The sequence below is a fragment of the Ruegeria sp. YTSC192 genome (assembly GCF_059609705.1).
Window position 1 is genome coordinate 1 of the sequence record NZ_JBXWMG010000004.1, and the last position, 57671, is coordinate 57671.

Annotated in this window: 43 protein-coding genes and 7 pseudogenes (1 of these 50 running past the window's edge); 27 read left to right on the forward strand and 23 right to left on the reverse strand. The window is 52.7% G+C overall.

The window, feature by feature from the left end; translation table 11 throughout:
• A partial coding sequence (locus AC2FD8_RS07165; RefSeq protein WP_496855368.1) for an Ig-like domain-containing protein occupies nucleotides 1-3339 on the forward strand: 3339 nt, incomplete at its 5' end.
• A 584-nt stretch (nucleotides 3340-3923) separates the two neighbouring features.
• Here the strand turns inward: AC2FD8_RS07165 and AC2FD8_RS07170 are convergent.
• On the reverse strand, nucleotides 3924-5336 hold the full coding sequence (locus AC2FD8_RS07170) for a hypothetical protein (RefSeq protein WP_496855366.1): 1413 nt from the start codon (nucleotides 5334-5336) through the stop codon (nucleotides 3924-3926).
• 19 nt (nucleotides 5337-5355) lie between these two features.
• Nucleotides 5356-5955: a polysaccharide biosynthesis/export family protein gene (locus AC2FD8_RS07175; protein ID WP_496855364.1), complete on the reverse strand. Its 600-nt coding sequence runs from the start codon at nucleotides 5953-5955 to the stop codon at nucleotides 5356-5358.
• A 165-nt stretch (nucleotides 5956-6120) separates the two neighbouring features.
• Between AC2FD8_RS07175 and AC2FD8_RS07180 the strand changes: the two are divergent.
• Nucleotides 6121-6500, forward strand: a pseudogene (locus AC2FD8_RS07180) (transposase); the annotation flags it as partial.
• Nucleotides 6501-7078: pseudogene (locus tag AC2FD8_RS07185) on the forward strand (IS5 family transposase); the annotation flags it as partial.
• 637 nt (nucleotides 7079-7715) lie between these two features.
• On the opposite strand, the gene AC2FD8_RS07190 reads toward AC2FD8_RS07185, so the two are convergent.
• The 6 genes from AC2FD8_RS07190 to AC2FD8_RS07215 all read right to left on the reverse strand — a co-directional run bounded on the left by AC2FD8_RS07190 (nucleotide 7716) and on the right by AC2FD8_RS07215 (nucleotide 13801).
• Entirely contained in the window at nucleotides 7716-8717 is a 1002-nt protein-coding gene (locus tag AC2FD8_RS07190; RefSeq protein ID WP_496855362.1) for an ABC transporter ATP-binding protein, read from the reverse strand.
• Nucleotides 8714-9739 (reverse strand): Gfo/Idh/MocA family protein, encoded by a 1026-nt coding sequence (locus AC2FD8_RS07195; protein WP_496855361.1) that lies wholly within the window; start codon nucleotides 9737-9739, stop codon nucleotides 8714-8716. The genes AC2FD8_RS07190 and AC2FD8_RS07195 overlap by 4 nt, the downstream gene beginning before the upstream one ends.
• Entirely contained in the window at nucleotides 9736-10575 is an 840-nt protein-coding gene (locus tag AC2FD8_RS07200) for a carbohydrate ABC transporter permease (protein ID WP_496855359.1), read from the reverse strand. Before AC2FD8_RS07200 ends, AC2FD8_RS07195 begins: the two co-directional genes overlap by 4 nt.
• Nucleotides 10576-10585: 10 nt before the next feature.
• Nucleotides 10586-11503, reverse strand: a complete 918-nt coding sequence (locus tag AC2FD8_RS07205; RefSeq protein WP_496855358.1) for a carbohydrate ABC transporter permease — start codon at nucleotides 11501-11503, stop codon at nucleotides 10586-10588.
• A 125-nt stretch (nucleotides 11504-11628) separates the two neighbouring features.
• Nucleotides 11629-12885: an ABC transporter substrate-binding protein gene (locus AC2FD8_RS07210; RefSeq protein ID WP_496855356.1), complete on the reverse strand. Its 1257-nt coding sequence runs from the start codon at nucleotides 12883-12885 to the stop codon at nucleotides 11629-11631.
• Nucleotides 12886-12895: 10 nt separating this feature from the next.
• Nucleotides 12896-13801: an N-acetylmuramic acid 6-phosphate etherase gene (locus AC2FD8_RS07215; protein WP_496855354.1), complete on the reverse strand. Its 906-nt coding sequence runs from the start codon at nucleotides 13799-13801 to the stop codon at nucleotides 12896-12898.
• 155 nt (nucleotides 13802-13956) lie between these two features.
• On the opposite strand from AC2FD8_RS07215, the gene AC2FD8_RS07220 reads away from it, so the two are divergent.
• The 4 genes from AC2FD8_RS07220 to nagA are packed head-to-tail and all read left to right on the forward strand — an operon-like array spanning nucleotide 13957 to nucleotide 17806.
• On the forward strand, nucleotides 13957-14853 hold the full coding sequence (locus AC2FD8_RS07220) for a glucosamine kinase nucleotide-binding domain-containing protein (protein WP_496855352.1): 897 nt from the start codon (nucleotides 13957-13959) through the stop codon (nucleotides 14851-14853).
• On the forward strand, nucleotides 14850-15608 hold the full coding sequence (locus tag AC2FD8_RS07225) for a GntR family transcriptional regulator (protein WP_496855350.1): 759 nt from the start codon (nucleotides 14850-14852) through the stop codon (nucleotides 15606-15608). The genes AC2FD8_RS07220 and AC2FD8_RS07225 overlap by 4 nt, the downstream gene beginning before the upstream one ends.
• A gap of 9 nt (nucleotides 15609-15617) precedes the next feature.
• Nucleotides 15618-16649 carry an SIS domain-containing protein gene (locus tag AC2FD8_RS07230; RefSeq protein WP_496855348.1) on the forward strand — a complete coding sequence of 344 codons (1032 nt, stop codon included), beginning with the start codon at nucleotides 15618-15620 and terminating at the stop codon, nucleotides 16647-16649.
• Complete coding sequence (gene nagA / locus AC2FD8_RS07235) at nucleotides 16646-17806, forward strand: N-acetylglucosamine-6-phosphate deacetylase (RefSeq protein ID WP_496855346.1); 1161 nt, start codon at nucleotides 16646-16648, stop codon at nucleotides 17804-17806. The genes AC2FD8_RS07230 and nagA overlap by 4 nt, the downstream gene beginning before the upstream one ends.
• Before the next feature lie 461 nt (nucleotides 17807-18267).
• Here nagA and AC2FD8_RS07240 read toward each other — a convergent pair whose 3' ends face one another.
• Nucleotides 18268-19335: a ParB/RepB/Spo0J family partition protein gene (locus AC2FD8_RS07240; RefSeq protein WP_496855344.1), complete on the reverse strand. Its 1068-nt coding sequence runs from the start codon at nucleotides 19333-19335 to the stop codon at nucleotides 18268-18270.
• Complete coding sequence (locus AC2FD8_RS07245) at nucleotides 19328-20713, reverse strand: AAA family ATPase (RefSeq protein WP_496855342.1); 1386 nt, start codon at nucleotides 20711-20713, stop codon at nucleotides 19328-19330. The genes AC2FD8_RS07240 and AC2FD8_RS07245 overlap by 8 nt, the downstream gene beginning before the upstream one ends.
• 580 nt (nucleotides 20714-21293) lie before the next feature.
• Here AC2FD8_RS07245 and AC2FD8_RS07250 point away from each other — a divergent pair.
• Entirely contained in the window at nucleotides 21294-22556 is a 1263-nt protein-coding gene (locus tag AC2FD8_RS07250; RefSeq protein ID WP_496855340.1) for a replication initiation protein, read from the forward strand.
• Between the two features lie 73 nt (nucleotides 22557-22629).
• Nucleotides 22630-22824: a transposase gene (locus tag AC2FD8_RS07255; protein WP_496855338.1), complete on the forward strand. Its 195-nt coding sequence runs from the start codon at nucleotides 22630-22632 to the stop codon at nucleotides 22822-22824.
• Nucleotides 22825-23026: 202 nt separating this feature from the next.
• On the opposite strand, the pseudogene AC2FD8_RS07260 reads toward AC2FD8_RS07255, so the two are convergent.
• From AC2FD8_RS07260 to AC2FD8_RS07285, 6 genes and pseudogenes are all read right to left on the reverse strand, one after another.
• A pseudogene (locus AC2FD8_RS07260) lies at nucleotides 23027-23155 on the reverse strand (IS5/IS1182 family transposase); the annotation flags it as partial.
• A 27-nt stretch (nucleotides 23156-23182) separates the two neighbouring features.
• Nucleotides 23183-23935: an outer membrane protein gene (locus AC2FD8_RS07265; RefSeq protein WP_496855336.1), complete on the reverse strand. Its 753-nt coding sequence runs from the start codon at nucleotides 23933-23935 to the stop codon at nucleotides 23183-23185.
• Between the two features lie 69 nt (nucleotides 23936-24004).
• A complete protein-coding gene (locus tag AC2FD8_RS07270; RefSeq protein WP_496855334.1) occupies nucleotides 24005-25249 on the reverse strand; it encodes a DUF3179 domain-containing (seleno)protein in 1245 nt (414 codons plus the stop codon).
• A 55-nt stretch (nucleotides 25250-25304) separates the two neighbouring features.
• Complete coding sequence (locus AC2FD8_RS07275; protein ID WP_496855333.1) at nucleotides 25305-26972, reverse strand: sulfatase-like hydrolase/transferase; 1668 nt, start codon at nucleotides 26970-26972, stop codon at nucleotides 25305-25307.
• Between the two features lie 103 nt (nucleotides 26973-27075).
• Nucleotides 27076-28713 (reverse strand): sulfatase-like hydrolase/transferase, encoded by a 1638-nt coding sequence (locus tag AC2FD8_RS07280; protein ID WP_496855330.1) that lies wholly within the window; start codon nucleotides 28711-28713, stop codon nucleotides 27076-27078.
• Between the two features lies 1 nt (nucleotide 28714).
• Nucleotides 28715-28993 (reverse strand): hypothetical protein, encoded by a 279-nt coding sequence (locus AC2FD8_RS07285; RefSeq protein WP_496855328.1) that lies wholly within the window; start codon nucleotides 28991-28993, stop codon nucleotides 28715-28717.
• A gap of 122 nt (nucleotides 28994-29115) precedes the next feature.
• On the opposite strand from AC2FD8_RS07285, the gene AC2FD8_RS07290 reads away from it, so the two are divergent.
• The gene (locus AC2FD8_RS07290) at nucleotides 29116-30465 is read left to right on the forward strand and encodes a tetratricopeptide repeat protein (RefSeq protein WP_496874294.1); all 1350 of its coding nucleotides are present in this window, start codon (nucleotides 29116-29118) and stop codon (nucleotides 30463-30465) included.
• A 61-nt stretch (nucleotides 30466-30526) separates the two neighbouring features.
• Here the strand turns inward: AC2FD8_RS07290 and AC2FD8_RS07295 are convergent, their stop codons facing one another.
• Both AC2FD8_RS07295 and AC2FD8_RS07300 read right to left on the reverse strand, forming a co-directional pair.
• Nucleotides 30527-31237, reverse strand: coding sequence for a response regulator (locus AC2FD8_RS07295; RefSeq protein WP_496855325.1), 711 nt, complete (start codon nucleotides 31235-31237; stop codon nucleotides 30527-30529).
• Nucleotides 31230-33461 carry a hybrid sensor histidine kinase/response regulator gene (locus AC2FD8_RS07300; protein ID WP_496855323.1) on the reverse strand — a complete coding sequence of 744 codons (2232 nt, stop codon included), beginning with the start codon at nucleotides 33459-33461 and terminating at the stop codon, nucleotides 31230-31232. The genes AC2FD8_RS07295 and AC2FD8_RS07300 overlap by 8 nt, the downstream gene beginning before the upstream one ends.
• A 259-nt stretch (nucleotides 33462-33720) precedes the next feature.
• Between AC2FD8_RS07300 and AC2FD8_RS07305 the strand changes: the two genes are divergently transcribed.
• From AC2FD8_RS07305 to AC2FD8_RS07325, 5 genes and pseudogenes are all read left to right on the forward strand, one after another.
• Complete coding sequence (locus AC2FD8_RS07305) at nucleotides 33721-34560, forward strand: alpha/beta fold hydrolase (RefSeq protein WP_496855321.1); 840 nt, start codon at nucleotides 33721-33723, stop codon at nucleotides 34558-34560.
• A 75-nt stretch (nucleotides 34561-34635) separates the two neighbouring features.
• Nucleotides 34636-35466, forward strand: coding sequence for a class I SAM-dependent methyltransferase (locus AC2FD8_RS07310; RefSeq protein WP_496855320.1), 831 nt, complete (start codon nucleotides 34636-34638; stop codon nucleotides 35464-35466).
• A gap of 102 nt (nucleotides 35467-35568) precedes the next feature.
• Complete coding sequence (locus AC2FD8_RS07315; protein WP_496855319.1) at nucleotides 35569-35928, forward strand: group I truncated hemoglobin; 360 nt, start codon at nucleotides 35569-35571, stop codon at nucleotides 35926-35928.
• A gap of 3 nt (nucleotides 35929-35931) precedes the next feature.
• Nucleotides 35932-36954 (forward strand): adenylate/guanylate cyclase domain-containing protein, encoded by a 1023-nt coding sequence (locus AC2FD8_RS07320; protein WP_496855317.1) that lies wholly within the window; start codon nucleotides 35932-35934, stop codon nucleotides 36952-36954.
• Nucleotides 36955-37196: 242 nt separating this feature from the next.
• A pseudogene (locus AC2FD8_RS07325) lies at nucleotides 37197-38033 on the forward strand (transposase); the annotation flags it as partial.
• A 9-nt stretch (nucleotides 38034-38042) separates the two neighbouring features.
• Here AC2FD8_RS07325 and AC2FD8_RS07330 read toward each other — a convergent pair.
• Nucleotides 38043-38915, reverse strand: a complete 873-nt coding sequence (locus tag AC2FD8_RS07330; RefSeq protein WP_496855315.1) for a bile acid:sodium symporter family protein — start codon at nucleotides 38913-38915, stop codon at nucleotides 38043-38045.
• Between the two features lie 195 nt (nucleotides 38916-39110).
• Here AC2FD8_RS07330 and AC2FD8_RS07335 point away from each other — a divergent pair, with 195 nt between their 5' ends.
• From AC2FD8_RS07335 to AC2FD8_RS07375, 9 genes and pseudogenes are all read left to right on the forward strand, one after another.
• On the forward strand, nucleotides 39111-40121 hold the full coding sequence (locus tag AC2FD8_RS07335; RefSeq protein WP_496855313.1) for a helix-turn-helix transcriptional regulator: 1011 nt from the start codon (nucleotides 39111-39113) through the stop codon (nucleotides 40119-40121).
• Between the two features lie 161 nt (nucleotides 40122-40282).
• On the forward strand, nucleotides 40283-41149 hold the full coding sequence (locus AC2FD8_RS07340; RefSeq protein WP_480796306.1) for a cysteine hydrolase family protein: 867 nt from the start codon (nucleotides 40283-40285) through the stop codon (nucleotides 41147-41149).
• 48 nt (nucleotides 41150-41197) lie between these two features.
• A complete protein-coding gene (locus AC2FD8_RS07345) occupies nucleotides 41198-41683 on the forward strand; it encodes a YHS domain-containing (seleno)protein (RefSeq protein ID WP_496855311.1) in 486 nt (161 codons plus the stop codon).
• 136 nt (nucleotides 41684-41819) lie between these two features.
• On the forward strand, nucleotides 41820-42389 hold the full coding sequence (locus tag AC2FD8_RS07350) for a carboxymuconolactone decarboxylase family protein (protein WP_496855309.1): 570 nt from the start codon (nucleotides 41820-41822) through the stop codon (nucleotides 42387-42389).
• Nucleotides 42390-42551: 162 nt separating this feature from the next.
• Entirely contained in the window at nucleotides 42552-42914 is a 363-nt protein-coding gene (locus tag AC2FD8_RS07355; RefSeq protein WP_496855308.1) for a hypothetical protein, read from the forward strand.
• A gap of 93 nt (nucleotides 42915-43007) precedes the next feature.
• The gene (locus AC2FD8_RS07360) at nucleotides 43008-46970 is read left to right on the forward strand and encodes a non-ribosomal peptide synthetase (RefSeq protein WP_496855306.1); all 3963 of its coding nucleotides are present in this window, start codon (nucleotides 43008-43010) and stop codon (nucleotides 46968-46970) included.
• Nucleotides 46971-47080: 110 nt separating this feature from the next.
• Nucleotides 47081-48124, forward strand: a complete 1044-nt coding sequence (locus tag AC2FD8_RS07365; RefSeq protein WP_496855304.1) for an acyltransferase family protein — start codon at nucleotides 47081-47083, stop codon at nucleotides 48122-48124.
• Nucleotides 48125-48263: 139 nt separating this feature from the next.
• Nucleotides 48264-49691: an O-antigen ligase family protein gene (locus AC2FD8_RS07370; protein ID WP_496855302.1), complete on the forward strand. Its 1428-nt coding sequence runs from the start codon at nucleotides 48264-48266 to the stop codon at nucleotides 49689-49691.
• Nucleotides 49692-49788: 97 nt separating this feature from the next.
• A pseudogene (locus AC2FD8_RS07375) lies at nucleotides 49789-50001 on the forward strand (transposase); the annotation flags it as partial.
• A 115-nt stretch (nucleotides 50002-50116) separates the two neighbouring features.
• Here the strand turns inward: AC2FD8_RS07375 and AC2FD8_RS07380 are convergent.
• Nucleotides 50117-50441: pseudogene (locus AC2FD8_RS07380) on the reverse strand (transposase); the annotation flags it as partial.
• A gap of 513 nt (nucleotides 50442-50954) precedes the next feature.
• On the opposite strand from AC2FD8_RS07380, the gene AC2FD8_RS07385 reads away from it, so the two are divergent.
• From AC2FD8_RS07385 to AC2FD8_RS07395, 3 genes are read left to right on the forward strand one after another with little or no spacing between them, the layout of a single operon-like run.
• Nucleotides 50955-51893 carry an ExeA family protein gene (locus tag AC2FD8_RS07385; protein WP_496874295.1) on the forward strand — a complete coding sequence of 313 codons (939 nt, stop codon included), beginning with the start codon at nucleotides 50955-50957 and terminating at the stop codon, nucleotides 51891-51893.
• The gene (locus AC2FD8_RS07390) at nucleotides 51890-53452 is read left to right on the forward strand and encodes a GumC family protein (RefSeq protein WP_496855299.1); all 1563 of its coding nucleotides are present in this window, start codon (nucleotides 51890-51892) and stop codon (nucleotides 53450-53452) included. The genes AC2FD8_RS07385 and AC2FD8_RS07390 overlap by 4 nt, the downstream gene beginning before the upstream one ends.
• The gene (locus tag AC2FD8_RS07395) at nucleotides 53445-54296 is read left to right on the forward strand and encodes a CpsD/CapB family tyrosine-protein kinase (RefSeq protein ID WP_496855297.1); all 852 of its coding nucleotides are present in this window, start codon (nucleotides 53445-53447) and stop codon (nucleotides 54294-54296) included. The genes AC2FD8_RS07390 and AC2FD8_RS07395 overlap by 8 nt, the downstream gene beginning before the upstream one ends.
• A gap of 246 nt (nucleotides 54297-54542) precedes the next feature.
• Here the strand turns inward: AC2FD8_RS07395 and AC2FD8_RS07400 are convergent.
• The 3 genes and pseudogenes from AC2FD8_RS07400 to AC2FD8_RS07410 all read right to left on the reverse strand — a co-directional run.
• Nucleotides 54543-54665: pseudogene (locus AC2FD8_RS07400) on the reverse strand (IS481 family transposase); the annotation flags it as partial.
• Between the two features lie 107 nt (nucleotides 54666-54772).
• On the reverse strand, nucleotides 54773-55699 hold the full coding sequence (locus tag AC2FD8_RS07405; protein WP_496855295.1) for a hypothetical protein: 927 nt from the start codon (nucleotides 55697-55699) through the stop codon (nucleotides 54773-54775).
• Nucleotides 55700-55712: 13 nt separating this feature from the next.
• Nucleotides 55713-57671: the final stretch of a MupA/Atu3671 family FMN-dependent luciferase-like monooxygenase gene (locus tag AC2FD8_RS07410; RefSeq protein WP_496855293.1), read on the reverse strand. Its footprint extends 2607 nt past the window's final position; only the last 1959 of its 4566 coding nucleotides appear in the window; its start codon lies off the right edge, out of view; the stop codon is at nucleotides 55713-55715.

Below are 57671 nucleotides of genomic sequence, written 5' to 3' on the forward strand. Positions count from 1 at the left end.
ACCGGCGGAGATGACACCGGCGATACCGGCGGAGATGACACCGGCGATACCGGCGGAGATGACACCGGCGATACCGGCGGAGATGACACCGGCGATACCGGTGGTGATGATACCGGCGATACCGGTGGTGATGACACCGGCGATACCGGTGGTGATGATACCGGCGATACCGGTGGTGATGATACCGGCGATACCGGTGGTGATAGCACCGACGATACCGGCGGAGATGACACCGGCGATACCGGTGGTGATGATACCGGCGATACCGGTGGTGGGTCTCTTGCAATTGGGCTGAACGGCATTGCCGACTATTCAACCCAACAGCCGTTTATGGACGTGTTCAAAACCGCCCGCGCTTGGGTCGGCCACGAACCTGACGCATGGGGCGCATTGAATTACTCGGACCTACAGGCTGCGGGCATTCTTGACGAAGATGGATGGCCCACGGAAATACCAGCGGGGCTTGAGAGTATCGGAACCGTTCTGCTTACCGAAATGCCATCTGAAGCAACATCTTTGGCCGGACGCTATCGTCTGAGCTATGATGGTGAAGGTGAGCTTTATATTGGTGGTGTGGAGAATATCCAATACGGTGATGGCGAGATCTGGTTTGACTATACCCCTGCAGATACAAATCTTGTTGGCTTGAACATCGTAGAGACTGGTTCGAACGGCAATCACATCCGTAATATTTCGATTGTTCATGAAGACAATATTCAGGCTTTCGATTCTGGAGAGATATTTAATCCTAACTGGATAACGTTGATCGAAGACATGAAAGCGCTACGCTTCATGGACTGGATGGCAACCAACCATTCAAAGCAATCTGAATGGGAAGATCGCCCAACACCAGAGACCTTTAGTTGGACAGACCCGACTGGTGGTGTGCCTGTAGAAGTAATGGTTGAGTTGGCCAACACTACGGGAACAGACCCTTGGTTTACCATTCCTCATCTAGCAACTGAGGAGTACATTGAAGAATTCGCAACGTATGTGCGCGATAACTTGGACCCCGAGCTAACTGCATATTTTGAGTATTCAAATGAAGTCTGGAATTGGCCTTTTGTCCAAGCGCAGTGGGCTGATGAACAGGGTAATGAGTTGTGGCCAGGTGAGGGAACTGCCTGGATTCAATACCAAGGCAAAAAAGTTGCTGAAATGGCGCAAATACTCGATCAAGTATATGCCGGTGAAGATGACGGGCGTCTTACAAAGGTAATCTCGACGCACACCGGTTGGAGGGGATTGGAAGACCCCCTTCTGGATGCTCCAAATTGGGTTTCTGATGATCCGGCAAACAACAACGCGCCATATACCTATGTGGATGCATATGCAGTTACCGGTTACTTCGGTGGCAGCTTTGGGCACGACGAAAAAGCGCCAATCATCAAAGAGTGGATCCAGACTTCCGCGTCACTTGCCCTGCAGCAGGCGAACCAATTGGGTCTGACTGGATCGGCAAGAACCGAGTATATCGAAAACCACAAGTTTGACTATGCGGTTGCTTTGGCGGTGCAAGAATTGCGTGACGGTTCAGTTACCGGAAATTCAAATGGGTCACTGAGCGCGTTGTTTGACACCTTCGAATATCACGCTCAAGTCGCTGAAGAGCGTGGGCTGCAGCTCGTCATGTATGAAGGTGGAACGCATATTGTTGGCATTGGCGATTGGGCCCAGGACGATGAACTCACCGAGTTCTTTAATTTCCTAAACTACACCGACGAAATGGGGTTGCTTTACGAAGAGCTTTTTCAAGGTTGGCAAGATGCGGGTGGCACACTCTTCAATGTATTCGTTGATGTGACTGCCGAAGGGAAATGGGGCAGTTGGGGCGCACTGCGGTACCTTGAAGACGACACCGCACGTTGGGATGCGATCGTTCGCTTCAATGAAGAAAACGATGCTTGGTGGGAAGATTCTGATACTGACGGCAGCGACAGTTCGGTGGGCGCGGAAGGACCATCTGAGGAGGTCGAAGAAGAGAGTTCACCTGTTGAAGATGAAGAGGGAACTGAAGGCACTGATAGCGGTGCGGATACTCCAGACCCAGCGGAAAGCGAGGAGAATCCAGACACAAGTGAAGAAGACACCGCGGATGACGGCTCGAATGAAGGGACGGTTGACAACCTGCCTGATGAAAATGACGACGACGGCAACGAAATATCTGGACAGACTGGGTACGCACTTGATGTCAAGCAAGTGCATAGCGGCCATAGCCTGACGGACATTTACACAAATACGTGGTGGAGCCTCGATGCGATGATTGACAGCATCGATCCAAATAGCGCGCAGGTAGAGCGGTCCACGATTCCCGGAAGCGATATGAAAGCTCGCCGGGAGGCCGAGATTGATTTTTACGGAGATCCTAACGCTTGGCAGGACATTGACGACTTTGAGCTCTTGGTGATTACCGATCGCAACGATCTCTATCCAGAAGCTCTATTCCCTGACGAAACTTGGTGGCAATCCGAATACCGGGAAGAACGTCGCGAAGAGTTTTCAAAGTGGGTTAACCATGCCTGGGAAAACGGGAATGGCGGTGACGGAGCTGCCACTATGCTTTATTCGGTATGGCCTGGTCTGGATATATCGGACCCGAGTTTCCGGGAACGATTGGACTACGACGGTGCCGAATGGGAAGCGATGGCAGAATACGCAAATGCCAACAGCCCTGATGGAGCTCCGCCAGTCTACATAATCCCTGGGCATCTGGCGATGGCTCGCCTCTATGATGACATCGAAGCTGGAATTGTACCGGGCGTAGACAATATCCAGGATTTCTTCGTAGACAATGTTCACACCAATTATCTTGGTGGCTACATGATTTCACTACTTCATCTGGCAACCATTCATCAGGTGGATTTGACGCAGGTACCGCAAAAGTTTTTTAGTGACCAACCGTGGGATCAGGCCCCTACTGCAGAACAAGCAGCATATCTGCAAGAAATGGTGCAAGATGTCGTTTCAAACTATGAATGGAGCGGAGTTTCTTCACAGATGAATGTCGATGATCAAGCTCTCTTTGAGGCGCTTGATACAGAGCCTGACCTGCGTGATGAGATTGAGGCTTTGAACGATATTGAGCGGACGGATCAAGACCAACCGGTTACAATTGATGTACTTATCAACGATACCTCTGCTTCAGGTTTGGAGTTGACCATTCAAGCGACTGGTCCTGCCGAACATGGAGAGGTTGAGGTAACTGAGGACGATTTGATAGTGTATGAACCTGATCAAGGCTTTCGTGGCACTGATAGTTTTCTGTATTGGGTAGAGGATGAGGCTGGAAATCTTGAACAGGCAACCGTCACTGTGACGGTCGGCGAGTGGGATCTGTAGCTGTCTACTAGAGTGTAATGGTTCAGATGTGACCTGACAGACGCCGCCAGAAAAACGGCCGGCTGTCAGATCACATCAAGACTATTTCGGCTCAGCAATACCCTTACGGCCGCACAATACTGCGGTGCTCTCCTCATCACGAAGACCCGCAAGGACGATCCTGATCTTCTCTTCGGCCGAGTAGTGTTTGCGCGTCTTGCGCTTGATGCCTCTGATCAGCCTGTCAGCGGCGTCCTTCGATGTTCCGGGTTCTTGTTCATCTTCGCTCCATAATAACTGTGATGAACCAGAAATCCTCCGTTGCTCAAACCCCTAAATCTATCCGGTAGGCGCTGACTTCAGACAAGCGCTGCGCCACCTGCGCAACCAACATCACCCGCGTCGTCGCCTGCGCGCAAATCTCACGCTTCTCATCGTCGGCCCAAATACGACGTCTGGCTTCCGGCTATTCACCGAGATCGCAGGATAGGTGTTTCCAGTATGTCGCTGACTTTGGCCGTTCCAAATATTTGCGACACATCCTACAAACCCTTCTCAGCTTCGCAAGCTGAGGTGTCCGTCAGATCAAGTTTGAAGATTTACACTTAAGGTCGCCAAGCGAACTCCCTGCCGATGGAAAAGAACCCAAGCGGGCTTGTTGCACGGCCAGATCCATCCTCGTCTCTAACCCGGTAGTTTACGCCAGCGTTAATAATCCAATCGTTCTCCAACTGATAGCTAAAGACTGCATTCAGATCAGTGCGTTCAACGCGTGGATCAACGATTGTATCATCCGCCAGAACCTGAGTTGCCCCAAGCCCCAAACGCGAAGATGGCCCGAGCCCCCAGACGTACCCGATGTCCAAAACATACTCGTCACGAAATACGTTATCATCTGTAATCACTACATTTCGATCAAAGAAAACAAGTACTTCGTTTTCTCCAAATCTCTGGTTATAGGCCACCGAACCAATTGGCTCTGTTTTTCCGCCGTCTGTATGGGCAAAACCAAGACTTGCAGAGAAGCTGCCGCGAAACACTTCCAAACTCCGTCCAACCCGAAATGAGTTGAGGCGCCCTGCCAACGCAAGTTCACTGGTGGCTTCTATGGTTGCCGCACCATTAGGCATATCGTATTCAAATTCAACGCCACCAATAAACCCCGATGCAAAGTCGTCGCCGTCAATTAGTTCTCTTTCTTCGATGTCGCTGTAACCTAACGCAATGTCAATTCGACTGCGCGCCGATAATTCATGCTCCAGACCTACAATAACCTGTTTGGTCTTTCTATCGGTTTGGTCAGCGTTATCTTCATCGTATTGCTCAGCACCAATATCGAAGGTCAGCGTTGTCGTTGGTGACAATAGAAAGCTAAGTCCAGCTTCGGCATTCAAAGTTTCACTATTGAAAAGATCCGGGTTCGTTTGATCCACATAGTCAATGTTTTGTGAATTTAGTCTGAAATAGTAGCCAACCAAATCCTGGCGACCAAAGTCCATTTCAAACAAGAAGTTGTATTCTCTTCGAGTCCCATCTCCTGTCAGGTCGTCGAAGTCTGAAGGCAAATCAATGACACCGTCATCATCAACAAAATCGCGTAACGACCGAAGAAACCCGATATCATAACTTGAGAAATCCGCACCCAATTCCAATCCCGCGTTGGCTCCTTCGCGGTCGTATCCAAAATCAATGATAGAATCGCCAAAATCTACCCCGCTTTCACTATCGGGTAGGTTCGTCCACCGTAGCGCCGTTACCGCATCTAGATTTATTCTTTGTATGGGCGTTTCGCTTGATAGTCCAAAGGAAAAGATTGTAGAGGCTACAGTTCCATGGCCCTCCTCAGGAACATCAAGCCCTAGGTTTCGCCCAGTTTCAATTCGTTCTGCAATTCCAAGGTTTAACTGAAAACCACCAGGATCCAATTCGACACTCTGAGCTTGAGCGAAATCAATTGGAGCTGTCGCAAAATATGCAGTGAGCAAAAACCCTGCATTTAGAATGGTCTTCTTTTTCACTCTACAACCACTTTCGGGGTTACTCGAACAAACGCCGTTGGGGTACTACGATCACGTCCCCGTCGACCAGCGTTGTTGATCCCCCTGTTCCAGTCCCATCCAGCATCGCATCGTAGTTGAACTGATAAACCGTTTCCTTACCGGTACGATCTGTACGCCGCAGCATTATCCGTTTTGTAGCTGCAAATCTAGAAAATCCTCCCATTTCGCCAAAAAACTGCAAAAGCGTTGTTCCTTTTACAGCAGCGTGCCTTCCCGGTGTACCGGCTTCACCGATCACATAGACACTAATTGTAGGCTCGGGAAGCGGCTCTCGGGGGATATCAAGAGCTGCAAGTGAAACAAAGACGGTCGGCTTAGATGCAAAGTTTGGTTGAAGTTTCTGAGTAAGATCATTTGCAATTTGTTCAACACTTCGCCCACCTGCAACAACCGTTCCAGCAAGCGGGACATTTATTCGGCCATCCGGCCGTACAAGCACATCGCGGTTAAGGCTCGCATCTTCCAATACTTCGACGCGCAAAGTATCACCAGATCGTACACGATAGTCTTGTGCTATAGCAGTCTGAGAAAGAGTGCTCAGAACCATTGCTGCAAGCGTCGCGAAAATCAGTTTCATTTCGAGATTCTCTTCCTTTGTTATTCACGTAGTCATCTCTTTTAGTCTGTTACTTTCATTAGGATTTGACAATGCGTAACACGGATTGACTTTTAACTTGTGACCTGCCCCCGCGAAATCCCTCACCATGATGTAACGTCTGCCCGACCCTGAAGGAACAGACGAATGCAGAAGAGCCGTTTTACCGAGGCACAGATTATCGGGATGATCAAGGCAGGCATGCCAATGTCGGAGGTGTGCTGCAGGCACGGGCTCAGCCCGGTAACGTTCTACAAGCTGAAGTCCAAGTATGGCGGCATGGAGGTGTCGGAAGCCGCGAGGCTGAAGGCGATGGAGGACGAGAACGCCAAGCTGAAGCGGCTGCTGGCCGATACGATGCTGGACAATGTGGTTTTGAAGGACCTGCTGGGAAAGAACTGACGACGCTGACCAAGCGGCGAAAGGCAGCGCTCAGGGCGATGCGGGATCACGGCATCTCGCAGCGCCGAGCCTGCCGGCTTGTCGGTGTCGACCCAAAGACAGTCCGTCGCGAACGCCCGCCGGATTACAGCCGGTGGAAGCGTTGGAGCGAGAAAGGCATCTTCGCGCGGATGATGACCGGTCTCGCCGCCGAGCGCAGCGAAAAGAAGACGGTCATGATTGAAGCGACCTATCTAAAGGCACACCGCACCGTGACCAGTATGGCCGCGAAAAAGGGGGGCGTGGCCGCCTGATCGGCAGAACCAAGGGCGGCATGAATAGCAAATTGCACGCCATCTGTGACAGCAAAGGGCGGCCTTTGAACCTCTTTGTCACCGCTGGCCAGGTTAGTGACTACATCGGTGCTCGGGGTCTGCCCAGCAGCATTCCAAACGTGGACTGGCTACTCGGTGATCGTGGCTATGACGCCGATTGGTTCCGAGAGGCGTTGAAAGACAAAGGGATACGCGCCTGCATCCCCGGCCGAAAGCAACGCAATACGCCGGTAAAATACGACAAGCGCAGATACAAGCGGCGAGATCGCATCGAGATCATGTTTGGCCGGCTCAAGGATTGGAGGCGCGTGGCAACACGCTATAACCGTTGTCCCAAGGTCTTCCTATCAGCCATCGCACTCGCGGCTCTAGTCATTTACTGGTTATGAATCCTGACACTAGCTAACTGATTTACGGCGTTCTTGAAAACAGGCCTTGGCGCAGATGCAGCGAAAGTTCACTTTATCCAGCATCTTTTCCCTTTGTGCGTGGTGCAGCGAACTTCGTGCAATTCCAGATCAACCATTCGTGGTCGATGTGGCGAAGGTTAGCTTCAGCTCTGCATCTATTCTCATTGCAAAAGGAGTGTTCGGCTTGCGGCGCAATCTGATGTTGAGCGTTCACCCCGTCTTGGTCGCACTATGACGGTTGGGTCCGGTTCGTGTGACGTTCAACAAGGAAACTGTGGAACGTCGCTGATTCCTGACTCTCGATGCGGAATTTCCTTAATCTTATCAGCACCGCCGTCATGCAATGCTGGCCCAAACGTCAAGCATTTCTGACCCAGAACGGAAGCAGCCGTTCGTTTATTGCGCGGCGGATTCAACAAGAGAGCCCATCCTGCACATTCGATTTTCTTGCTGCTTGCGCATGCAGCACAGATATTTCTGCCGAAGCGTAATTCACTACGCCGCAACCGGCGCAAAGCCGGTCATTGGTATAAATCGCAGCGAGGCGAATACGTTCAAGGTTGCTTCTGGAACTGAAGATTTCGTTTAGTGGTTTTGTTCCAATAGTTGCTTAAGCCTAAACCGCGATGCGTTGATTATTGGCATCAAAAGCAAAGGCATTGTTGCCATCAAAGTCGAGCTCGATTGCTTCGCCAACGGCGGTACTGTCCTGACCAAACAGGCGGACCGTCATCGCTTCTTGCTCAGCGGTTGATACAAGAAGATTTGTGTCACCGCCCAAGCGCTCAACATGTGTGACAATCCCTTTGATCCGCCCGCCCTTTTCCAATCGCAGATGTTCGGGACGGATGCCAAGTGTGCCGCCTTGAGGCAAATCAACTGGTGCTTTTTGCAGGAAATTCATTGCGGGCGAACCGAGGAAACCTGCAACGAACTTGTTCGCAGGATTGTTATACAGCTCCATGGGACTGCCGACCTGTTCTACGCGCCCGTCGCGCAGAACAACAATTTTGTCGGCCAGTGTCATCGCTTCGGTCTGGTCGTGGGTCACATAGATCATGGATGCACTGAGCGTGCGGTGAAGCTCAGCGATTTCAATGCGTGTGTTCATACGCAATGCGGCATCGAGGTTCGACAGAGGCTCGTCAAACAGGAACAGCTTGGGTTCGCGCACAATCGCGCGCCCAATCGCAACTCGTTGGCGTTGGCCACCCGACAAATCAGAAGGCCTGCGATCAACGTAGGCGTCTAGATCAAGCATCTGAACAGCCTTGTTCACACGCTCATCAATCACTGATTTTGGCTGTTTTTCCTGCTTGAGCCCAAGGGCCATGTTGTCGCGCACGCTGAGGTGCGGATACAGTGCGTAGGACTGAAACACCATGGCGATGCCGCGTTTTGCGGGCGGCGTGTTGTTGACGACCTCACCTCCGATGTTCACCGTGCCGCTGGTGGCATGCTCAAGTCCGGCAATGACACGCAAAAGGGTTGATTTACCACAGCCCGAGGGGCCGACAAAGACAACGAACTCACCGTCTTCAACCGTTAGGTTGATGTCTTTCAGGACCTCTACGTTTCCGAATGATTTGCACACGTTTGTCAGGGACAAGGCAGTCATTGGGTTTCTCCTAGGTTTACGGGGTGGCCGGACCGGATACTTTCATCGGCGGCCAAACATATTGCGAGAGATAGGACTGCGTCATTCATGTGGCGCGTCAAATCAGTGTTGGATTGGATTGCATCCATCATGAATGCGGCCTCGGCGTCACAAAGCTGTTGGTGGCCGGGCTCGCCGGTCATTTCGATCAGCTCGTCACCAGAGGGGCGATGAACGAGAATACCGCCGACCTTTGTGTGACCGTCAACATCATCAGATGCACCCTTGTTGCCATCAGTGATGGAAACGGCACCATTGGGTGACACAACGTCTTTCACAAAGAACGCCGTTTCGGACATCATTGGCCCCCAGCCGGCTTCATACCAGCCGACTGAGCCATCCGCGAACCAGACTTGAAGCTGGCCGTAGTTGTACATGTCCGATGCGATCTCATCAGACAATCGAAGACCCATGCCACTCACGCACACGGGCCTGGCATCCGTGATCTGGCACATGACATCGACATAATGCACGCCGCAATCCACGATTGGGCTGGTGGTCTCCATTAGCGCCTTGTGCGTCGCCCAGGTATCGCCGTCCGATTGCTGATTGAGGTTCATGCGAAACACATATGGGCCGCCGAGACCGCGTGCCTCTGCGATGAGACGTTGCCAGCTTGGGTGGTGGCGCAGGATGTACCCAATGACGAGCTTGCGGCCAAGGCGCGTTGCGACATCCACCACGCGGCGCGCGTCATCAACAGTTGTGGCCAGAGGCTTTTCGACAAAGACATCCGCCCCTGCTTCCATGGCAGCAATCGCAAAGTCGGCGTGACTGTCTGAATACGTCGCGATGCAGACCAGATCGGGTTTGCATGCCAGGCCCTCGGCGAAGGTGCTTTGCCGAGGGTATCCTTGCAACTCGTCCGGTAGATCCACCTCAGAGCGGTTTACCAGCCCGACGATCTCAGCCTCGGGATGCGCATGGTACGCCAGCGCATGGCTGCGTCCCATTTTTCCCAGGCCTGCGATGACAACCCTCATTTGACCGCACCGGAAGTGATTCCGCGAATAAGCTGACGCGAAAAGATAACATAAAGTGCCATGACCGGAAGGATCGCGAGGGACAGTGCAGAAAGAACTGCATTCCAGTCGGTGACAAATTGACCGATGAAGACCTGGCTCCCCAGCGTGAGCGTTTTTACTTCTTCTGCGGGCGCAAGGATCAGCGGGAACCACAAGTCGTTCCAGATTGGGATCATGTTGAACACCGCAACGGTAGCCATGGCTGGACGCACCAGCGGCAAAACCAGGCGGAAGAATATGCGGTATTCTGACAACCCGTCGATACGGCCGGCGTTCTTAAGGTCATCGCTAACCTGACGCATGAATTCGGACAGGATGAAGACAGCGAGTGGCAAACCTTGCGCGGTATAGACAAGGATAAGCGCCCACAACGTGTTAACCAGCCCCGTTTGCACCATCATTTCCAGAATTGCGACAGTGCCGATCCGAATGGGGATCATGATGCCAAGCGCCAAGTACAACCCCATCAGTGTGTTGCCCTTGAAGCGGTACTCGGCAAGCGCGAAGGCCGCCATTGCGCCAAAGAGAAGGATGAAGAACAGGGAGCCTACAGTGACGATCATCGAGTTCTGGAAGTAGAGAAAAAAGTCACCTTGCTTGAGAACCGTCTCGTAGCCGATCATCGAAAAGCTCTCTGAATTCGGCAGCGCAAGCGGTTCGCGAAAGATGGAGCGGCGGTCCTTGAAGCTGTTGATCACGATCACAAAGACCGGGAACAAGGCAATGAGGACATAGAGGATCAAGACACCGTGTGCGGCGAAAGTGTTCAGACGGTTTTGGCGTGCGACGTTCATTTCTATCCCCTCAGAACTGGTAGCGGCGCATGCGTGACTGGATACCGAATAGGTACAGACACACACCGACAAGGATGATTGCGAACATGGCCGATGCGATGGTCGAGCCCATGTGCGGGTCACCCAGTTGCAATTGGAAGCCAAAGAACGTGCGGTACATGAACGTCCCCAGGATATCGGTTGAGAAATCTGGCCCAGCCAGCGCGCCCTGTGCAGCGTAGATCAGGTCAAAGGCGTTAAAGTTCGCCACGAATGTCAGGATCGAGATGATGCCAATGGACGGCAGGATAAGTGGGAGTTTGATTTTCCAGAACGCAGAGAGCCCTGTGATGCCTTCTACCTCTGCCGCTTCGAGAATTTCATCGGGGATCGACAAGAGTGCGGCATAGATCAGCATCATCGGGATACCGACAAACTGCCAGACTGATATCAAAGACAGGGTGGTTAGCGCGTATTCCTCTTTGCCAAGCCATGGCGCGTAGAGCGATTTAAGTCCAACAGCATCGAGCATACCCGGCGCAATCCCCCAAATCGGCGACAGGATCAGCTTCCAAGCGAAACCGACGATTACAAAAGATAAGATCGTGGGGACAAAAATCGCCGAGCGGTAGAACGCAGCGAAACGTAGCCTAGGATGGCTCAGGATTGCAGCAAGCGCAATCCCGATTGGGTTTTGCACCAGCATGTGGATAATGAAGAACCAGAAGTTGTTGCCCAAGGCATTCCAGAATTGCGTGCTCCAGATCGCGTCTCCAAACAGTGTCCGAAAGTTCTGTAGGCCAACAAAAACACGTGTTTGATCAACTTCTGTGAAGAGTGAGAGCCGCAGTGTATTAAAGAGCGGAAAAATCATAACAGCTGTGTAGACCAAAACGGCCGGAGCCAGGAACACAACGATATGCCAACGGAAACGTGGTTTTTCTGGCATTTTCTTGGTCCTTCGAGTTGATACAACCTATTGGGAAAGCGTCAGGAAAACGCCTTGCAGATAGTTTGTGAATTGGGGAATTGGCCCTGCGCAGTGATTGTACCGCGCAGGACCAGGGAGGTTTCTTAGTTCTGTTGTGGTTCGTACCAGCTTGCGAGACCCGCCTGCAGACGCGCTCCGGCATCTTCGGGGCTTTCCTCACCTTTGATTACGGCGACGGACGCGTTCCATGTGTCGTTTTCAAGGTTTGGCGTGCCGCGTGACAGGATCTGGTATGTCGACCGGATCGAGCTTTCGCACTCACCGCGCCAAGAGATGAACTCTTGCGCGAGCGGATCTTCAAGCGCGACCGGTGCGTCCGACAACGGGAAGAAACCCGGCAGCGCGTTGGCAAAGATCGTCGCAAATTCGGATGAGCCCACCCAGTTCAGGAAAATCGCAGCTTCTTCGGCGTTTTCTGTCGCCGCGTTCATGCCGATGCCGATGTCCGTGTGATCAGAGATGTAGCATGTGTCACCTGCGTTCTGCACAGGCGGGTAGAATGCGCCCATCTCGAAATCAACCAGGTTGTTGAAACCGGAGATTTCCCAGGACCCTGTCGGGTAGATTGCCGCGCGGCCAAGCGTGAAGATGTTCTGGCTGTCGGGATAGGTCTGAGCTTCGAACCCGTCCCCAAGGTATTCCCCCCAACGCGCCAGCTGGCGATACGGTGCAACCCATTCTTCATCCGTCAGTGACTGCTCACCGGCGAGCAGAGCCAGTCGGCCTTCTTCGCCTTTCCAATAGTTTGGACCGATGTTGTTGTAACCCATGGTCGCGGCTTCCCACTGATCATTTGTGCCCATCGCCATCGGGATATAGCTGCCGTCTTCCTTGATAGTTTCGAGCGCTGCAAAGAACTCTGCTTCTGTTGTTGGCACTTCAATGCCCAACTCGGCAAAAGCGTCCTTGTTATAGATGAACCCATGGATCACGGACGCCATGGGTACGCAGAACTGAACGGATGCGTCATCCGTACTCCAGCCGGATTTGGCGACGGGCGAGAAATTTGCCATGCCGTCAAGATCGCTGATGTCCGAAAGATGCCCGGCCTCAAACAACGCCAATGACGCGTCAAACGGGCGGCAAGTGATGATGTCGCCAGCAGAACCTGCGTCCAGTTTGGAGTTGAGAACCGCATTGTACTCAGCAGGCGCAGACGGCGTAAAGTTCAGCTTTATACCTGGGTGTGCGGCCTCAAATGCGGGAATGATCTCGTTTTGCCAGATGGCGAGATCATCATTGCGCCAGCTTTCGATGGTCAGCGTGACATCCTGCGCAGCGGCAGACCCCGCGAGAATGGAGGTGGCCATCATGGCTCCGACAATAGTGGATTTCTTCATAGTCTTCTCCCTAGTTTGACGAATTCGTCTGGTTTGATTTTAGTGATGACAGACAAGGGCCAAGGTGCCCCTTATTCCGTTCCAGAAGAGTCATGGCCTCTTCAGGCGATAACCCAGATGCGACAAGGATCGCGGGTTTGACCGACCCTTTTGTTTGTGTGACTGCAGCCCGCGCAGCGTCGTCAGAAACACAGGCGATACGCGACACCATTCCAACCGCGCGTTGCGCCAGCTTCGCATTGTCGGCGACTACGTTGACCATCTCGCCCTGAAAAACATGGCCCAGCTCAACACCCATCAAGGTCGACATCAGATTCAAGGCCGCTTTTTGTGCGGTCCCGGCACCAAGTCGGGTTGATCCAGCGACTACCTCTGGCGGCGTTGCGATGCAGATTGGCTGATCCGCGAGTTCCAATATCGGTGTATCGGGATTGTTGGCGATACCGATGACGATTGCACCCTTAGCCTTTGCCGCCCGTGCAATAGCAAGCGCAAAAGGTGTGGTGCCGCTGGCGGTCAGGACAATCACGATATCGTTCTTGGAGATGGTCTCGGCCATTGTCTCGACGGCACTTTCATCGTCCTCAGTGTCGCCTGGCATGTGGCCGTCAGTTGGCACGCCACCCGCCATGTGAATCAGAATCTTGCTGGTCGGAATGCCGAATGTTCCTCGCAATTCGCTGGCATCAGCAAGCGCCATAAGGCCGGAACTTCCTGCGGCTGCATAGTGAAGGCTGTTTTCAGACCTGATTGCTGTCGCCATTTTGCGGGCGCCGTTTGAAATTGCTGTGGAAGCCGCCCTGACCGCGTCGATTGCGGCTGACTGCCCATCGAGCATGAACGCCGCCGCCTCAAGCGGTGAGCGCACATCAATATATGGTCCACATTGTGTGGCTTCAGTTGTTGGCAAAGACATTCGAATCCCCCTGTTCGCCTGATGATACCTTTTAAATACCTTTTGTCTACAACTTTTCGAGTTCCGGTAATATATTTAAGATTCTTACGTCCGTCACGCACTTTCAGGGCCAGAAAGGTCTGGATTTCCTCACAAAGGTATCTTAAAGGTACTGCATGACTGATTCACTTCACACCCTGATCATTGGCATTGATGGCGGCGGCACCGGTTGCCGCGTGGCCATTGGAACTTTGGCCGACGGAGTGATTGCCAAGGCAGAGGGCGGACGCGCGAATGTTGCCTCAGACCCAACGCTTGCGATTAGAAATATCATCGAGACGGTCGAAGCCGCCGCAGCGCATGGTGCCATTGGCGTAGACCGCCTCCGGACGGCGACCGTGCACCTTGGTTTGGCCGGCGTTATGACCGCGCAAGATGCTCAAATGGTCGCTAACGCCGTTCCCTACCAAAACGTAACTGTCACCGATGATCGTCCGACCGCGCTTATGGGCGCATTTGGCGGGCGGGATGGTTTCTTGCTATCGGTTGGAACCGGCACGATTGCAGTCGGGCGCAAAGGCGGCGCTTACAGAAGCGTCGGCGGTTGGGGCTTTCATGTCGGAGACCAGGCATCAGGGGCCTGGCTGGGCAAAAAATGTCTCTGCCAAGTGTTGTTATGCCATGATGGCATCGCCCGGCACAGTGATCTGACCCGCGCCCTTTTCTCTAGGTTTGACGATGATCCAAGCGAAGTTGTCGCGTTTAGTATGTCGGCAAAGCCAGGTGACTATGGCGCGTTTGCTCCACAGGTCGTCGAGTGGGCGCAGGCCGGTGATCCCATCGGCAAGAAGATCATCATGAAAGGCGCGGCCCATTTGTTGCGGTGCTTAAAGGCTTTGCAATTCAGCGCAGGGGATCAGCTGTGTCTAACGGGCGGAGTCGGGCCACACTATGCTAGCTATTTGCCGGATGATGTCACCGCAGGGCTGACCCAGCGCCAAGGAAGTGCTCTTGATGGCTCCTTTTCGCTTGCCCAAGCAAGGGTTGTAAAAAACCGAGAGAGCGTAGCATGAACATCGCAAACTTCTTGTCCCCAGGTAGTTGGCTCAAGTCAGATGGCGGCCCTCGCTACATGCAATTGCGCAAGCGACTGACCGATGGTGTTGAGCAGGGCGTACTTAAGGCGGGCAGTCCGTTGCCGCCAGAACGAGAAATTGCGTCAATCACAGAAACCTCGCGTGTCACCGTTCGCAAAGCTTTCAAGGCTCTCGCAGAGGACGGGATCATTGTCCAAAAACAGGGGTATGGGTCTTTCATTGCCTCCAATACGCCGCAGCTTGAACAATCCCTGTCGCGACTGACCTCGTTCAGTGAAGACATGTCACGTCGGGGCATGACCTCAACAAGTGTCTGGCTTGAGCGGGGTATATTTATGCCATCACCGGATGAGGTGTTGGCACTTGCACTTACGCCAGATGCGTCTGTCTCTCGGATCGCAAGGCTGCGAACCGCTGATGACAAACCTATGGCGATTGAGCGTGCTTCGCTTTCGACTGACACTCTTCCAAATCCTTTGGAAGTGGAAACCTCGCTTTATGAAGTATTAGAACGGTCCGGGATGCGTCCGCACCGCGCGCTTCAAAAGATTTCGGCCATCAACCTTGAAGAGGATGACGCCAACCTTCTGGATGTACCAGTGGGGGCGGCAGGACTGCGGATTGAGCGCGTCTCCTATCTGCGAGATGGCCGTGTCGTCGAATTCACCCAATCGATATATCGCGGAGACGCCTACAACTTCGTAGCTGAGCTTCGCCTTGCCAAAGAGTAGGCTCAAGTCATGACAACCGCCCAAACCCGAATGCGCACAGAAGTGCTCGAGATTCCGGTCGCCGCTGAACGCCTGCTCGTAAACGGTAGCAGTGCGGTTCGCCGCGCCGCTGATGCCGTCCGCGCACGCGATCCGCAGTTTATGGTCAGCGTTGCACGCGGCTCATCAGATCACGTGACGACCTACCTCAAGTATGCCTCGGAACTCCTGCTGGGCACGCCGCTTGCGTCAATCGGGCCTTCAATTGCCTCGATCTATGGTCGAAAACTGAACCTTGGCGGAAGCGTTTGCCTCTCTGTGTCGCAATCGGGCAAGAGCCCCGATATTGTTGAAATGGCGCGCATGGCGCGTGCCGGCGGCGCATTATCAATTGCGATTACAAACCACACAGACGGCGCGCTGGCGCAGGTGGCTGACCATACGTTAAATTTGCATGCCGGGCCCGAAATTAGCGTGGCTGCGACCAAGACATTCGTCAATTCAGCCATTGCTGGCATTTGGCTTCTCGCTGAATGTGCAGACGATGATGATCTGCGCCGCGCGATCTACGACTTGCCTTCCAAACTGGAGGAGGCCGTGAAACTGGACTGGCCAGAAGTTCGTTCGGCCTTGGGGGGGCGCAACTCTATCTTCTGCCTTGGGCGTGGACCGGCTTATGCCATCTCGAATGAAGCCGCCTTGAAATTCAAGGAAACCTGCCAGATCCACGCGGAATCCTATTCTTCGGCCGAAGTGCTGCACGGTCCCGTTTCGATCGTCGATGGCGGCTTCCCGGTCATTGGTCTTGCCGCAAAGGACGAAGCTGAAGCTGCCCTGGCCAGTGTTGCAGAAGAGATCGCAGCGAAAGGTGCGACCGTGTTTGCGACAAGCAATAAACTCGACAAAGTGACCGAGCTGGATACCGTTCGAACGGGTCATGCACTGACCGATCCAATCAGCCTCATTGCCAGTTTCTATTCCATGGTAGAGCGGGTCGCGGAATCGCGTGGGATTAACCCGGACGCGCCACGCCACCTGAAAAAAGTGACTGAAACCGTATGAGCACTATTGCAAAAGCTTATGTCGGAGCGCGAATCCACGATGGGACCGACCTGTATGATGTCCATGCCTTCGTGATTCATACCAATGGATCGCGTCGTATTGTCCCTCGCAAGAGTTTGCCCGCAGATTGCCCAACGCATGAGCTATTTGGTGGCGTCATCGCGCCAGGCTTTGTTGATATTCAGATCAACGGCGGTGGCGGGGTTATGTTCAATGACAACCAGTCTGTCGAGGCCCTGCGCAACATCGCTGCAGCCCATGCATCTATCGGCACCGCTGCGGTCCTCCCAACCCTGATCACCGACACACCCGAGCGAACGAAAGCGGCCGTGGCTGCGGTGGAGCAAGCGATTGCCGACCGCGTTGAGGGTGTCGTCGGCATCCATCTTGAGGGCCCGCACTTATCTGTTGCTCGAAAGGGCGCACATGATCCGGGCTTGATCCGCCCAATGAATGACAACGATCTCGCGACCGTGTTGCGCGCCGCCGAACGGCTACCGAACGTCATGGTGACCGTCGCGCCCGAAAACACGACCAACACACAAATCCGCACAATGTCAGATGCAGGTGTCATTGTCTCACTTGGTCACACGGACGCCGACTTTGACACCTGTATGGCGGCGTTCGATGCTGGCGCGCGCTGCGTCACGCATTTGTTCAACGCGATGAGCCAACTGGGCAATCGCGAACCCGGTCTCGTTGGCGCGACACTTGCCCGAGAGGACATTTATGCCGGTCTCATTGCGGATGGCATACACGTTCACCCAGCAACGATCCGCGTCGCATTAGCCGCCGCGCAGAACAACGAACGGATCATGCTCGTAACTGATGCAATGGCGACCGCCGGATCGCAAATTGACGGGTTTGTTCTGAACGGCCGGCAGGTGCTCCGCAAAGATCAGCGGCTGACCTTGAATGACGGCACTTTGGCTGGGGCCGATCTGGAAATGGCGCAAGCCTTGTCAACCATGGTAGATGCTGTAGGTGACAGCCCGATTGACGCCATCCGCCGCGCTACTGGGACACCATATTCTCTTCTTCGCGGCTTCGGCGCACCTCGCCCGCTTCTTGAAACGAAACTTTTCGCAAACTACCTGAGCAATGATTTTACGTCGATCAAACCACTACCGACTTCACCCATTGAATGGGTCGCATAGAAAGCCCGATCGCATCCCTCACTTGGCAAGAACAACGCGTCCTTGGATTTCCGGTCTAGTGAAGTTGGTAGCAGCACTGAAATAACCTCGCTGCGAATGCGAAAACCCTTCAGGCGTGGCATGATCGTTGGGATGTTCACTAGCGCGACATAGCTGAGTCACTCAACCTGAACAATTTGGCGATACCTCCGCAAGGACCAACTCACGCCCGGACTCTGTCCGTTTCGTCAATTCGCTGCGTTGGCAATCTGAACCCAATAAGATCGCAAAATCATTTGACCGACCCAAACCTTTGCAACGGAACCAATGTGACAACATCAAAATCACACACTGCCTAGGGAATGGTCGACTAAGGAGCAAAAGCCATGCGAAACGTAACGCTCTTTATTCATACATTTTGCGCAGCTCCGTGAATTCGCTTCTCTGCCAGCCTTCTGCATTGAACGATATCTAACCGCTGCCTACTCAAATTGTTCGCAAAGTTGGCTCACCAAAGTTTCCGCATCCGCCAATGTCAGTTCACGTCCCTTGACTTTTAACCGCAATTCGCCGGAAGCGACCTCTGCCCAAACTTCTCCGCCGCCTCTCAATGACCTCTTTGACAAACGCAGAACTTCTGTTGGGCGGCCACCTCGGCTCTTGACCTGAGACGCATCCGTCGAGTCAGTCATCGCTTTTTCAAGAATACCCCATTCGGCTTTTGCATCCAGCGGGCCTACCCCTGCCAAAGCGTCGCGAAGTACCGCCTGCGCCCCGCTTCGAATGGCCGATGCCAGCTTTAGACCCGCCTTCTCTGACAAGGCAACAGGGTGCTGCAGAAGATCGCCAAGGCTTTCATGGACCATTGCAAAGCTGCGGACCTTTGATCGCTTTGCCTTTGACGCGGCCGCGAACAGGACATCAACAGCTGCCTCGGTTGTCGGAAAAACCCCCTGCCCTGCTGCTAGTACTGCGATGCGCCCTCTCTCGTAGGGGGTGAGATTGGCGCGCAGCTCGTTCTCTTCGACCATGGAGACATAGGCCCCCTGCCCCGTCCCCGCGTCGCGAACAAAGGCTGGGATTTCGGCAAATCGCGGGTCTGTGCCCGCCAGCCGTCGGAACGCTTCAAGCCGTCGAAACCCGGAAATCAGACCAAAGCCATCACCTTCAAGCGTGACTTCGATCGGTGTCCTCAGTCCATTGACGCGAAGGGATTCCAAAAGCTCTGCCATGGCTTCTTCATCTTCGACCATACGGTCACGTCGGATGAAATCGGCATCGATCTGGTCCAGTGGCAGCATCTGGACCACCAACCCAGCCTCTTGCGCATCCCGCCACCGTGCAGCATCGCCCTGGTCCTGCGCCAGCGCAACACGGTCTGTGACAGCGGCCATCCCTCCAAGCGACGCGGCCTCGGCCGCAACTTGTGCGATGGGCGGCGGAGCGGATTTGGTCTCAAACGGGCTAACCGATGGTTTCGCCGCGAAACCGGCCTCTAGTTGTTCAAGCGCCTCTGTATCTGGTGCAATCAGTCTTCTGCGTTTAGCCATCTGCCTGCCCTCCCATCTGTGCATCGCGCCACCAGCATCCGATCAGAACCTCTTTGAATTCGGCATAGGTTCTGTCGAAGGTTTCACGTCCGCGCACATATGTCTCGCGATTGAAATCGCGATAGTCCGCTTCGTAGATGCCATTCACCTGCTCACCCGCCTGCCCGACCAGCGCCGTGTAATCCTGTCTGTAGGCATTCATGAAATCCCCGAAATACGCCTGAATGACATTCGCCATATCAGTCTGCTGACTTGCATCGAACCGCGTGATGATCGCCCGCACTACATCCCATTCAAACTTTAATTCCGGTAAACCCGCCGCGCGTTGCGCAGCGTTTTCGCCATCTTCGATGCTCGCGAATGTTGTGTAGAGCATATCGAAGAACCGACCCGTTGAATCAAACTCCAGGAAAGAAGCCCCCAACGGCACCAATAAAATGTCCGCCGCTGCCAATGCGTTGATCGTTAGGTACCCAAGAGCAGGAGGCGTATCGAGGAAGACAACGTCATAGTCATTCAACACCCCTTCATCCTGCAGAAAGTTCGTCAAACCATCCCACAAGGGCCAGCTTCTCAGGCCCATTCGCCAGACCGGGATCTGGAATTCGGCCCAGTACAGGTTCAGCTGCGCCCCGATCAGGTCGATATTGGGCCAGTGCGTTTTTTGGATCACGTCCTGAGGTGTGGTTTTCAAAGCCTCCTGCAAGGTTTCATCCAGAGGGATTTCGGGCTGCGCCGCGGCCGAGCGCACCCTATTTTCCTCTTGCACCGCGCGCGCATAGTCTTTCGCAACAAGAGGGAACACGGTTCGCCACTCATCAGCAACCTGCCCCCCGAGGATTGATGTCATCGAACCTTGGCTATCCAGATCGATAACCAACACCTTGTACCCATCCAGGGCTGCAGACATTGCCAGATGCGCGGCAGTGGACGTTTTGCCAACACCACCCTTAAAGTTGGCCACAGCAACAACCTTGGCTGGCAGGCCCTCGGGCCGGTAGGGGAGGTATTCCTTGGTGCTTACACCTTCAGCGGCAAAGTGTTTGCGCAGGGTCAATACATCCTCAAGAGAAAACCATTTGGACCCGGCCTCACCTTCGCCCTGTGGCAAATCAGGGTTTGCTTTTAGAACACGACGCAGATGAGCAGGAGCAACCGGAATCAGATATTTTGTGATTTCCCAAATTGAAAAGCGGCGCAGACGTTTTTCGCCATCCGGCGCGTACCCTCTGAGGGCAAGATCCTCACGTCCTTTTGCGCAGAACGCTGCGGCTTTTGCGAATCGAGCTGTGCCGATAGGATCGGGCAACTTCTTTGCTGCAACCTCTGGGTCGAGGTTCAGATATGGGGGCAGGGGAGGTTGGTTTGTTTTGCTCACTGTCGATGCCTCAGAAAATGTTCGCCTTTGCGACGTATATTGGCGAATGTAGCGAACATTACTTGAGATGGCTATCCTTTATGGGCGTTTTTTCCACAACTGATTGAGGCGAGCGGTGGTTTCGTCGCGAAACTATGAAAAAAGCCAAAATATCCGCACAAAAAACGTTTTATTGTTTTAGAGATTTTAGAATCTTTAGTCGCTAAGAAATCTTTAAAAACAAAATGTTAAACACTTTACGGTGCCCGTCCACGGTTTGACAGGAACCACTTTACAGGATGAAGAGTATCGGTATGCAGGATCAAAGGTTCCAGTAATCAGGAAGTAAGGTACTGATTCACGGGATACGGAAAATCCTTGAAAAAGAGACGCTATTTCGCCCCTCTTTTCGTTTGAGAACCAGGTCTCGACTCATGATCAAAGGCGGATTGACTCGATTTCTGTGGATAACTAAGGGACGTGATTCTTAAGGTACCTGAATACGGGACTGCCTCCGTCCCGTGTATGGGTACCCAAAAACTATTGAAGCAAGGGTACCTTTTGTGTCAGGATTTTGCAAAATGAGCAGCCGGGCAGAATCATGCCGGATACACAATTGAACATGGATCAGCTTTCGGGCGCTTTGCGCCGAGAGACCGTTAAGAAGAATGTCGCAGCGATTCATATCAGCGGCAAACTCTCTCTGCTGCAGAGAAAGCTTTCGAATGTTCTGTTGATGAATGCGTATGACGCACTGACGACCGCGCAGTCCCATACAATTGATGCGCGCACGCTTGCTATGATGGTCGGGTATAACTCAAACGACTTCGACACTCTGCGCGCCAGCCTGCGTGCATTGGCAGAAACAGTCGCGGAATGGGACATGCTGGATGAGCAGGGCCGCCAGGAATGGGGCGTGTCTTCACTGTTGAGTTTTGCCAAGCTCAAGGCGGGCGTGTGTGAGTATTCATATTCACCTGCACTGGCGCAGAAATTGTACGACCCCAAGATCTACGCGCTGATCAATGTGCAGATACAGCGAAACTTCAGTTCGGGGCACGGGCTTGCTTTGTATGAAAACTGTTACCGATTTGTGCGGACGGGTTCGACAGGTTGGTGGCCTCTGGACGTATTTCGCAAGCTGATGGGCGTTGATGGCAGCGACTACTACGCCAGTTTCAAACATCTCAACGCGAAGATCATCAAACCAGCGGTTACGGAGGTGAACAAAAGCTCGGATATCCTGATTGAACCTGAGTTTCAAAAGAAAGGTCGAACCGTCACCGACATTCGTTTTCTGATCAAGGGTAATCCGCAAAAAGCCATGTTCGAGATCGACGATAGTGACGGGGTCCGCAATCTCTGTGTGTACAAAACCCTGAGGCAACAGGGCGTGTCGGATCGTTTGGCGCGGCAATGGATATCGGAGCACGGCGAAGACTATGTTCAGAAAAAGCTCGACTACGTCAAAGGGCAGGGGGGCATAAAGTCGACCGTAGGATATTTGTCAGCTGCCTTGCGGGATGACTATGAGGATCCGAAGTCAATTCCAACACCAGATCCCACTCCCGAAGCGGTCGAAGCCGCGCGTAAACGTGTCGCTGAAAAGGCATCAGAAGAAAAGGCATATGCCGCCCGAACAGCCGAGCGACAGGCGAGGGCGCGAAAGCTTGCCATTGTGGAGGACTTGGTTTCGCGGCGAAACCCTACACAGAGAGATGCGGATAAGCGTTTGTTCATGGCTGGATTGGACAATGAACTCGACCGAGAGCATTTTAGGTCTCATGGCTGGCGCTCAGGCTTGAATGCCAGCGCTATATTCGAATTTTGGGAAGATCTAGAGCCAGAGGCTTTCGCCGTTTGATTTTTGGTATCCACGCATTGGAGGAAACTCTCCGACTTTCAGTCGGACTAGCTTCAGTGCGAAGAATACGAACATGCAATATGACACCGGTAAGAACTGCGTTCTCTATCACCATTATCACATCGCCTGGTCGGCGAAGTATCTCTACAAAGTGCTGACCGGTGCGTTGCGGTTTCGGGTGTGTGACATCTGCCGTTACGTCTGTCGCGAGAATGAGGTCGGCATCTTGCGCGCCTTTGAAGGAAATCATGAACTGACTTTCGATTGATTGTAGCGAAAGTCTTCATCCGGAGCATCTGACCTCGTCAACAGCCAAAACTCTGCAATAGATCCGGCTATATTGGGGATTTGAGAGTGCTGTAAAAGTAATGAGTATAAATGCCTGATTTTGCGCATAACGCAGGCAGGGGGTTGCGATGTCGTAAAACTACATAGGTTCCGTTGCAAAGTTTGCGGTTGTCCGGAAACCCGTCTTTGGGCCGATGGTTAGGCCGCCAGTCGACTTTTGGGTGGCTGCTGAGCAACGCCCTCGCGCCGATGTAGTCGCTGACCCGACCGGCGGTGACGAACAGATCGAGCGACGATCCCAACTCACCACATTGTCTCGCGTTCGCCTATATAGACGTCTAGAACCGATACGTCGCACCTAGCACTGGGCCCGACTGATCGAATGTGAAATCGTTGCCGTCGATCTCATGATCGAATGAGATATAGCGGTAACCACCCCGGATCAGCCATCTGTCGTTAATTGCATAGTCGGCTGTTAGCAGAACCTGCCAGGTTTCGCTGCCGCTGCGGAAGCCGCCGTAGTCGACAAACCCAGAGCCTGACCATTTGTCCGAGAACTGAACGCGTGCTCTGGCACCGATGACAGGGTCGGTCCAGCTATTGTCCACCGTTGTCGTGCGTCCCGGTGCCGTGCCGGGTTCAAGAGTGAACGTCGTATCGGTGCTGAACCACCGGAACCCTCCCATGACGTCCACAGCGACAGTTGGCGCCTCATACACACGGTAGCCCAGGTATCCACTTATGTATTGCGTGGTAAACGATGTCTCCAGGCCCGAAGTTGCAGGGCCGGGGGTGCTGTTGCTGAATGAAAGATCTGTGTAGTTGTAGTCCGCAAGAAACAGCCAACGCCCATTGGTGGCTGAGAACGCGCCCATGAAGGCCAGATCGAGGTTTTCCAGAGCGTCGGAAAAGCTGAGCGTGCCGTCTACGGTACCCGCTGGTGTGCTCAGTGAAGTTTCCGTTTCAGGCATGAACAGGTAGATTGTGGCCTCGTAAGACCAATCAGATTGTTGTGCCGCAGCCGAAGTGGCCAAAGATGCAAAAAGACCTGCAGCCCATGCGCAGTTTTTACCCCAAAAAGACGAAGTCATTCTGTCCCTCCCGTCAAATGTACAGATTTGAAAAATGATCATTGGCTGGTTCATGATTTCCCGTGCTCTTCATTCCGCAGCTCCTTCGACTGCCATCGAACTGATGCCGACACGATTTATATCTGTGTTCGGAAAGAACTCGGACCAGACGTGCCAGAACACACCGGCACGCAGGGTTTCGACGCGCGTCAGTTGACCCAGATCGGACTGACCCCAGAAGTCGCACTGGGCTACAGGTTGACCAAAATCGTTGTACCAGACGCCCAGGCTTTCATACTTCGGATCCAGGCTGACCACGATATCCCGCCCTCCGACGTTGGTATTCACGATCCAATCGTTCTCAACGATGAAATCATCGGTCCAGCACGCCGCATCTGTACCAATGGTTATTCCCCAAACGTAGGTTTTGTTGGGTAACCGGTGGTCTGAGCGATCCATGTTGTCCATCACAGGCGCGTCTTCTTGATGTTGGCGCCCGATACCCCAACCAAAGGTGATCTCGGTCATCATGTCCAGCAGACGCAACAGGGGGTTCGGGGATGGTTTGTTCAGAAACACCTCGCCCTCGGGATAGGCCTTCTGAAACCCGCGGAACGTCATTCGAAAGGTGGGCCAGGGCTGCATTTGCGCTTCGGGCCTGATCGGGCAGGCAGGACCATCAGGGTTCGGGTCACGGTCAGCCTCGCGGAACCCATAGATGTGCTGGATCGGCTCGCCCGTGTCGTTGTCGCGCAGGATCAGGTTGTTCCCGTGCTGGGCCAGGACTTCGAGGTTCAGCCGCCGCCCTTCTATTCGCGGAGAGTATCCCTGACCCAGATTTGCCATCGCACAATAAGTCATGACCACGTCTTCGCCGCCCAAGCCATCTACATCCCCGGCCAGATGAGGGCGCATGATCTGCGCATCTGGGTGCGCGCGGGCATGACCGTTGTGTTCAATGACGATGACCGGCGCGGTTGGTCCGACATACTTCCGGGCTTCCTCGATCGGGAAATACTGCGCGTCATTGAGCTGGTTCCGCAGACCCAAATGCACCCAAACATAGGGAAACCCGTAAAGGAAAAGGGTAAGCACAGCCGAGACGAGCCAAAGCCAGAACGGACCGCCGCCCAAAAGGAAATGCGCAAGGGTTGCCAAAGCAAACCCGCCCAGGCCGATGCCAATCAGGCGATATTCATGGCGGATAAAGCGCACCATATTCTGGCGCTTAACCTTCAGCAGCATTTGTGAGACGTCGCCCAGATCGCGGAAATAAACAAACCCGATGCCGAGCGAAACGATCAATCCCAGTGCGAAAACTACATTGCCAACCATATTGTGATCCTCAAGTACGGTATCCTGCTGTGCGGGCCACTGCTAAGCGCGTTGGCTATTGCTGTGGTGAGCCCCGTTTGATCATGAAGGCCTCTACAGCGCGCTGGGTTTCGGGACGGATGTTTTCGATCCCTTCATAAGGCATACCATAGGCGGGCGGCGTGTCAGGGTATTTGTCTTTGCGTGCCATGTGACGGCCCAGAATGCGCACAAATTCCTGACCGCCCCAGGCACCGACTTCGGTAGACACCGAGTATTCTTCGCGCGTGTCGCGGTAAAGGTCGAAGAATTTGGCGACAATCGCATTCTCGCCTGGTCCCGGCAGTTTCAGTTTCAGCTGATCTTTCACGATCGCCTCAGGTTTTGTGACCGAGTATATGATGACGTGATCGCGGCGGGCCTTTGACTCGTCCGCAAACAGCAAGGCAGCGGTTTGATCGACGCCATCGACCACGCGGTCTCTTGGGATGAACGCGTCTGCGCCCGCGAACCGAGACAGGGTCGTGTAAAGATCGGAGACGTGAACAATGCTGTTCAACAAACCGTCTGCCTCGATCATACCGGGCCAGCGGATGAAGGCGTCGACACGCACTCCGCCTTCGGTCGTGTCACCCTTGCCGCCGGCAAATATCATCGGGGTAAATCCTGACTGCGGCGCGTATTTGGTGAAATGGCCATTGTCACCCATGACGACGACGATTGTGTTTTCGCTCAGACCAAGTTCGTCCAGCCGTTCAAAGATGTCGCCGAGCCACTGGTCCAAAAGTTGCATCTTGTCGACATAGAGGCCACCGTTCGCACTTGCGGGCCCATCCCGACCGGCGCGGGTATTGTCCAGCGGGATCATGGGCCAGTATTGTAGAAAGAACGGAGCGTCTATAACCGCAAGACGTTCCAGCTCATTCAGCGTTTTGTCCTGAAAGGCCTGGTTCATTTCATCGTATTTGGCGGCGTTCCAGCGTTCGCCGGAGTCCATACGGATTTCGCGGATCGGGCCACCGGTCTCACCTTCGATTACGGTCATCATCGCCGAAGCATCCGGTCGGAACCAGCCGTCCAATGTGTATTTGTCGTCATAATCCCGGATCGCAACCGAAACCTGTTCCTTGATCGCATCATCGTTGAAGATGGTCAGTTGACCCTGCTGGTGAATGGCGTGCTGTGCGTAGTCGAAACCCTGATTCATGGCCCAGCTTTCCGCGATGTCGCCCATATGCCACTTGCCGATGTGGCTGGTTGCGTAACCGGCCTGTTTCAGGACCTCGGCCAGCGTCACTTCGGTGCCCGGCAGTCCAAAGCCGGCGATATCGACGGCCGTGTCACCCATTCCCATTCGCACGGGCAAGCGGCCGGTCATTTGTGCCACGCGCGTTGGGGTGCAGGACGGCTCGGTATACATCCGGACCATGCGCAGCGCCTCGTCCGAAAAGTCGTTGATATTCGGAGTGTCGTACCCACGGACCGCGTTAAGCTCTGGTATGCCCATGTCGCCAAAGCCCATATCATCGATCAGCACGCTGATTATGTTTGGGGGCCGTCCGTTGTTGCGGTCACGAAAAGCGGCCAGCGCCTCATCGACATCGGCGTCATCCTGCGCCCATTGTTCCGCGCGTTGGGCCTGCAGAATGTAGTATTCGGCATCGTGTTGAATCGGGTCTTGCTGTGCCCACAAAGGCGCGGCGGTTACACCCGCACACAAAGTCAGAAGCCATCTAAGTCTCATTCCGTCTCCCCCAGAATTTGAAGCCGAGCTTCGCTGTTTCAATTTTGACTCGTTTACACTTGATAACATTTTTATATTCGTATGATTGCGAAAGTATGCAACTTTACTGCCAACTCATGAACACCTCACGGGTCTGTTCGGTTTCCGGTCGCAGGTTTTCGATGCCCTCATAGGGGGTGCCTTTGCCAATCTCGGAATGCGGATATTGGGCGATCATCTTCTGGTGGCGCTTGATCATGTCCTGGAAGGATGCGCCTGCCCAAAGCGAATAACCGACCAAAGGATGTTCCTCGCGCGGGTCACGGTAGATGTTGTAGGTCGGCGCAGCCGCCCCGGGCTGACCGGGTGCAGGCAGATGCATCTTGAACTCTTGTTTGACGATCGAGCGCAAGACTGGCCCTTCATAAACATAGACATAGTCACGCCGACCATTCCCTTCTCCGTTCAACAGCAAGGCGGTCTGGTCAATGCCATCAATGATACGGTCCCGCGGAATAAACTTGGTGGCTCCGGCAATTCGCGCCATCGTGGTGAAGATATCGGACACATGAAAGATGTCTCCTGCGGCGCTGTTGGCCTCGATCACGCCGGGCCAGCGAATGAACGCATCGGTTCGTACGCCGCCTTCAAGGTGCTGGGTTTTACCGCCGCGATAGATCAGCTGGTTCAGGCCGGAAGTACCCTCATAGTGATACATCAGACCATTGTCCGCCATCAGAACAACAATCGTGTTGTCGGCCTGACCGGTTTCATCAAGCTTGGCCAAGAGATCCCCGATCCAACCATCCAGCAATTGTAGTTTGTCGGCGTGAAACCCGCCGTTCCGCGAGATTGCTTGATCCGGGTAGACGAAGTTCAACGGGTAAAGCGGCCAGTATTGCAAGAAGAACGGCTCGTCTTCGGCAGTCAGACGCTCGAGCTGCTCGAGAATTTGCCGTTGATAGCGCTCGTTCATCTGTTCGTATTTGGCCTGAGTCCACACCTCTCCGGCTGACATGTCGACTTCTTGTGCGGGTCCACCGGCTTCGGCCTCGACACCTGTCACCAGGCCATATGGTTTGAACCGCTCATCCAGCAAAAACTGATTGTTCTGACCCTCGGACACGTAGCCGAGCATAGTGTTGGACCGCATGGCCTCCGGGGTCATGAGGCTCAGCTGTACTTGCTGGTGGAGCGGAAATGCCGCCCAATCGAACCCCTGATTGTGAGGGTAAGATTGTTCAATGTCGCCCTGATGCCATTTTCCGACATGCGCTGTGTTGTAGCCAACTTGTTTCAGAATTTCCGGCAGCGTCACTTCGCTGGCCGGAAGGCCCTCGCCGACCAAAGCCACTTTGACCTCTTCCACTCCGGCGCGGATTGGGTGACGACCTGTAAGCATGGCGGTGCGGGTGGGCGTGCACGAGGGTTCCGTATACATCCGCATCAGCGACATGCCTTCGGTGGCCAGTTGATTGATACTGGGCGTCTCGATCCCCATGACGTAGTTCATCTTGCGGTCACCCATCTGACCAAAGCTCACGTCATCAATCAGGATGTAGAGAACGTTGGGAGGCTTACCGCCATTGGTGGCGCGGATCTCAGCCAGTCTGGCATCGATTTCAGCGTCTTGTGCATCCCATGCCTTGCCAAACTGCGCGCGCAGGAATTCGAACTCGCCATCATGTACAATGGGGGTTTCCTGAGCAAGCACCGGGATGGCACCCATCAACAACGCTGGCAAGATGTTTCTGAGCCTCATGTCAAACCTCCAAGTCTCTACCACCAGTCACTTGCGCGTCCGAGACCTGAGCACGCAGCTGTCCTTCAATACTGCTGCGCAAATCCGAAAGGCTTTCTGCGAGATCAGCCAGATAGCGCATCTGCGGAACTGACTGCGACTTTTGAGGCGCCGCCAGCTCGGCGAAGACCTGTCTGTAGTCGCCGCAAATTCGATCAAACTCTTGATCCTTTGCACGCAAGTCGCGCAGCAAGCGACCCGCGTTGGGAAATTGGTTTTCAAAGAACTCATCTTCCGTCATTGGCTGCGCCCTTTCGGAATTCGCTTTCCAAGCATGCATCCAGAAGAATGTGTATTGAACGTATTAAGCCGCATGCTACCGTAGCAACGAGGGGTCAAACCCTTATTGCGAAAGGATAGTATTTGACCGCCAGCGTGGACGATCAGGATCAGACTGACGCTCGACCATTCTCGGACGCGCAGGTTCGGGATGCGCTGGATAAGATTCAGGGCTCGGATGAATTCAAAGGATCCGCCCGAATGCGTTCGTTTCTGTCCTACGTCGTGACAGAAACGATCGAAGGTCGTTCCGACGCTATTCGCGCCAAAACCATTGCGATGGACGTTTATGGATACAACGCGGATGACCTGTTGAAACGAGAAGGCGTCGTACGTGTGGACGCCGGGCGCGTTCGGCGAAAGCTCCAAGCTTACTACGAAGGTAAAGGGATGTCCGACCAATTGGTCATTTCGCTGCCCGTCGGAAGTTACGCCCCCGAGTTTTTGCCGGGTTCCAGACAAAACAGACAAACAAGGCGCAGACGGCGAGGGTCTGCTGCGATCATAGTCTCGCTTGCCCTGTTGATTGTCGCCCTTTTGGTTGGTGTCCTGATTGGCCGCAACTCTCATTCTGTTGCGCCCGAAGCTGACAAAACGGCGATCTACGACCTGTCGCCGGCGCGTGTCGAGGCAATGAACTTAGGCAAGGCAGGCCAGGACCTGATTTTTCCGGTTACGAATTTGGCACGTCTTCAGCCTGCTTTGTTGATTTTTCAAACGGCGATTGCACGAGACCCGTTGTATTACGGAGGTTACGCTGGCGCAGCTCAGGTCGAAACCATGTCCGCCATCGTTCAGTCGGGCAACCCCGTTTCGGATGAGTTGATGCAAGCCGCCGACAAGAACAGCGCATACGCTTTGGAATTGGCACCTGATGAACCATGGCCGCTTTCGGCGCGGGCATGGTTCGAGTTTGGGGCTGGTAGTTACGAAAGCGCGGCCGGACTGTCCCAAAGGGCCGTGGCGCTGGCCCCCGATGATCCACATGTCGCTGAATTCGATGCTTTGATCTCCCTTTACACATCCGACTTCGACCGGGTTCTGTCGCAATCAGAGCGATACAGAACACTGGCCCGAAACAGTGGAGGCCTTGTCTTTGACAATGCGTTGGGTGCGGCTCAATTTCATACAGGCGATTTTGCTGCTGCGATCCGGACGTTTGACGAAACGATATCCCGCGGGGGGCCGTTCGGACCGGTTTCCGCCGCTTATCTTATGGCCGCCCATTGGCAAAACGGGGAACAAGACGAAGCTCGACGGCTTGCAAAAGTATTTTCAGACACATGGCCAAGCTTTCCTCTCGAAGCACTGAAGGCTCGGGTTTTCGCGGATCCACAGCCGGTTCAAGAACTGGTAGGGGCAATGAAAGCCGCGGGTTGGTCAGGCGTAGACGCTGCGCAAACGGATGTGCCGCAAACTGTTGGCTCAGATTGACAATAGTTCGTATACCGGTGCTTGTTGGCGACACAACCGCCCAGGCTGATCATTGGTGCTGCTACTTTGGATCGTACAGGTACCCGATACCGCGTACGGTTCTGATTATCTCCGGCTTTTCGGGATTGGATTCGAGTTTGCGGCGTAGTCTGGATATTCTGATGTCGATGCTGCGGTCGAAAGGGTCCCAGGATCGGTCATGCGCCTTTTCCAATAACTGATCTCGGTTTAAGACGCGCCCTTTGTTGTCCGCGAAGACCTTTAGCAACCTGTATTCCATTGCGGTCAGCTGAACTTCGGACCCATCCGGGGCCAGAAGTTTTGCCGCGTCTTTGTCCAGCGTGTAATGCCCAAAACGTGCCCCATCACCGTCGCTCGTGTCGGAGGCCGATTCAGTGATGGCCCCGCGACGCAGGATCGCCTTGATCCGCGCTTCAAGCTCTCGGAGATCGACGGGTTTGCCCAGATAATCGTCAGCGCCCATTTCCAAACCGATGATACGATCAACAACATCACCCGCGGCAGTGAGCATGATCACCGGCGTCGTGTTTTCCGGGCGAAGGGATCGCAGTATAGCAAGACCGTCTTCCTTGGGCATGTTGATATCCATAATCATGACGTCCACAGTCTCTGCTGAAATTATCGCCCGAAGTTCTTCTCCCCCAGACGCAGCTGAAACCCTGTAACCACGTTTGCGCAGATATTCCTGAAGCATCTCGCGCACGTCGATTTCATCATCGCACACCAGTATGTGAGTGTTTTGACTATCCATCGGAGGGGTCCTTTTGGTCGGCGAGCAATGTTCCGACAAGTGTTCTGAGTTCTGCCGGTGAGACAGGTTTTTCCAGGTAGGGCAGGCCGGATTCTCGCAGCAACCCCAATGAACTTTCACCCATTGTGTCGCCGGTAATATATGCCGTTCTGCTCAGCATATGAGGGAAATGTTCCATCAGGGCTTCGTATATTTTGCGGCCATCTATGCCCGGCATGTTCAAATCACTTAGAAATATATCGTATTTGCCAGATTGCAGACGGCTGAGCGCCTCTTTGCCCGAGGTGACAAAATCAACGTGGAGCCCTTCCTTTCTAAGAATTTCGGCGTTCAGCTCACCCACTTCGACTTCGTCATCTACGATGAGGGCCCGGTGTCTGAAAATTGTCGACGAGTTTTCGAGAGGCTCATCAATATTGCTGGCGTCAGACACCGCGACAGGCAGGGTGATCCGAAAACAAGTTCCGGTTTCGCTAGTCTTATCCAATCCGATCTGGCCACCATGGGACAGGACGATCCGATGGCAGAATGCCAATCCAATCCCGGTTCCGTCGCCTACTTCTTTTGTGGTGAAGAATGGCTCGAATATGCGTGGGCGAATGGCTTTGGGAATTCCGGGACCGTTGTCCCGAACTGTAATTTCCACCATTCCTTTGTCCGGTCTGGTTTCAGCAGACAGCACGATTTTGTCACCGATACCGGCGGACGTCATCGCTTGCTCAGCGTTGATTATCAGGTTGAGGATGACTTGCGTCAGTTGATCGGCATCCCCGGCGATTGGCGGCAAATCCGCAGGTATGCTTCGCAGAATTCTAATTTCACCTGATGTACTGCCATAACCCGCTACATCCGCCGCAGTGTCGATCATGCCAGCCACTTCGACATGTTCTATCTTGCTGGGCTGTTGACGCGCCATGGCAAGGAACGACTTTACGATCTTTGCACAGCGTTCAGCGGCGTTGCCTATCTTTTCAATTCTGACTGTCAAATCGGGATCCGAAATTTCATCCCGAAGCATGAGCGCATGGCCCACAACAACAGACAGCGGGTTGTTCAACTCATGTGCAACCCCGGCAAGCAGCTCTCCTAGGGCAGACATCTTTTCATTCTGAAAGACCAGCTCTCGTTGTTTTTCCAGTTCGGCCTCAATTGCCAGCTCGTCGGTCAGGTCGCGCGTGTTTGAAACGATGACTTCTTCGCCGTTGAACTCGATAAGGCGCGATGAATCTGCGGCCCAGAACGTCCTCCCATTGACGTCAACAAATTCCATGCGCCGGTCTTTTAACGAGCCCGCCTGTCGCAGATCCTTCAGATAGCGTTCGCGCTCGTTGGGATTTGCATAATACGATTTTGCGCTTTTGGGGTCCCCGAACAACGCTTTGATTTCCGGCGTGGCGAAAAGCACTTCGCCAGTTTCGGCATGTGTCATGTTGATGGCGGCCGGATAAGCCTCCATGACCTGACGGATAAGGGCGTCAGCCTCTTTTTGAACGGTCAGGTCGATGATGCTGGTAACGATGACTTCTTCGCCTTTGTAGTCAATCAACTGAGAAGAAATCGAAGCGGGAAAGGTTTTCCCTTCAGCGTTAACCAGATCAAGCTTGTAGTCTTTCACTTGCCCGTCAGCCAAAAGCACAGTGATAAAGTCCGCGCGCTCTTCGGGTCTGAGGTAATGCTCTCTTGCTGATCGCGCGGGTCCGAACATCTCAAGGGCGGCGGGCGTGCGGTATAAAATCTGACCGTCGCCAATCCGCGCCATGGTAACAATCGCCGAGCTGGCATCCAGAACTTTTCGGATCAGAATATCGCCATCGCGTTCTTCGACCTCGGCCCGCTTTCGGGCGGTGATGTCTTCGCGCGTGACAACAAAGCCGCCGAATTCCGTCGGGTGCACAGAAACCAGATAGGTTCGCCCATCAGTTTCGGTCAGCTCATAATCTTGAATGAACTCGATTCCATTGGCCAGCCGGTCTGACACCCATTGCTGTTCGTTGCCTATGGCGTCGGCATATATCCCCCGGCGCGCGGTCTCGCGCATCAGTATTTCCCAATCCAGGCCGGGTTCCAGCAGGTCCGCGACACCCTTGTTCATATCGGCATATCTTTGATTGAACATGACAAGCCGGCGATCGTCATCGTAAAGGGCGAACCCTTCCTTGAGCGATTCAATGGCGTCACGAAGAAGGTCTCTTGCCTTCTCGACGTCTTCCAGATCGTTTGCCATGCCCATCGTCATCCTGAATTTCTATGATATCATTGTTTCAGTGCCATTTCAAAATCCAAGCCTAGTGTTTCAATTGTTTCAGGGTACGCGATTCCGGTCCAGCGTCAGTCGAAATCCTGTCTTAATTCTGGGCGGATAGCGCGTTGAGTGACCTGGTTCACAGAGCTACAAATGAAACATTTCGCGTTGCTTTCAGAAATCACATTGAAACATTGGAAGGTCATTTAGTTCCCATCGCTAATGCAATTGGGTAAGTACGATGACTATTTCATTTAATCCTACTGAAACGATAAACGCACCTATTTTTGCGTTACATTCTTCCGCATCGAATGGTGGACAATGGAACCAGCTGGCAGCGGATCTGGAAGGTCGCTTTGAAGTTCATGCCTTCGATCTGCCCGGCTACGGCAGAGCACCTCTGATCGGCGATTTTGCACAAAAAGGGGCGGCTGTTTCGGCAATCCCCGTGATCCGGGAAATCGAGGCCATGGGGCGGACCGTACATCTGGTTGGCCATTCCAATGGGGGCGGCGTCGCCATCAAGATTGCCCTGATGCGTCCTGATCTTGTGAAAAGCCTGACTGTCTATGAACCTGCGACCTTTCACTTTCTCCAGCATGGGGACGAGGTCAGCCAACAGCTGTTCCGTGAGATCCAATTGCTTTCTGGCGTCGTGACGGCTGCGGCTGCAGATGGCGATGCCAAAGCCGGGATGCGCCATTTTCTTGATTTCTGGAACGAAGACGGGTTTTGGGACACACTTCCCGCTTCGGCCCAAAACCACTTCGCCCTGCAGATCGTTTCAATCATGACTGATTTTGCCAACGGGTTTGCGGAAACCTGGGACCTGAAGGATCTGTCCAGTCTCGAAGTACCTTCGTTGGTCATGACAGGCCTGGAATCTCCGGCAGTCGCACAACATGCAGCAGTTGCGATTGCACAGGCACTGCCAAATGCGCGGATCGCGCTGTTGCCAGAGCTTGGGCATATGGCGCCGGTTTTCCAGCCCGAGTGGATCAACTCGAGAATACTTGAGCACGTGGCCAGCGCAGAACGGCCTGTCGTCAATATCAGCTGGCCGGAACGGAAAGCTGCCTAAGCAGTCTGCCAACTATGTCGCAGCCCGAAATTCAACCGCTGGTGTCAGGCCAGCAAAAACCAAGAGGAACAAGAAATGGGTATTCAAACTTCAATCGATGCCACAACGGATTTTGCAGCAATCAAGGCCAAGCAAAATGTCGCTTGGGGGTCAGGCGATTACAGCAAGGTTGGGGTGACGCTCCAGATCACCGGCGAAGAGCTTGCCGAGGCCATGGACATGACGCCGGATGCCAAAGTGCTTGATGTTGCAGCCGGGAACGGAAACGCCACACTGGCCTTTGCGCGGCGCTTTTGCGATGTCACCTCGACAGACTATGTCGAGGCTCTGCTAGAGGCCAGCAGCCAGCGTGCCAAGGCCGACGATCTGTTTGTCACCTACAAGGTCGCTGATGCTGAAAACCTGCCCTTTATGGATCAGTCGTTTGACGCGGTCGTATCTACATTCGGAGTAATGTTTACGCCAAATCAACAGCAATCCTCAGCAGAGCTTCAGCGCGTTGTGAAACAGGGCGGCAAGATCGGCATGGCGAACTGGACACCCGAGAGCTTTATCGGCCTGTTGTTCAAGACGATTGGCAAGCATGTGCCGCCCCCCGCTGGCGTACAGTCTCCGGCTTTGTGGGGAAGTCAAAAATGGATCGAAGACACCTTTGGTGACAATTGTGAAATCGTGTCGTTCAGACGCAAGAACTTCATGTTCCGTTACAGATCAGCGGAACACTTTCTGGAGTATTTCCGAACGTTCTACGGTCCTATGCAAAAGGCATTTGATGCTCTGGATACAGATGGGCAAGCAGCTTTGCGCGATGACATCATGGCACTTATCGAGAAATTCGACATCTCGACAACCAGATCGCTGTGCATCTCATCGGAATATGCCGAGATTATTGCGCAGCGTCGATAGTTGTATTTTGCGCACTCATGGCTCTTTGGCTTAGCGTCAAAGAGCCGTGACATTTTGCGTCGGGGTGCGTTCAACTCGTCAGTTAGTGGAAAGGGTATCAAAATGGCTTCGCCTACACTCTATGAGAAATACGGTGGCTTTTCGAAGATCAGCAAGATCGTGATCTCATTTTACGACACTCTTCTGGACAACGATGAGGTCGGGCCCTTCTTCGACAATGTCGACATGAGCCGGATGGTCGACCACCAGACCAAATTTATTGCGTCGCTTCTTGGTGGCCCTGCTTCGTACACTGATGAACAGCTGCGTCGCATGCATTCTCATCTGGACATCACGCACGCTCATTTCGATGAACTTGAAACAGTGTTGCAAGGTGCATTGGAAAAACACGACGTAGCGGCAGAAGACATTGTCGCTGTTGTCGCGGAGTTCGGCAAACGTCGTCCCCTGATTGTTAGGTAAGCCATGACTATTGAAGCCATCAACGAACAACTATTGCGCGCGATTGGTGTGGGCGTTGCACTTTTGGATCGTGAAACGCTGAAATTCGGGTTCCGAAACGACACCTTTGACGAATGGTTCAGTGACGGAAGTCAGTCGGATCACTTGCAGCAGATTTTCCCCGATCTGGATCTGATTGCGGTTCAAAAAAGCCTGTTTGAGACGCGACGATATACATCCGAGATCAGTTTCAAGAAAAAGCGCAGAACGCTGGTCATCGCGCTTGATTTTACGGTCGCAGATGAGGATGTGCTTGTTCTTGTCTGTCAGAATATCACCCGCATCAAAGAGCTGGAGTCGATGATCGACTCATATTCGATGATGGTCGAACGCAACACGCGCGAGTTGAAGCGGGAAAAGGAGCAGGTCGAGAAACTACTGCTAAACCTGATGCCGCGATCTGTTTATGAAGAATACAAAACATTTGGCGTCGTGACACCTCAGCTTTATGATCCGGTGTCGGTATTGATGCTCGATTTTGTCGGGTTCACCGAGATGGTCGCCTCGCAAGATCCAAGCGTCACTGTAACCGAACTGAACGACATTTACAGCGCGTTTGATCGCATCGGTGAACAGTTTGGCTGCGAACGTATCAAGACGATCGGTGATGCCTATATAACCGTTGCCGGTTTGCCGGACCCAACCCCTGATCACGCCAAAGCAATTGCTAATACTGCGATCAGGTTTGTGCGCTATCTGAACCGCCGAAACCTGAGCCACCCGCACCAGTGGCGATGCAGGATCGGGCTGGCTTCGGGTTCCGTCGTGGGCTCTGTCGTTGGCATTCAAAAATACGTCTACGACATTTTCGGCCCGGCAGTTAATCTGGCTTCCCGGCTTCAGGAGTTTTCCGAACCCATGCAGATTACGGTTCAGGACGACGTTGCGCATATCCTCAACGATGAGTTCGACATGAAAGATATGGGCGCGAAGATGATCCGAGGCTTTGGTGAACAACCAATTTGGCGCCTTTCCGATAAGGATTAGAGCGGGTCAGTTTTGTCGGAATCGAAAAGGGCTTCCGCCTCGGGCCGGGTTGTGATTCAGAAACCATACTGGAGAGGAAGGCCAGCAAGGATGACGAGGGTAGCGATCCTGGTTTTCGGATTTCAAGCGGCCTGTTTGGCAGCATTCCAAGCGTCAAATGCAGAGGTGGTCGCGGAAATTCGGACCAGTGTTTAAGGTGGATCGCATGATGAAAGTGATGATCCAGAAGGAAGAAACGAAAGAACCATTCACCTGAGTTTAAGGCCAAGGTTGCGCTTGAAGCGATCCGGGAGGAGATGACGCTGGCGGAGCTATCCAAGAAGTACGGTGTGCTTCCAACGCAGATCGGCACTTGGAAACGGGCTGCGATAGAGAACATGGCGACGACCTTTACGCGCAAAGGTTCAGTGCCCGAGCCAGTAAGTACTGCTGACGTCGACAAGACTATCTGGGAGGTATTCGAAGAAGAGCGCGCGAGCCTTGTGCCGTATGTCGGCCCCTTCGATGGCTTCCACGCGGTTCCGGCGTCGGTGTCGAAGACCTGTCTCGTGCGGTTCGACAAAAACCGCTACTCCGTCGATGCCCGCGCCGTTGGACGACCGGTCGAGATCAGGGCCTATGCAGACCGGCTGGAATGCTGACAGGACGGCCGGATTGTCGGGCAACACGAGCGTGCCTTCGGGCGGGACAAAACGATCTTTGATCCTTTGCATTACATTCCCGTCCTTGTCCGCAAGCCAGGGGCCTTACGCAATGGCGCACCCTTCAAGGACTGGGACCTGCCAGTCCCGATCCGCCGGGTGCAGCGCAAGCTGCAACGTCAGCCTGGTGGCGACTGGCAAATGGTCGATATCCTTGCCGCCGAGATGCGCGAGAAACAAGCCCGGTCGGTCAAGTGCCAGATGACCATTTCCAAGCTGCCGCTGGCAAAGGAACTGGAAGAGTTCGACTTTGAAACGGCCGAGGTCAATGAGACCCTGATCCGCGATCTGGCAAGAGGTGACTCCCTCGACCATCTGCGTATCGTTCATCTTGGAATAAGGGACTTGGCCCAACCCATAGCGAGAGCTGGCAAATAGGCGTCAGGATCATGAGATAGGGCTTCTTCGCGCAAGGAAAGCGTAGACAGGCAACATTGTTACGATCCAGACCACGCTATAAATTGCGGATGGGATGGCATATTCGCTTAACCCATTGGTGTTAGGCAACAGCAAGGTGGCAATTGCGATCCCCAAAGCTCCGTTTTGAACGCCGGTTTCAATTGAAATCGTCTTCGCCTCGATGTCTGTGCATCCGAGCATCCCTGAACTCATGATGCCAATAAACGTGAGTGACGCACCTACAACAAAAAGTGCAGGTCCAAGCCTAAGGTAGTTATCCGCGACCACCACCCAGTTTGAAATGATCGCGCCTCCGATGATCAACGCAAAAAGTAGCATAGAGACCTTGCTAAAGACTGGTTCGACAGTGGCTACAATTCGCGGCGCCAATGACCGCGCGATCACCCCGACTAGGATCGGTGAAGCTGTCAAAAAAAACATTGCTAAAGCCGTCGACGAAATGTCGATAGCGGGCGCAGTTGCCCCCATGAACATCTGCATCGAAAACCCCAGGATGAGCGGTACAGTAACGACGCATGTCAGACTGAAAACTGCTGTGAGCGTGACGGACAGCGCAACATCCCAATTCGAAAGCTTGGTCACGATGTTACTGATCGCCCCGCCCGGACAGGCTGCCAAAATCATGATGCCAACGGCTGTCTCGGCGGAAATCCCAAAGATTAAGATCACCATCAAAGCGATGCATGGCAGCAAAATGATCTGGTTGAGAGCCCCGACGCAAAAGGCACGTGGACGTTTTCCGATGCGTTGAAAGTCAGCCGCTGTCAGTCCGAGGCCAAGGCAGAACATGATTGCAACAACTGCGAGCGGCAGCAGCACAGATATGAAAACTTCGCCCATTTGCTATGACCTCGGTGTCTGCATGCTTCTTACACGCTATCCGAAGATATCGTTTCGCCAATCCGATGACGAGGTTTATCAATCTGGCGCTTTTTTCCTCATACGCCTGCTGATCGAGACTGTCTTAATGAGCGATGCAGATCGCGGGCATGGCCGATCTGGCGCAGATGAGCTTTCCAATGCTATCTGTGGTGCATGGCAAGTGTGACCTATGTATTCGCGCGCGCGATGGCCAATGCCGCCGGGATGACGCTAAACGACGATGGTGCCCTGATTTCAAATGGCGCTGTCATGCTGCGTTTGCCAGAGGCTCAAGACGGCCAATTGGCGGATGATGCCTATTTCGATCTGATCGATTGGATACGTTCGCAACAAGCGGATGAGGTTGCTTTGGTTGAGGCCTATGCGAATGCTATTGCGACCGATGATCTCGGCGTCCTTGGCCTGGCTGTAAAGACAGCTCCCACCTTGCGGGAATCTTTGCAACGGATCGAGCGTTACTTTCGTCTCGTCACGGACACCGCAGTTTACAGACTTGATGAAACCGGCGATCCTGTCCTTTGGATATTTGAAGGGCAAACACCACATCGCGCTGCCTTGGAATTGCGCAACGAATGCGCGCTTGCCGCCTTTGCACGGAATATGCATCGGTTTGTGGGTACTGGATTGTCGCTCGAATATGTCGCGTTCAAACATGTGTGCCGACAAGAGCCTGAACGTTACGCCGAGCATTTTGGTTGTCCGGTGCAATTTGGTACTGACCAAAACGCCATCGCGATGCGCCCTGTTATGCTCGAATGCGAAAATCGTCTTGGCGATCCGGGCTTGTCGGATTTCATGACGAAACATCTGGATGAGGAATTCAATTCCCTGGATGATGACACTTCACTGTGCAACGCACTTGTTCATCGACTTACACCAGCCCTAAGTAACGGCGCACCGCAGGCGGCGCATGTCGCCCAAGAGATGGGAATGAGCGAGCGCACGCTTTACCGCAGGTTGGCCGAAGAAGGGATGACCTATCGCGACGTTCTCGGTCAGGCGCAAGTTGCACTTGCTCGTGACCTGCTCCGTGACGGCAAGGCTTCCATAGCCGAGATTGCCTTTATGACCGGATTTTCGGAACAGAGCACGTTCAGCCGTGCCTTCAAGCGTTGGGTCGGCCAAGCACCCGCTCGTTTCCGGCAGCAAGCGACCTCCGACTAGGCGCACACCTCAAGACCACATGGCAGGTTCGGTCAAAACCTTGGCAGGGCCTGCCAATACCTCGGCCAATGTGGCGCCTAATTTCCTCTTTGTCAGATCCACCTGGGGCGCTGCCGAGTAAGGCAGACCGCTTTGCCCCTCTCAGACAAAGGAAATTTGCAATGAGCAATCACGACCACAAACATGAAGCCGGCTGCGGCTGCGACGTCACGCCCGAACGCGTTGACATGGCGCGCCGCCGTCTTCTGACGCAAGCCGCTGGGGCTGCAGCAGCGGGTACAACAATCGTTGCCGGTGGGCAGGCGCTTTCAGCAACCGAAGAGGCTCGTGCCACTTACGCTGACCCGGAGAACCCAGGCCTTCCCCAAATCGACATGACCATCGAACCGGGGCGCACCGCGCTTGTGGTAACCGACCCCCAGATCGATTTTCTGTCCGAAGACGGAGTGACATGGGGCGTCGTTGGTGAAAGCGTGACCGAACAGGGCACCGTCGACAATATCGAACGACTTTTCATCGCCGCCAAAGCAGCCGGGATGCCGGTCTTCATCTCGCCGCACTATTACTACCCGCATGACCATAAGTGGGAGTTCGAAGGCACGCTTGAAGCCACGATGCACAGCATCGGCATGTTTGACCGCCTCGGGCCACTCAACCTGGACAACTTCGAGGGCTCAGGTGCCGACTGGATGCCGCAATACAAAAAGTACATCGAGGATGGCGAAACCATCGTCTGTTCACCCCACAAGGTTTACAGCCCTGCCCAGAACGACCTGAACCTGCAATTGCGCAAACGCAAGATCGACAAGGTGATCCTTGCGGGGATGTCCGCGAACCTGTGCACGCAAGCGCATCTCTATGAGTTGCTGGAACTGGGCTACGAGGTTGCTGTCGTTCGCGACGCGACGGCCGGGGCCAAAGTGCCTGAAGGTGACGGGTATCTCGCAGCCATCATCAATTTCCGCATGGTCGCCAATGGTGTCTGGTGGACCGACGACGCGGTAAAGCGCATCGGCCAATCTGCCTGACACGAACCGACTTTCCAGTTTGATACTGACATCCTGAAAGGACATATCATGACACGCATCTTTACACTTCCCGCACTTACAGCAGCGCTGACTCTTGCCCTGGCGGCGGCCGCACTGGCTGAAGATGAATACAACGTCTCAAACAGTCTCACCCTGACCGGGCATCCGCTTGGCATGCACGGCGTCGATCCTGTGTCGATGTTTGACGCCGAGAAACCCGAGATGGGCAACGCCACCTACACGTCGACCCATGATGGTGTGGACTACTACTTTGCGTCACAGGCAGCGCAAGCCACATTCGATGCAGATCCGATGGCCAATTTGCCCCAATTCGGCGGGTTCTGCGCTTTTGGCGTCTATGTAGGCAAGAAGCTTGATGGAGATGTTCGGTATGCCGATATCGCGGACGGCAAGCTCTATCTCTTTGTGAATGAAGACATCTTCAAGAAGTACCTTGAGGACAAAGAGACCGTGATCCAAGGCGCCCATGCGAAGTGGGCAGACATCCACCACACACCTGTCGGCAGCCTTTGATCGAGGAATTTGGTGGCTTTTGCCGGTCGGAGCCACTGCTGCCTCTCCCCTCCCCAAAGACCGGCACTTCTCCAAGACGACCTGTCCGCAATGACAAGTCGGGTACGTCGAAAGCTCTTCCCAAAGGAAACCAGACATGACTGATTTTGAGACATATACAATCGCCTCAGCCCCTGATGCCGCGAAACCAATTCTGGAAGCATCGCTAAAAGGGTATGGTTTTGTGCCCAACCTTTATGCGGCCATGGCCGAAGCGCCCGCAATTCTGGAAGGCTATACGACACTTTCCAACATCTTTGGAAAGACCAGCCTTTCAGAGACCGAGCGTCAGATCATCCTGATGACCAACAACCGGCTCAATGGGTGTAAATACTGCATGGCCGCCCATACCACGCTTTCGCAGATGGCAGGTGTCCCCGAGGACGTCATCGCAGCATTGCGCGATGGCAGCCCTATCGCCGACCCCAAATTGGAAGCACTACGCAAATTCGCCATCGTGATCAACGAAAGCCGAGGCTGGCCCAGCGACGCACAGGTCGAGGCTTTTCTGACGGCTGGCTATACCCGCCAGACCATGCTGGAAGTCATCCTTGGCACAGCGTTAAAAATTCTGTCGAACTATACGAACCATGTGGCGGAAACGGCTTTGGATGATGCGTTTGTCCCAAATGCATGGACCGCCTCATCCGCAGCGGCGGCTGAATAGCGCGATTTTGCCTAATTGTTGGTTTTGCGCTTAGGCGTGAGTTTGGTTCCGGCCAAGAAGGGGATCCGATCTGAGACGATCGGCCGCAAAATCAACAAAGGCGCGTACCTTGCCAGAAATTGTCAGCGCTTTCACCAACAGACTGACAACAAAGCCTCGACCATGACAGCTGCAACAGTTCGCATTGTTTACGCATACTTAAATTGTGATCCCGGCTTACCATATTTTGCCTCGCACCCCGAGAAGTTGGTGCGAGGCTTCCACTGCTCGGCAGGCGAATGCGTAGCATTCTGCCGAGAGGGGGGCAAAAAATCCCGCTCCACCACCAGTTGGTCAATCTTGGAATGCAGCCTATCCACTTTTGCCGCGCTGATCTGTTCAGGGGTCGAACTGCGCCGCGTAAATGCCGTCGCCATATTTTCTATCGCGGCCCGCTTCAAGCGCGACCTTGGCCTTAAACTCTGGCAAATGGTTCGCGCGTTTCTTCATTTTGGATCGTCACTTTCATCATGCGATCCACCTTAAACACTGGTCCGAATTTCCGCGGCCACCTCTTGGGTCACCTGTACAAGTATTCTGATATTGTTGACGTATTCGTTTTGCACTAAACAACTCTCGTTGGTATTTGTTAAAAGAGTTTTTTACCAGGAGTTCGTTGTGCCTGCAGTTAGTTCTGGCGATACGCTTTCAAATGTCGCCTTTCCTCTTACTTCAATACAGTACGCAATGTATTTGGAGAGCAGCCAAACCAAGCAGCCCTGGATATATCTTGAACAGGTAGTTTGCTACCTCAAAGATGAGGTCATTGACTTGGGTGCCATGCAATTAGCATGGACAAGACTACTTGAGAATCATGAAGCGATGCGCCTCGTTATAGATGATTCCGACCCCGTGAAACCCGTACAACGGGTAGAGGACCTGCAATCCTTTGAAGTTAAATTTCACGACTGGTCTAATACAGAGGCTACGCAGACCGATGATCTGCTTGGTGAATTTCTTGAAAGTGACCGAAACAGCGGATGTGATGCCAGGGTTTTCCCAGCTTTCCGGGTAAATTTTTTTAAGACTGGAGAGCGGAATGGCGCATTGGTCTGGACCTTCCCTCACACCTTGCTTGATGGTCGTTGCTTCTCCAATGTCTTGAAATCGGTCTTTTCTGAGTACGACAAGTTGACAGGTAGCGGAGAACCTGAACCGCAATCGACTAGCAATAATCTTTCCTTCGCGCGGCACTGTAATCAAGTAGCGCACTTGGATACGAGCGAAGGGGTTAAATACTTTTCAGATATGCTCAACGGCTGGGAGGGTGGAAACGGCCTTTTGATCGATGGGGCCTCACCATCGCGTAAGAAGTTCACAAATCACATTCTTACAAAGGCGCAAACGGAACAACTAGCCGACCTCGCGAAGAAGTCTGACGTTTCGTTTAGCACCATAGTATTAGCTATCTGGGGTATTGTTATGGCCCGACTTTCGGGCGGCAATGATACAGTTTTTGGAACAACGTTGACAGGTAGGCATCTGGTTCCGGGCGCGAGTGACGCATTGGGGTGTTTTATCGTCACGACGCCGATGCGTTTAAAGCTCTCCGAGGGTCTGACGCTCCGAGATGTTTTACTCGAAGTACGAAAAGGCCAAATCAGCCAGCGCCCACATGTGCATACGCCGCTGTCAGAGATCCGAAATCGCACTGATGTTCCATATGGCAAACCGCTATTCGACACCGTCGTTATGTTTGATACAGCAACGCTTGACCAGCGGATGAAGGCGCTTGGTGGAAAGTGGGAAAACCGGCAAGTTGATCTACTAGAAGAGGGAAACACTCCAATCACATTGGCGGCATACCAAGGTGACCAACTTCGGTTTACTGTTGAGTATGATCCAGAAATGGCACCAAAAGGCGCCCAGATTTCGAAGTATTTTGAGCAGTTACTTATTTCGGCATGTACTGCAGAGCCTGACACACCTCTAGCCAAGTTGTCGATGCTGAACACGTGTGAAATCAACGCGCTCTATGCGCTGTCTGGCCTTGAAGAGACACAAACGAGTCATCCGAAGGACTGCTTGTCTTTATTCAAAGAAATAGTTTCCAAGCACCCAGATCAAATCGCTGTTGAACAAAAAGGCCATGATCCACTTAGTTATAGTGAACTTGATCAAGCGTCAGACAAATTGGCAGGCGTGCTGATTGGAAACGGTATTCGGCCTTTTGACATTGTTGGTATTTGTGCCATCCGCAGTCCAAACTTTATTGTCGCGATTATTGCTATTTGGAAAGCTCACGCAACTTTTGTTCCAATGGATCCTTCATATCCGCCTGAAGCGCTTAGAGTAATGAGTGAAGACAGCGAGATGCGATTGGTCATAGTGGATGAAAGCGCGCCCGTCTTCTCTCTTCCGACTCTAAAGTTCAATGCGATCGAAGAGGGTGAAGTAAAACACGAGCATTTTATTGCGGCACCATTGGATCCTGCTACGCCTGCCTATGTGATATTTACATCCGGCTCAACTGGTCGACCAAAAGGTGTCGTGGTTTCGCATCAATCCCTGGCAGCACACAGCGACGCCGTTATTCCATTCTATGAACTTTGTCAAAACGACAAAGTCCTACAGTTTGCCAGCCTGAGCTTTGATGTTGCTCTGGAAGAGATCATCCCTACACTATTGGTCGGCGCAACGGTTGTCCTGCGTGGACACGATATGTCGCTTTCTGCGACCACATTTCTTGAGGCTTGTAGTGCGCAAGAATTAACGGTTCTCAATCTTCCAACAGGGTTTTGGGTGGCTTTGACGGAAGCTCTGGAATCGAATAGCGCGACGCTTCCGAGTTGTGTGAAGCTTGTCGTGGTAGGAGGAGAACGCGTCCCGCACTCTGTTTTGATGCGCTGGATTGGTATTGTTCCCAACGTACGATGGATTAACGGATATGGCCCAACTGAAACCACAATTACGTGTACGGCCTATAGGCTCAAGCCGGACGATACGATCAAGGGAAGTGTGCCGATCGGCAACGCGCTAAGTCATGCGGCCGCTTGGGTCTTGGCGGAAGACGGTTCACTAGCTCCGGAGGGAACAGAAGGGCAGCTTTGGATTTCTGGTCCTGCTGTTGCGTTAGGGTACAAGGGACGATCTGAACTTACATCAGAGCGATTCAAACCGGCAGGATTTGATAAAACGATTGGTCGCATTTATGGCACCGGAGATAGGGTCGTCTGGCAAAACCAAAATTTGTACTACATGGACCGCATTGACAGGCAACTTAAGCTTCGCGGCTACAGGATTGAACCCGGCCAAATAGAAAGAACGCTTGAGTCAATTGCCGATATAGAGAGAGCACATTCGGATCTAGTGCACTACAATGGCAATACTCAGCTTGTAGCATGGATTTCATTCTCTAATCCTGATGCGGCTCCTGAGCTCACGACACTTCAAAACCATGTTTTTGAGACGCTTCCGCCACATATGCAGCCAACGTTGGTAGTTGTCGAGAAGTGGCCTCAGACCCCAGGTGGAAAAGTTGACACCAAACAACTGCCGAAGCCGCAGGTGGAGAAAAAACCTGGCGAAATTCAGAGTCCAGACTCCCCTTTGCTTCAAAAGATAGTTGATGTGTTTGCTGACGTTCTCAATTTGGAAAACCCATCTAGCGATGCATCATTCTTCGAACTGGGTGGGAATTCTTTGCTGCTGCTGAGGCTCATAGCAAAACTTGAGAACGCACTAAACATAACAATCAAACCAACAGCTCTATATGCTGATCCAACTCCAAAGGGTATTGCAAAGACAATTGAAGCTGACGAAATAGACCCTTTGGTTATTATCCCAATCAAATCTCAAGGGACCAAGGCTCCGCTCTACTGTGTGCACGTACTTGGGGACAACGGTTCACTGTTTCGCCCTTTGGCCAAGGAGTTGGACGAAGATCAGCCTATGTTCGGCGTGACGATTGGTTTGCTGAGAGAGGATTCTCCTACAAGCGTACGGGACATTGCAGAGTTCTATCTTAAACAAATCCAGCGACACAGACCAACCGGCCCAGTTTCCTTGATCGCGGTTTCGGCAGGTAGCTACGTAACCCTCCAACTGGCACAACAGCTGATTGCCTCTGGCAGGGACGTATCAGCCTTAATCTTTGTGGATTCAGAAGGTCCTGGTGGGCGGGCTCGGCTAAAGGGATTTGCCAGGGCACGGGTTCACCTGCGCTCTTTCCTTCAGCGACCATGGGCATACTTTAAAAAGTCAGTCTTTCAGAAGTATAGCAATATGAAGTACCTTTACGTCAGAAGGCGTCTCGAAAGGCAGAAGGAAAACGCAGCAACTCCAACAATAGATTCATTTGTCGCAGCAAACTCAATCGCAATCGAACAGTATCAACCGGAAGTTCTTCATAAAAAACTAACGATCTTTCGTGCAGGAGATGACTTGTTCGATAGCCCCGAGGCTAAGGCTTCAGGGCTCGGGTGGGACACGATTGCGGCCGGAGGATTTGAGCTGATAGACATACCAGGGGATCACATGAGCATCTTGCAATCGCCAAACGTCAGTCAAATGGCGGTCGAGATCGCTCGAATTCTCAAATGAGACTAATATGTGTTGCGAATGCATGTTAGTATGTGGCGTGGTTTGCCCTCGCGGTTTTTTGACAGGCCACGAGCAGAATAGAGTTGATCAGATTATGGTGTGTTTCCGTAGTGCCTGAGATAAAATCACTTACGGCCCTTCGGGGTATCGCGGCAATATGGGTCGTTCTATACCACTATGCACACCATGTGTCATCAATCCCAGGTGCCAGGATCATCGCGCATGGTGACCTGGCGGTAGATTTGTTTTTTACGTTATCGGGGTTTATCTTGGTCTATGTCTATCGGGATGGGTTCAGGATTTCAGACTTTTTGATAAGAAGATTTGCTCGACTTTACCCTGTCCACCTGGTCACTTTGATTCTAATATCAACCATGATTGTCACAGCTCAAATGATTGGGCTATCTGTTGACGGGTCGTTGAAACTCGACGAATTTCTGACCCATCTGGCTATGCTGCACAGTTTGGGTCTTTCCAACCAATTGGCCTTAAATTATCCCAGTTGGTCGGTATCCGCTGAGATGTTTGCGTATTTCGGTTTTCCAATTCTAGCACCGATCGTACTTAGGTATAATTTAAAAGTCGTCGCGCCCCTTGTCCTTTTGACTTTTGTGGTGTGCTTGTTGCTTGCAGACGCAACGGGCAGACCAATGTTGTCAAGAAGTTACGACTTTTCAATAATTCGCATTTTGCCTGAATTTCTATTGGGAATGTTAACAGCAAGGTTGTGCTTGGAAAGCAGAGTTTCTTTGCGGTTTACTGCGCCGCTGGCAACAGGTTTAATCATCGCAGGTTTTTCCTTTGATTTGCCGTTGTGTGTGGTTTTGGCGGGGCCATTTCTGATAGCATCCCTATACTTAACGACATTCAATGTGCCATCGCAGCTAAGGTACTTGGGCCTGATATCCTACAGCTTGTACATGTGTCACGCACTTGTAGAAAAAGCTGTTTTCACTGCGCTGGAGGTGATTTTGCAGCAAGAGATTCTACCATTTTGGACATTACTTGTTGCAGTAGCAGTAGCGCTTCTATCGGCCTCGCTTCTGTATCACTATATTGAAGTTCCTGGGCGGAGGCTCATCATGAACTTGTACCAACGCTTTGTTTCGCGATCACGCCCAAGCGCTGGAGCCGACGTTACGGCTAACAAGTAGCTTCATGACCGCCAACAGGATTACAGATTGATCTCTTACCGCTGCCTACTTGAAGATCTCACTTATTCCAAAGTGGTTGGCCGTGCTATGATGCTTTGCCTCCAGATTACTGGCATGATACGGTCGAGTATGTGATGATATGAACTACATATACCCAAATATATTCGCATATTTTGTACTCTTTAGCTATCCGGTGGTTGTATTTGCCCTTTTTCGCAAACTGAGCATGAATGCGGCATTGATCTGGTCTATTTTAGTTGGATATTTGTTTCTGCCTACAGGTTTTGGTGTCGATGTTCCGTTGATACCTGCATACGATAAAACGTTAGCCCCAAGTTTCGCAGCTTTGCTTGCATTCCTGATTTGGGGGCGAAAGGCTGCTCCTTTAGATCATCAAACTGCTTCAAAGCCATCGAAACTTCTTATTGTTCTGCTGGTGATATTGTTCATTAACCCCCTAGTCACTGCAATTCAGAATACGGAGGTCATTGTAACACCAAATCTAGTTATCCCGGGCTTAAGCGCCTACGATATATTCGGTATGGTTAGTATTCTCCTAATCTTGACTTTACCATATTTCCTAAGCCGAAAGATCTTGGCTAGTCCCGAAAGCCATAGGTTAATACTGCGTGCGTTTGTATTTTTGGGGTTAGCCTATTCAGTCCTAATACTGCTTGAGGTTAGAATTAGCCCGCAACTCAACAGATGGATCTATGGGTATTTTCCTCATAGTTTCGTCCAGCATATTCGTAACGATGGGTTTCGGCCAATTGTCTTTCTGGAACATGGACTTTGGGTTGGAATATTTATGTCGATGAGTGTTCTGTCATCCGCGGCGCTTTGGCGGCGTGAAAAACACTCAAAGACTCGGAATATTTGGGTTTTTACGACCGCTTGGCTTTTTGTAGTGCTGTTTATTTGCAAGACCCTCGGGGCGTTTTTGATAACCGCTGCATTGCTGCCTGTAATTTTACTACTACGTGGATCTGTGCAGCTCTATGTGGCCGGTTTCATAGCTCTGGTAATAGTGACGTATCCCGCTTTAAGAAGCGCGGACTTAGTTCCTGTTAATGCTATTTATGAACTAACTCTGGATTTTAACTTAGAGCGCGCACATTCTTTTAGAACGCGCATCGAAAACGAAAATGCACTTCTTTCAAAAGCGCAAGAAAAGCCATGGACGGGCTGGGGGCTGTGGGGGCGTGGATTGATTTACGATGCCGAAACAGGTGAGAATGTAAGTATAACAGATGGAACTTGGATAATTACACTGAGTTCATTTGGTTGGTTGGGATATATTGGACAGTTTGGTCTTTTGACGCTGCCTGTATTTGCCTTGGCATTTTTTAGAAAAAAGAAAGATATTCCAATAGAGACCGTGGGGCTTGTGATTGTACTGTCGGCAAACTTGATAGATTTGCTACCCAACGCAACGCTGACACCCATAACATTCATGTTGGCAGGTGCTCTCATTGGGTACTGTGAACTTCAAGACGAGACTCCTCGTTCTGCTGCTCCGATACCAAAAACCAAACCTATGATGAAGCGCCGACGAAGGCGCACTTGATTTGCTTAAAGCTGTCTGACGTCAACGCCAATGGGACAGCTTAGGTCGATTTGATAAGAGAGGGTTTCTGGCACATCGTAACCACCAGGGAGTGGAAATGAGACAGAAACCCGGAACACGCAAGAGCCGCTGCGAGAAGGTTGTTGAGGACATCCGCCGTGCCACACGCAAACAGTATTCGGCCGAAGAGAAGATCCGAATTGCGCTGGACGGTTTGAAGGGCGAGGACAGCATTGCGGAGCTGTGCCGCCGCGAAGGTATTGCCGAGAGCCTGTATTACAGCTGGTCCAAGGGGTTCCTTGAAGCTGGGTGACTTGCCCCCCCACTGGTCCCTCGTTCATGATGAGAGTCTGCGGGTTTGATTTTGGTAGTCGTCGGTTTCGGACTTGGCAAGCGCGCCGGGCGCGGAGCCCTCAAATTGCTCAGGCTCGGCGCTGCGAGATGCCGTGATCCCGCATCGCCCTGAGCGCTGCCTCTCGCCGCTTGGTCAGCGTCGTCAGTTCTTTCCCAGCAGGTCCTTCAAAACCACATTGTCCAGCATCGTATCGGCCAGCAGCCGCTTCAGCTTGGCGTTCTCGTCCTCCAGCGCCTTCAGCCTGACACCTCCATGCCGCCATACTTGGACTTCAGCTTGTAGAACGTCACCGGGCTGAGCCCGTGCCTGCGGCACACCTCCGACATTGGCATGCCTGCCTCTTGTTCCTTGATCATCCCGATAATCTGCGTCTCGGTAAAACGGCTCTTCCGTATTCGTCTGCTCCTTCAGGGTTGGGCAGACTCTACATGATGGTGAGGGATTTCGCGGGGGGCAGGTCACCCGCCATCGCCCGAAACCATCATCCCGACGGACCACAGGCCGATGATGCGCTAACAATCAATTTGGACCAGTCAGATGAGGCTGCTCACAATTCCAGTGAAATCATATGTAGCCAAGGTAAACTCCCATGCTACAGCAACGTAGATTTGAACGAAGTACGTATTGAATTCTCATGTGCTGGTAGCCAAATAATAACATGCCCCGGCTGTTGTGTGAAATGTGAAATGGTTTACCGTGTGTTGAGAAGCGCGAAGTTAGTTGAAGGTGGCCTTAAATGTCCCACCACTTGTTGAGTCCGAGTAATCCGGTCAAGATCTTATATGAACGCCAAGCACCTACTAACCTGCAAAGAGATCAGGAGAGTGGGTTTTGCAGGCTGTTCGGTCTTGGTATGTACCCTATACTCTGAACCGGCGTACTAATATTGAGCTGCCTACAAACCCGCTATGCTGATGATGCCCAACACCGAAGAGTACATAACATTGAATGTTGATAGAGGCCATACTGAGATCAAGCCCAGCACACATTGTTCGTTGGACATCTATACGGAACATTTCGGCTTGACTGAGCGCCCCTTTTCGTTGCTGCCAGATCCTGGTTTTATATATTGGTCTCCATCTCACCAGAGAGCCTATGCCATGCTGGAATATGGCATTGTGACGCGCTCACCAATCACGTTGATTACAGGTGAAGTTGGCGCTGGCAAGACAACACTGATCCAACACCTTCTGCAATCTATTGACGAACAAGTGAAAATCGGACTGATCTCGAATTTTCAGGACGACAGGGGCGACTTGTTGCGATGGATTTTCATGGCGCTTGATCTGCCAACTTCAGCTGATGCAACCTATGTAGATCTTTTTGCTACCTTTCAATCACATCTGATAGAACAATACGCAAATGGAAATCGAGTAGTTCTAATATTCGATGAAGCGCAAAATTTGAGCATGAAGACTTTGGAAGAACTGCGCATGTTTACTAACATCAATTCGAACAAAGACGAACTTCTTCAATTGATACTAGTAGGACAACCGGAGTTGAGAAAGACAATCTTGCGCCCTGAATTGCGTCAATTTGCGCAAAGGGTTGCGTCAAGTTTCCATTTGAACGCAATGGATAACAAAATGGTACGGAAGTATGTCGGCCATAGATTGAAATTGGCCGGCGCCCAGCGAAACCTGTTCAGTCCTGCAGCAACTGAAATAATATACGAAGCGACTGGTGGTGTGCCCAGGCTCGTCAATCAATTGTGCGATCTTTCCATGGTATACTCCTATACCCGCAGTCTAAGCGGGGTCTCGCGCCAAACTGTTCAAAGAGTTTTGGATGATGGTGCTTTCTTTACTGCGAACCTGCCTCAAGTCGAGGATAGCGTGTCCCCATGATGAACGAATTCCGCTTTTACGTTTCGTTGTTCTTTCGTCGCATACATTATTTGGCGCTTATCGTCATAGTTGGGCTTGTGTCAGGAATAGTTGTGGCGTCGACCCTGCCGCCAGTGTACCGCGCCTACGCCCAGCTTGTCGTCGAACCTCCTCAAATCCCAGGAGAACTGGCTTCAACAACGGTGCAGGCGAGCGTATTTGAAATATTAGAGGTTATTCAGCAACGCTTGTTGTCGAGGGATAATCTTGCTGCGTTGTCACAACGCTATGACGTTCATGAGAACCAGCCGAATCTGAGGTTGGATGAAATTGTAGGTGATATGCGTTCAAGAATAGCCATTCAGTTGCCTCTGAACAGCTATCTTAGTGATCGCGCTTCATTTGTGACCGTATCTTTTGACGCTCCTAGCGGCGAGATGTCGGCCAATGTTGTTAACGACCTAGTGGCGCAAATACTAGAAGAAAATATAGCTATGCGTACTAGCGCGACAGCCGACACGTTGGAGTTTTTTGTACAGGAGGTGACGAGACTAGATAGGGAGATGGGCGAACAAGGCGCCCGGATTTTGCGCTTCAAAGAAGAATATAAAGACGCCTTGCCAGACAGTCTCGAGTTCCAGAGAACCAGACAATCTTCGCTGCAAGAACGGATTTTGCAATTGGATAGGGACTTGTCATCTCTACGTGACAGGCGCTCCAGGCTCCAGGAAATCTATGAGCGTACTGGTCGGTCGAACATAGCAGGAGACAACCTGCCGCCTGAGCAGCGACGGTTGCGACAATTGGAAGACCAACGTGCGACGGCTTTAGCCATTTATTCTGAAGACCATCCCACTGTAAAATCATTGGATGGTCAGATTGCCGCGCTTAAAGCTGCAAACATCGAGTTGGGTCTTGGTACGGATACTTCGCCAAGCATCACTATTTATGAGCTACAGCTATCCGAGATAGATGGCCAAATGTCATTTGTTAATAAACAAAAAGAAGATATCTTGGCTGAATTAGAGGCTATTGCAGCCACAATCTACAAGATTCCGACCAACGCTATTGAATTAGGTACACTTGAAAGAGACTACGAAAACCTGCAGCAGCAATATACTCAAGCTACTGTCAGTTTGGCAGAGGCTCGTACAGGTGACCAGATTGAAGCTCAGTCTCGCGGACATCGTATCACAATAACAGAGCGTGCTATCGTTCCCACGCATCCAGCAGAACCCAACCGAAAGTTGATTGTAGCATTTGGGATCGCAGGAGGACTCTGCGTAGCTGCGGCGCTGTTCCTGCTATTGGAGTTGCTTAACAACACTGTTCGAAGACCAGTCGATGTGGCCAACAAGATCGGGGTACCTGCTTTCGGCGTCGTTCCATGTATACAAACAACCAGTGAACTTGTTTTTCATCGCAGCTTTGTCGCCGCCTTGTTTGTGCTACCGGCCGTTGGAATAAGTCTCGCTCTCTATCTGATTCACGAAAATTACATGCCTCTTGGTGTTTTTCTCGAAAAATCCGTTAATACACTTGGTCTCAACCAATTGTTGAAACAACTTGGGCTTGGCTAAAGGTTATTCAATGGAACACATACAGTCAGCGATTGCAAAAGCCCGTAAGGCCAGAAAGAGTAGACTTGGCAACACCTTAGCCGCCGGATCAGAGGCGAGCGCTGTGCGGAATGGTGTGAATCGGGCCTCAGCAACCATTGACCAGTTGTGGGCTAGCCTGAACAATTTTGAATTGGATGTGGCTCATCTAAAGCGCGAAAAAATTCTTATTGACCCGAGCGCAAGCAATACAACGCCCTTCGATGCTATACGTACCCGTATGGTACACGAGATGCGAACCAATGACTGGCGCCGCATCGCAATAACATCTCCGGGACCAAGCTGCGGCAAAACCACATTGTGCCTTAATCTGGCTTTCAGCCTTACCCGTCTAAGTCACTCCAAGGCTATGGTTATCGATATTGATATGCGCCATCCGAACGTCGGGAAAAAGTTGAAGCTGCAAAGTAATAGTGATTTCTCAAGAGCATTGGCCGGAAAATGCCCACCCGAAGACTCTATTGTTTGTTATGATCAAAAGCTTGCGTTCGCGACAAATTACAATTCTGTGAAGTGTTCAGCAGAACTACTACAAGATAAAGAAGCCGCAATTGTTATCGACTCGGTTGAAGAGAGTTACAAGCCTGACGCAATACTGTTTGACACACCTCCGATGCTTGCTTGCGATGACCTTTTCGCATTCATAGATCAAATCGATTGTGTTTTGTTAGTTGTCGCAGCGGAAAATACTACCTTTGAAGAGCTAGAGAAATGCAAGAACGAAATCGAAGCTAATAGCAACCTGATGGGCGTGGTTCTCAATAAGTCGCGTTACTTGGACAAAACAGACAGGTACGGGTACTAAGTTCATGGAGCTACTACCATATCTGGTGTTCGGGAGAATATCATGCGGTGGCTTGATCTTGGTTTGATGGCTTTATACCGTTTACGCCAATCTCAACCGTGCCACCCGGTCGGCTTCGCTTGAGCTACGCAAAGGTTCCGCTCAGTTGTTCTTGACCACAACCCAATCACGAGAAAGAAACAGGAACGGATTCTACAATCAAACGGCCCGGATCAAAGGGCTGTATCAAGTGGCGTGCAGAAAGGTTGCGACCGTCTTGACGTTGATACCAAGCTCCCGGCTCAACGCCGTGCTCGAAGCCTTCGATCGTTGTATGAGAGCTCGGACGGCGTACGTGGTCTTTGCGCTCCCATGAAGAACTTGTCCCATAATGTTTCCTTCTGATGGCCCCAGATCAGTAGGCCACCACATGCTGGGACTAAACACCTAGCTAGTCTTGCGACTTTTGGGTGCTGAAAATGCACACAATGCTTGCACTATTGGACCCCAGTTCGCTTGTCCGAACTCACAACCTCCCAGACTATTTCCTGCATAAGCCTTGCGGCTTCCAAGCCCGGGTTATCCGCATCAGTGCCATCGGCTCTTTCCAAGTTGTGTGAAAGCCCAAGCGGAGATTTTTTATACAGGACGGCATAATGTGCTAAAGCTACAAGATAGTTACCGTAGTCACTTAGGTGGATATCGTCAGAGAATAGGTCATCTCTACTCTCTATTGGCCCGACACCACCTCGACTTTCAAGCTCCCTCACAAACCTTGCCATGATCTGACCGGCGGGGATGATGTAGATCGGCTGAGGTCGATCTTCCTGTGCAAGAGCACGGCGTAGTATTGCCTTTTCCCAGTAACGCTCGATGTCTTTGTCGAGTCTTTCTAACCAGCCTTCTGGATCATCTAACTCATGCCAAGTCTCGTACAGATAGACTCGGATATCAGGTTGGGCCTCTCTGCTAAATTGCACCCACTCATGCAGGTACTTTGCGCTGTCAAAGTACTTTATTGCCGCCCGAATCTCCACCATTTCAGTCAGCACTAATGTGTTGTACGTCCCCGAGGCTATTGCTTCCTTTGCGTCTTCATAGCCAGAAGGAGTATTGCGTAGTTCATATCCGTTGATCGGCTCATCCGGTTCCCAATGCGCTTTTAGTGAGGTTCCCCACCCTAGTTGACTGCTATAATTATGCTCCTGACCGGCCAATTGCCTTAACATCACAGGCATATCGGAACCGACAAGGCTGTGTCCCAGGTGGAAGACATTCAAAGGGCTGGATAGTTTTGGAGCTGGTAAATCATAAAGCGTGTCGAATGCTTCGTCGTCGAGCGTTTTATCCATTCCAAGCCGCATTAACCCAAAGACAAAGGCAGTGGCGAACAAAACGGAACCTACAACATAGCGTTTGATCATGATGCAAACCTGTTCATGCCGACCGTCTGCGGGCGCGCATTTCGCGGCGGCGGGCCATGGCGTCGCTGCGGCTGCTGGCTTTTTCCGGTGACGGTTGGGTTGGGCTGGTCTCGATCGGTTTTGCACCGGTTTTCTGTTCGACCGTATCGACCAAGGCCGCCAAAGTCGGGAACCGGAAAACATCGGTAATGCTGAGGCTGGGTACATTCAGCTCTTTGCGGATTTCGCGATGCGCTTGTACGGCCAACAGGGAGTGACCGCCCAGATCGAAGAAGTTATCCCGTCCGCTGATGTCGGAAACGCCCAGTATCTGCGACCAGATTGCTGCAATCTTTTGAGTGACCGACCCCCCGCCAGAAGCTGCTTCGGTCTGGACAAGTGCGGTACGTGGTTGCTGAATTGCTGGCGCAGGCAGGGATTTGCGATCCACCTTTCGGTTCGGCGTCAGCGGGAAGCTCTCCAGCGTCACGAAATGCGTCGGCACCATGTAGTCCGGCAGTTGCGCTGTCAGTGCCTGACGCAGCGCTTTATCATCCACCGACTGGTCGACCGTCATATAGGCCGCCAATTGCACCAGACCGGGCGTGTCCTCGCGCGCGATGACAACCGACTGGCGCACGCCGGCTTGCGCGTCGATCAGACTTTCAATCTCGCCCAGCTCGATCCGGTAGCCGCGCAGTTTGATCTGGTGATCGGCCCGGCCAAGGAAATCGAGCTTACCATCTGTCTGCCAGCGCACCAGATCTCCGGTGCGATAGAGCCTTGCGCCCGGTACACCTGAGAACGGGTCAGGCACGAACCGCTCGGTGGTGAGGTCCTCGCGCTGCCAGTAACCGCGGGTGACTCCAGCGCCGCCGATATACAGTTCTCCAGCCACGCCGATGGGAGCGGGGTTTCTGTGTTCGTCCAGTACGTAGACCTGCGTGTTGGCGATGGGCGTGCCGACATTGATCACGCCTTCGGCAGACACGGCGGTTTCGGTCGTTGACCAGATCGTTGTTTCCGTCGGCCCGTACATGTTTTCGATATGCGCAGGCGACAGCTTGTTGATCTGTTTGACCAGCGAGCCGGGCAGGGCCTCACCGCCGATCATCATGTGCTTGATCTTGGACAAGGCGAACCGCGCCTCATCGCTCATCAGGATCATCTGGGCCATGCTTGGGGTGCATTGCAGATGGCTGACGTTGTGGCGAATGATCTGGGCGGCGATGGAATAGTCGTTCTCGGCCAGCTCTGTATCCTGATTGGACAGGCGCAGCACCTCGGCCAGAGGTTTCAGCCCCTCCATCACCTGATCAACAGAAATGCCATAGTCGATCAGGCAGGCGATCTCATCCACGCCGATGCGTTTCAGCTCTTCGACCCGGTTCAGGCAATCCTCAACCGTACCGAACAGGCCAGAATCCTCGAAATAGCGCAGGAAGGCGAAATCGAGGATGCCTTCGAGTTCCTCATCAGACAGGCTGCCCAAATCCAGCTGGAACGGGTTCGAGACGCCTTTGGGTTTCTTGAAGGCCGGGAAGGCCCAGGCATATTGCTTGATCAGCCCGGCCGCCGAGCGCAGGTAGTCCTTCATCGGTTCGCGCGCGACCTCGCGTACTTCTTCGCGGTCCTGCCCGACATAGGTGTGCAGCATCAGGGTGACCGTATGATCATCAGGATCATGGCCTGCTTCGCGCAACGCAGCGTGGTAGATACCGATCTTTTCGGCCACCTCTTGCACGCTCTGGCCCAGAAGGTGGGTCAGGACGTTGGCCCCGATGGCGCCGGCTTCGCGCCAGGTGTCCGGATTGCCCGCGGTGGTGACCCAGACGGGCAGTTTCTTCGATACCGGGCGCGGCTGTGTAACCACGCCGTGCATATCCCCGGACTTGGTGGGAAATTCTACCGTTTCACCAGCCCAAAGTTGGCGCAAGGTGCTGATCGCCTCTAGCATCGCGGGTTTGTTTTCCGGCGGCGTATTCTCAGGCCG

Coding starts and splice junctions, on each gene's coding strand:
- AC2FD8_RS07210 (WP_496855356.1), bottom strand. CDS start 12,885: ATGAAGAAATCCACTATTGTCGGAGCCATGATGGCCACCTCCATTCTC.
- AC2FD8_RS07250 (WP_496855340.1), top strand. CDS start 21,294: ATGCCGGATACACAATTGAACATGGATCAGCTTTCGGGCGCTTTGCGC.
- nagA (WP_496855346.1), top strand. CDS start 16,646: ATGAGCACTATTGCAAAAGCTTATGTCGGAGCGCGAATCCACGATGGG.
- AC2FD8_RS07385 (WP_496874295.1), top strand. CDS start 50,955: ATGCTGATGATGCCCAACACCGAAGAGTACATAACATTGAATGTTGAT.
- AC2FD8_RS07315 (WP_496855319.1), top strand. CDS start 35,569: ATGGCTTCGCCTACACTCTATGAGAAATACGGTGGCTTTTCGAAGATC.
- AC2FD8_RS07335 (WP_496855313.1), top strand. CDS start 39,111: ATGGCAAGTGTGACCTATGTATTCGCGCGCGCGATGGCCAATGCCGCC.
- AC2FD8_RS07270 (WP_496855334.1), bottom strand. CDS start 25,249: ATGGTTGGCAATGTAGTTTTCGCACTGGGATTGATCGTTTCGCTCGGC.
- AC2FD8_RS07300 (WP_496855323.1), bottom strand. CDS start 33,461: ATGGCAAACGATCTGGAAGACGTCGAGAAGGCAAGAGACCTTCTTCGT.
- AC2FD8_RS07370 (WP_496855302.1), top strand. CDS start 48,264: ATGAACTACATATACCCAAATATATTCGCATATTTTGTACTCTTTAGC.
- AC2FD8_RS07305 (WP_496855321.1), top strand. CDS start 33,721: ATGACTATTTCATTTAATCCTACTGAAACGATAAACGCACCTATTTTT.
- AC2FD8_RS07310 (WP_496855320.1), top strand. CDS start 34,636: ATGGGTATTCAAACTTCAATCGATGCCACAACGGATTTTGCAGCAATC.
- AC2FD8_RS07265 (WP_496855336.1), bottom strand. CDS start 23,935: ATGACTTCGTCTTTTTGGGGTAAAAACTGCGCATGGGCTGCAGGTCTT.
- AC2FD8_RS07220 (WP_496855352.1), top strand. CDS start 13,957: ATGACTGATTCACTTCACACCCTGATCATTGGCATTGATGGCGGCGGC.
- AC2FD8_RS07390 (WP_496855299.1), top strand. CDS start 51,890: ATGATGAACGAATTCCGCTTTTACGTTTCGTTGTTCTTTCGTCGCATA.
- AC2FD8_RS07195 (WP_496855361.1), bottom strand. CDS start 9,739: ATGAGGGTTGTCATCGCAGGCCTGGGAAAAATGGGACGCAGCCATGCG.
- AC2FD8_RS07355 (WP_496855308.1), top strand. CDS start 42,552: ATGACAGCTGCAACAGTTCGCATTGTTTACGCATACTTAAATTGTGAT.
- AC2FD8_RS07295 (WP_496855325.1), bottom strand. CDS start 31,237: ATGGATAGTCAAAACACTCACATACTGGTGTGCGATGATGAAATCGAC.
- AC2FD8_RS07225 (WP_496855350.1), top strand. CDS start 14,850: ATGAACATCGCAAACTTCTTGTCCCCAGGTAGTTGGCTCAAGTCAGAT.
- AC2FD8_RS07320 (WP_496855317.1), top strand. CDS start 35,932: ATGACTATTGAAGCCATCAACGAACAACTATTGCGCGCGATTGGTGTG.
- AC2FD8_RS07345 (WP_496855311.1), top strand. CDS start 41,198: ATGACACGCATCTTTACACTTCCCGCACTTACAGCAGCGCTGACTCTT.
- AC2FD8_RS07190 (WP_496855362.1), bottom strand. CDS start 8,717: ATGACTGCCTTGTCCCTGACAAACGTGTGCAAATCATTCGGAAACGTA.
- AC2FD8_RS07340 (WP_480796306.1), top strand. CDS start 40,283: ATGAGCAATCACGACCACAAACATGAAGCCGGCTGCGGCTGCGACGTC.
- AC2FD8_RS07175 (WP_496855364.1), bottom strand. CDS start 5,955: ATGAAACTGATTTTCGCGACGCTTGCAGCAATGGTTCTGAGCACTCTT.
- AC2FD8_RS07200 (WP_496855359.1), bottom strand. CDS start 10,575: ATGAACGTCGCACGCCAAAACCGTCTGAACACTTTCGCCGCACACGGT.
- AC2FD8_RS07405 (WP_496855295.1), bottom strand. CDS start 55,699: ATGATCAAACGCTATGTTGTAGGTTCCGTTTTGTTCGCCACTGCCTTT.
- AC2FD8_RS07205 (WP_496855358.1), bottom strand. CDS start 11,503: ATGCCAGAAAAACCACGTTTCCGTTGGCATATCGTTGTGTTCCTGGCT.
- AC2FD8_RS07230 (WP_496855348.1), top strand. CDS start 15,618: ATGACAACCGCCCAAACCCGAATGCGCACAGAAGTGCTCGAGATTCCG.
- AC2FD8_RS07330 (WP_496855315.1), bottom strand. CDS start 38,915: ATGGGCGAAGTTTTCATATCTGTGCTGCTGCCGCTCGCAGTTGTTGCA.
- AC2FD8_RS07215 (WP_496855354.1), bottom strand. CDS start 13,801: ATGTCTTTGCCAACAACTGAAGCCACACAATGTGGACCATATATTGAT.
- AC2FD8_RS07275 (WP_496855333.1), bottom strand. CDS start 26,972: ATGAGACTTAGATGGCTTCTGACTTTGTGTGCGGGTGTAACCGCCGCG.
- AC2FD8_RS07280 (WP_496855330.1), bottom strand. CDS start 28,713: ATGAGGCTCAGAAACATCTTGCCAGCGTTGTTGATGGGTGCCATCCCG.
- AC2FD8_RS07240 (WP_496855344.1), bottom strand. CDS start 19,335: ATGGCTAAACGCAGAAGACTGATTGCACCAGATACAGAGGCGCTTGAA.
- AC2FD8_RS07285 (WP_496855328.1), bottom strand. CDS start 28,993: ATGACGGAAGATGAGTTCTTTGAAAACCAATTTCCCAACGCGGGTCGC.
- AC2FD8_RS07350 (WP_496855309.1), top strand. CDS start 41,820: ATGACTGATTTTGAGACATATACAATCGCCTCAGCCCCTGATGCCGCG.
- AC2FD8_RS07255 (WP_496855338.1), top strand. CDS start 22,630: ATGCAATATGACACCGGTAAGAACTGCGTTCTCTATCACCATTATCAC.